The 57,671-nt window shown below is 39.9% G+C and carries 55 protein-coding genes (1 of these 55 running past the window's edge); 38 read left to right on the forward strand and 17 right to left on the reverse strand.

Going from position 1 to position 57,671, the window contains the following annotated elements; translation table 11 throughout:
* Positions 1-766: 766 nt before the first annotated feature.
* The 4 genes from WFH04_RS11015 to WFH04_RS11030 all read left to right on the forward strand — a co-directional run bounded on the left by WFH04_RS11015 (position 767) and on the right by WFH04_RS11030 (position 5,308).
* Complete coding sequence (locus WFH04_RS11015; protein ID WP_336824102.1) at positions 767-2,026, forward strand: polysaccharide deacetylase family protein; 1,260 nt, start codon at positions 767-769, stop codon at positions 2,024-2,026.
* A gap of 20 nt (positions 2,027-2,046) precedes the next feature.
* Positions 2,047-2,550, forward strand: a complete 504-nt coding sequence (locus WFH04_RS11020; protein WP_336824103.1) for a sigma-70 family RNA polymerase sigma factor — start codon at positions 2,047-2,049, stop codon at positions 2,548-2,550.
* On the forward strand, positions 2,547-3,620 hold the full coding sequence (locus WFH04_RS11025; protein ID WP_336824104.1) for a S26 family signal peptidase: 1,074 nt from the start codon (positions 2,547-2,549) through the stop codon (positions 3,618-3,620). Before WFH04_RS11020 ends, WFH04_RS11025 begins: the two co-directional genes overlap by 4 nt.
* Positions 3,621-3,907: 287 nt before the next feature.
* Entirely contained in the window at positions 3,908-5,308 is a 1,401-nt protein-coding gene (locus WFH04_RS11030; protein WP_336824105.1) for an S-layer homology domain-containing protein, read from the forward strand.
* Positions 5,309-5,396: 88 nt separating this feature from the next.
* Here the strand turns inward: WFH04_RS11030 and WFH04_RS11035 are convergent, their stop codons facing one another.
* Positions 5,397-6,131 carry an alpha/beta fold hydrolase gene (locus WFH04_RS11035; RefSeq protein ID WP_336824106.1) on the reverse strand — a complete coding sequence of 245 codons (735 nt, stop codon included), beginning with the start codon at positions 6,129-6,131 and terminating at the stop codon, positions 5,397-5,399.
* 48 nt (positions 6,132-6,179) lie between these two features.
* Positions 6,180-7,136: an acetamidase/formamidase family protein gene (locus tag WFH04_RS11040; protein ID WP_336824107.1), complete on the reverse strand. Its 957-nt coding sequence runs from the start codon at positions 7,134-7,136 to the stop codon at positions 6,180-6,182.
* Between the two features lie 853 nt (positions 7,137-7,989).
* On the opposite strand from WFH04_RS11040, the gene WFH04_RS11045 reads away from it, so the two are divergent.
* A complete protein-coding gene (locus WFH04_RS11045) occupies positions 7,990-9,462 on the forward strand; it encodes a BCCT family transporter (RefSeq protein WP_336824108.1) in 1,473 nt (490 codons plus the stop codon).
* A gap of 63 nt (positions 9,463-9,525) precedes the next feature.
* Entirely contained in the window at positions 9,526-10,185 is a 660-nt protein-coding gene (locus tag WFH04_RS11050) for a hypothetical protein (protein WP_336824109.1), read from the forward strand.
* 107 nt (positions 10,186-10,292) lie between these two features.
* Here the strand turns inward: WFH04_RS11050 and WFH04_RS11055 are convergent, their stop codons facing one another.
* Complete coding sequence (locus tag WFH04_RS11055) at positions 10,293-11,522, reverse strand: Bcr/CflA family efflux MFS transporter (protein WP_336824159.1); 1,230 nt, start codon at positions 11,520-11,522, stop codon at positions 10,293-10,295.
* 152 nt (positions 11,523-11,674) lie between these two features.
* Positions 11,675-12,442 carry a YheC/YheD family protein gene (locus WFH04_RS11060; protein WP_336824110.1) on the reverse strand — a complete coding sequence of 256 codons (768 nt, stop codon included), beginning with the start codon at positions 12,440-12,442 and terminating at the stop codon, positions 11,675-11,677.
* Positions 12,443-12,857: 415 nt separating this feature from the next.
* On the opposite strand from WFH04_RS11060, the gene WFH04_RS11065 reads away from it, so the two are divergent.
* Both WFH04_RS11065 and rlmD read left to right on the forward strand, forming a co-directional pair.
* On the forward strand, positions 12,858-13,355 hold the full coding sequence (locus tag WFH04_RS11065; RefSeq protein ID WP_336824111.1) for an LURP-one-related/scramblase family protein: 498 nt from the start codon (positions 12,858-12,860) through the stop codon (positions 13,353-13,355).
* A 570-nt stretch (positions 13,356-13,925) separates the two neighbouring features.
* Positions 13,926-15,293: a 23S rRNA (uracil(1939)-C(5))-methyltransferase RlmD gene (rlmD, locus tag WFH04_RS11070; RefSeq protein WP_408020187.1), complete on the forward strand. Its 1,368-nt coding sequence runs from the start codon at positions 13,926-13,928 to the stop codon at positions 15,291-15,293.
* Positions 15,294-15,490: 197 nt separating this feature from the next.
* On the opposite strand, the gene WFH04_RS11075 is transcribed toward rlmD, so the two are convergent.
* On the reverse strand, positions 15,491-18,586 hold the full coding sequence (locus WFH04_RS11075; protein WP_336824113.1) for an ATP-binding response regulator: 3,096 nt from the start codon (positions 18,584-18,586) through the stop codon (positions 15,491-15,493).
* 409 nt (positions 18,587-18,995) lie between these two features.
* Here WFH04_RS11075 and WFH04_RS11080 point away from each other — a divergent pair, with 409 nt between their 5' ends.
* Positions 18,996-20,075: an AI-2E family transporter gene (locus tag WFH04_RS11080; protein WP_336824114.1), complete on the forward strand. Its 1,080-nt coding sequence runs from the start codon at positions 18,996-18,998 to the stop codon at positions 20,073-20,075.
* A 71-nt stretch (positions 20,076-20,146) separates the two neighbouring features.
* Here WFH04_RS11080 and WFH04_RS11085 read toward each other — a convergent pair whose 3' ends face one another.
* The gene (locus tag WFH04_RS11085) at positions 20,147-20,509 is read right to left on the reverse strand and encodes a DUF2500 domain-containing protein (RefSeq protein WP_336824115.1); all 363 of its coding nucleotides are present in this window, start codon (positions 20,507-20,509) and stop codon (positions 20,147-20,149) included.
* Between the two features lie 241 nt (positions 20,510-20,750).
* Here WFH04_RS11085 and WFH04_RS11090 point away from each other — a divergent pair, with 241 nt between their 5' ends.
* On the forward strand, positions 20,751-21,536 hold the full coding sequence (locus WFH04_RS11090; protein WP_336824116.1) for a GNAT family N-acetyltransferase: 786 nt from the start codon (positions 20,751-20,753) through the stop codon (positions 21,534-21,536).
* Positions 21,537-21,622: 86 nt separating this feature from the next.
* Here the strand turns inward: WFH04_RS11090 and WFH04_RS11095 are convergent, their stop codons facing one another.
* The gene (locus WFH04_RS11095; RefSeq protein ID WP_336824117.1) at positions 21,623-21,964 is read right to left on the reverse strand and encodes a hypothetical protein; all 342 of its coding nucleotides are present in this window, start codon (positions 21,962-21,964) and stop codon (positions 21,623-21,625) included.
* Positions 21,965-22,118: 154 nt separating this feature from the next.
* Between WFH04_RS11095 and WFH04_RS11100 the strand changes: the two genes are divergently transcribed.
* The 3 genes from WFH04_RS11100 to WFH04_RS11110 all read left to right on the forward strand — a co-directional run bounded on the left by WFH04_RS11100 (position 22,119) and on the right by WFH04_RS11110 (position 25,496).
* A complete protein-coding gene (locus WFH04_RS11100) occupies positions 22,119-22,385 on the forward strand; it encodes a hypothetical protein (protein WP_336824118.1) in 267 nt (88 codons plus the stop codon).
* A gap of 22 nt (positions 22,386-22,407) precedes the next feature.
* Entirely contained in the window at positions 22,408-23,055 is a 648-nt protein-coding gene (locus tag WFH04_RS11105) for a phosphotransferase enzyme family protein (protein ID WP_336824119.1), read from the forward strand.
* A 539-nt stretch (positions 23,056-23,594) separates the two neighbouring features.
* Positions 23,595-25,496: an endonuclease MutS2 gene (locus WFH04_RS11110; RefSeq protein ID WP_336824120.1), complete on the forward strand. Its 1,902-nt coding sequence runs from the start codon at positions 23,595-23,597 to the stop codon at positions 25,494-25,496.
* 320 nt (positions 25,497-25,816) lie between these two features.
* Here the strand turns inward: WFH04_RS11110 and WFH04_RS11115 are convergent, their stop codons facing one another.
* Positions 25,817-27,055 (reverse strand): dicarboxylate/amino acid:cation symporter, encoded by a 1,239-nt coding sequence (locus tag WFH04_RS11115; protein WP_336824121.1) that lies wholly within the window; start codon positions 27,053-27,055, stop codon positions 25,817-25,819.
* 360 nt (positions 27,056-27,415) lie between these two features.
* Between WFH04_RS11115 and WFH04_RS11120 the strand changes: the two genes are divergently transcribed.
* Both WFH04_RS11120 and WFH04_RS11125 read left to right on the forward strand, forming a co-directional pair.
* Positions 27,416-27,865 (forward strand): GNAT family N-acetyltransferase, encoded by a 450-nt coding sequence (locus WFH04_RS11120; RefSeq protein ID WP_336824122.1) that lies wholly within the window; start codon positions 27,416-27,418, stop codon positions 27,863-27,865.
* A gap of 153 nt (positions 27,866-28,018) precedes the next feature.
* Complete coding sequence (locus tag WFH04_RS11125; RefSeq protein WP_336824123.1) at positions 28,019-28,396, forward strand: SET domain-containing protein; 378 nt, start codon at positions 28,019-28,021, stop codon at positions 28,394-28,396.
* Between the two features lie 14 nt (positions 28,397-28,410).
* On the opposite strand, the gene WFH04_RS11130 is transcribed toward WFH04_RS11125, so the two are convergent.
* Positions 28,411-28,812, reverse strand: coding sequence for an ion channel (locus tag WFH04_RS11130; protein WP_336824124.1), 402 nt, complete (start codon positions 28,810-28,812; stop codon positions 28,411-28,413).
* A 520-nt stretch (positions 28,813-29,332) separates the two neighbouring features.
* Here WFH04_RS11130 and WFH04_RS11135 point away from each other — a divergent pair.
* On the forward strand, positions 29,333-29,971 hold the full coding sequence (locus tag WFH04_RS11135; RefSeq protein ID WP_336824125.1) for a FusB/FusC family EF-G-binding protein: 639 nt from the start codon (positions 29,333-29,335) through the stop codon (positions 29,969-29,971).
* A 64-nt stretch (positions 29,972-30,035) separates the two neighbouring features.
* Here WFH04_RS11135 and WFH04_RS11140 read toward each other — a convergent pair whose 3' ends face one another.
* Positions 30,036-31,283, reverse strand: coding sequence for a hypothetical protein (locus WFH04_RS11140; protein ID WP_336824126.1), 1,248 nt, complete (start codon positions 31,281-31,283; stop codon positions 30,036-30,038).
* Positions 31,284-31,560: 277 nt separating this feature from the next.
* Between WFH04_RS11140 and WFH04_RS11145 the strand changes: the two genes are divergently transcribed.
* Positions 31,561-32,139 carry a hypothetical protein gene (locus tag WFH04_RS11145; protein ID WP_336824127.1) on the forward strand — a complete coding sequence of 193 codons (579 nt, stop codon included), beginning with the start codon at positions 31,561-31,563 and terminating at the stop codon, positions 32,137-32,139.
* Between the two features lie 641 nt (positions 32,140-32,780).
* Positions 32,781-33,230 (forward strand): DUF4362 domain-containing protein, encoded by a 450-nt coding sequence (locus WFH04_RS11150; RefSeq protein WP_336824128.1) that lies wholly within the window; start codon positions 32,781-32,783, stop codon positions 33,228-33,230.
* 60 nt (positions 33,231-33,290) lie between these two features.
* Here the strand turns inward: WFH04_RS11150 and WFH04_RS11155 are convergent, their stop codons facing one another.
* A complete protein-coding gene (locus tag WFH04_RS11155; RefSeq protein WP_336824129.1) occupies positions 33,291-34,562 on the reverse strand; it encodes a DUF5068 domain-containing protein in 1,272 nt (423 codons plus the stop codon).
* A gap of 315 nt (positions 34,563-34,877) precedes the next feature.
* Between WFH04_RS11155 and WFH04_RS11160 the strand changes: the two genes are divergently transcribed.
* The 6 genes from WFH04_RS11160 to WFH04_RS11185 all read left to right on the forward strand — a co-directional run bounded on the left by WFH04_RS11160 (position 34,878) and on the right by WFH04_RS11185 (position 40,032).
* Entirely contained in the window at positions 34,878-35,249 is a 372-nt protein-coding gene (locus WFH04_RS11160; RefSeq protein WP_336824130.1) for a GNAT family N-acetyltransferase, read from the forward strand.
* 214 nt (positions 35,250-35,463) lie between these two features.
* Positions 35,464-36,096, forward strand: a complete 633-nt coding sequence (locus tag WFH04_RS11165) for a hypothetical protein (protein ID WP_336824131.1) — start codon at positions 35,464-35,466, stop codon at positions 36,094-36,096.
* Positions 36,097-36,349: 253 nt separating this feature from the next.
* Positions 36,350-37,051: a response regulator transcription factor gene (locus tag WFH04_RS11170; protein WP_336824132.1), complete on the forward strand. Its 702-nt coding sequence runs from the start codon at positions 36,350-36,352 to the stop codon at positions 37,049-37,051.
* Positions 37,041-38,387 carry a sensor histidine kinase gene (locus WFH04_RS11175; RefSeq protein ID WP_336824133.1) on the forward strand — a complete coding sequence of 449 codons (1,347 nt, stop codon included), beginning with the start codon at positions 37,041-37,043 and terminating at the stop codon, positions 38,385-38,387. Before WFH04_RS11170 ends, WFH04_RS11175 begins: the two co-directional genes overlap by 11 nt.
* Before the next feature lie 58 nt (positions 38,388-38,445).
* Positions 38,446-39,057, forward strand: coding sequence for a PepSY domain-containing protein (locus WFH04_RS11180; protein WP_336824134.1), 612 nt, complete (start codon positions 38,446-38,448; stop codon positions 39,055-39,057).
* Positions 39,058-39,219: 162 nt separating this feature from the next.
* A complete protein-coding gene (locus WFH04_RS11185; RefSeq protein WP_336824135.1) occupies positions 39,220-40,032 on the forward strand; it encodes a PepSY domain-containing protein in 813 nt (270 codons plus the stop codon).
* A 515-nt stretch (positions 40,033-40,547) separates the two neighbouring features.
* Here WFH04_RS11185 and WFH04_RS11190 read toward each other — a convergent pair.
* Positions 40,548-41,084: a hypothetical protein gene (locus WFH04_RS11190; RefSeq protein WP_336824136.1), complete on the reverse strand. Its 537-nt coding sequence runs from the start codon at positions 41,082-41,084 to the stop codon at positions 40,548-40,550.
* A 128-nt stretch (positions 41,085-41,212) separates the two neighbouring features.
* Here WFH04_RS11190 and WFH04_RS11195 point away from each other — a divergent pair, with 128 nt between their 5' ends.
* The 6 genes from WFH04_RS11195 (at position 41,213) to WFH04_RS11220 (ending at position 45,507) form a co-directional block, all read left to right on the forward strand.
* Positions 41,213-41,455: a hypothetical protein gene (locus tag WFH04_RS11195; protein ID WP_336824137.1), complete on the forward strand. Its 243-nt coding sequence runs from the start codon at positions 41,213-41,215 to the stop codon at positions 41,453-41,455.
* The gene (locus WFH04_RS11200; protein WP_336824138.1) at positions 41,431-41,712 is read left to right on the forward strand and encodes a GNAT family N-acetyltransferase; all 282 of its coding nucleotides are present in this window, start codon (positions 41,431-41,433) and stop codon (positions 41,710-41,712) included. Before WFH04_RS11195 ends, WFH04_RS11200 begins: the two co-directional genes overlap by 25 nt.
* A 73-nt stretch (positions 41,713-41,785) precedes the next feature.
* A complete protein-coding gene (locus WFH04_RS11205; RefSeq protein ID WP_336824139.1) occupies positions 41,786-42,415 on the forward strand; it encodes a hypothetical protein in 630 nt (209 codons plus the stop codon).
* A 422-nt stretch (positions 42,416-42,837) separates the two neighbouring features.
* Positions 42,838-43,521, forward strand: coding sequence for a DNA alkylation repair protein (locus tag WFH04_RS11210; protein ID WP_336824140.1), 684 nt, complete (start codon positions 42,838-42,840; stop codon positions 43,519-43,521).
* A gap of 386 nt (positions 43,522-43,907) precedes the next feature.
* Entirely contained in the window at positions 43,908-44,471 is a 564-nt protein-coding gene (locus WFH04_RS11215; RefSeq protein WP_336824141.1) for a sigma-70 family RNA polymerase sigma factor, read from the forward strand.
* Entirely contained in the window at positions 44,455-45,507 is a 1,053-nt protein-coding gene (locus tag WFH04_RS11220; RefSeq protein ID WP_336824142.1) for a DUF4179 domain-containing protein, read from the forward strand. The genes WFH04_RS11215 and WFH04_RS11220 overlap by 17 nt, the downstream gene beginning before the upstream one ends.
* A gap of 249 nt (positions 45,508-45,756) precedes the next feature.
* Here the strand turns inward: WFH04_RS11220 and WFH04_RS11225 are convergent, their stop codons facing one another.
* Genes WFH04_RS11225 through WFH04_RS11240 form a run of 4 tightly spaced genes read right to left on the reverse strand, consistent with a single transcriptional unit; the run spans position 45,757 to position 47,958 of the window.
* Complete coding sequence (locus WFH04_RS11225; RefSeq protein ID WP_336824143.1) at positions 45,757-46,068, reverse strand: YfzA family protein; 312 nt, start codon at positions 46,066-46,068, stop codon at positions 45,757-45,759.
* Positions 46,069-46,110: 42 nt separating this feature from the next.
* The gene (locus WFH04_RS11230; RefSeq protein WP_336824144.1) at positions 46,111-46,719 is read right to left on the reverse strand and encodes an ABC-2 transporter permease; all 609 of its coding nucleotides are present in this window, start codon (positions 46,717-46,719) and stop codon (positions 46,111-46,113) included.
* On the reverse strand, positions 46,700-47,581 hold the full coding sequence (locus WFH04_RS11235; protein WP_336824145.1) for an ABC transporter ATP-binding protein: 882 nt from the start codon (positions 47,579-47,581) through the stop codon (positions 46,700-46,702). The genes WFH04_RS11230 and WFH04_RS11235 overlap by 20 nt, the downstream gene beginning before the upstream one ends.
* A complete protein-coding gene (locus tag WFH04_RS11240) occupies positions 47,581-47,958 on the reverse strand; it encodes a GntR family transcriptional regulator (protein ID WP_336824146.1) in 378 nt (125 codons plus the stop codon). The genes WFH04_RS11235 and WFH04_RS11240 overlap by 1 nt, the downstream gene beginning before the upstream one ends.
* A gap of 333 nt (positions 47,959-48,291) precedes the next feature.
* Here WFH04_RS11240 and WFH04_RS11245 point away from each other — a divergent pair, with 333 nt between their 5' ends.
* From WFH04_RS11245 to aspA, 6 genes are all read left to right on the forward strand, one after another.
* Positions 48,292-48,843, forward strand: a complete 552-nt coding sequence (locus WFH04_RS11245) for a helix-turn-helix domain-containing protein (RefSeq protein ID WP_336824147.1) — start codon at positions 48,292-48,294, stop codon at positions 48,841-48,843.
* Between the two features lie 125 nt (positions 48,844-48,968).
* Positions 48,969-50,237, forward strand: a complete 1,269-nt coding sequence (locus WFH04_RS11250) for a hydroxymethylglutaryl-CoA reductase, degradative (protein WP_336824148.1) — start codon at positions 48,969-48,971, stop codon at positions 50,235-50,237.
* A gap of 1 nt (position 50,238) precedes the next feature.
* A complete protein-coding gene (locus WFH04_RS11255; RefSeq protein ID WP_336824149.1) occupies positions 50,239-50,667 on the forward strand; it encodes a hypothetical protein in 429 nt (142 codons plus the stop codon).
* Positions 50,664-52,019, forward strand: a complete 1,356-nt coding sequence (locus tag WFH04_RS11260; RefSeq protein ID WP_336824150.1) for a tripartite tricarboxylate transporter permease — start codon at positions 50,664-50,666, stop codon at positions 52,017-52,019. The genes WFH04_RS11255 and WFH04_RS11260 overlap by 4 nt, the downstream gene beginning before the upstream one ends.
* Positions 52,020-52,233: 214 nt before the next feature.
* Positions 52,234-52,704: an S-ribosylhomocysteine lyase gene (locus WFH04_RS11265; RefSeq protein WP_336824151.1), complete on the forward strand. Its 471-nt coding sequence runs from the start codon at positions 52,234-52,236 to the stop codon at positions 52,702-52,704.
* A 185-nt stretch (positions 52,705-52,889) separates the two neighbouring features.
* The gene (gene aspA / locus WFH04_RS11270) at positions 52,890-54,305 is read left to right on the forward strand and encodes an aspartate ammonia-lyase (RefSeq protein ID WP_336824152.1); all 1,416 of its coding nucleotides are present in this window, start codon (positions 52,890-52,892) and stop codon (positions 54,303-54,305) included.
* Positions 54,306-54,367: 62 nt separating this feature from the next.
* On the opposite strand, the gene WFH04_RS11275 is transcribed toward aspA, so the two are convergent.
* Positions 54,368-55,537: a DUF418 domain-containing protein gene (locus tag WFH04_RS11275; protein ID WP_336824153.1), complete on the reverse strand. Its 1,170-nt coding sequence runs from the start codon at positions 55,535-55,537 to the stop codon at positions 54,368-54,370.
* A gap of 122 nt (positions 55,538-55,659) precedes the next feature.
* Here WFH04_RS11275 and WFH04_RS11280 point away from each other — a divergent pair, with 122 nt between their 5' ends.
* Together WFH04_RS11280 and WFH04_RS11285 are read left to right on the forward strand one after the other, a co-directional pair.
* The gene (locus tag WFH04_RS11280) at positions 55,660-56,343 is read left to right on the forward strand and encodes a response regulator transcription factor (protein WP_336824154.1); all 684 of its coding nucleotides are present in this window, start codon (positions 55,660-55,662) and stop codon (positions 56,341-56,343) included.
* Positions 56,340-57,671, forward strand: the 5' portion of a protein-coding gene (locus WFH04_RS11285; RefSeq protein ID WP_336824160.1) for a sensor histidine kinase. 90 nt of this gene lie beyond the right edge of the window; 1,332 of the gene's 1,422 nt are visible here — the first part of the coding sequence; it begins with the start codon at positions 56,340-56,342; the stop codon falls past the right edge of the window. The genes WFH04_RS11280 and WFH04_RS11285 overlap by 4 nt, the downstream gene beginning before the upstream one ends.

Below are 57,671 nucleotides of genomic sequence, written 5' to 3' on the forward strand. Positions count from 1 at the left end.
GCCTGGAACGGAAAGCGACGGTTGTCAGGGGTTCCCCATTTATTCTCCAACCAGAAAGGGACTATCACAGAAAATCAGTTTTCACTGACTTTCTGGACAGCCCCTTTTTTATTTTTTGTAGGTTGAAAATGAAATAACAATAGGAGAAAATGCGTGGCGTTTGTCAATGTCTTGGAGCGAGGGCGGTTTTCCCGAGTGAGCATAAGGAGCGGAGAGGCGTTGACAAAAGTTGAACACATCTTATCGAAAAGAGTTGCGAATGAACAGATGCAAAATAGCCATTTTCATAGTTATATAGATGACCGTATGAAATCCATGTGGTTGAAGTTTGCTCTTTTGATGTTGATGATTTTTAATATGATTTCCGAATGGTGTAATAGTAATGGATATAGGTGATGAGTTTTATGCGCTTTCTAAGTTGTTTCGTGAAAATGAAAAGGATATTTACGTTTTTGAAGCTATTTACACATGTAATAGATCATATAATGAGCTTGTCATTAACGGGTATGTCTGTTCCTATGCATATACAGCTTGGAGCACTTAATTGTCGATTAGGAAGTTTTATTAATCTCGAAGCTTGTTTTTATTTCCCGGGAAGTAAAGCTTAATCTCTATTTTATGAGATAAATCGACATAGTTTTACTTTTCACCTCATCTGTATCTGTGGACTAATATATCCATCTTTTAAAATTCTTTTAAAACCTATGAAACTTTTTCTGTAAATCTCCGTCTGTACGTTGCTTATATGATTGTGGAGGGTACATGAATGAGGAAGATTTATAGAAACGTGCCGATCATTGTATGCTTACTTGTCGTTATATGGATCAGTGCGATGTGGTTATTAGCAGAATCGCAAGAAATCGTTTTTGCGCAAGATCAAGATCGTTTTATTACGAAAAGGGAATTCGACCGGGTTCTGACGTTGCAGGAGCGGCAGCCGATTTATATGAAGGGGGCAGCTTTGACACAGATAGGCGAGTTGGAAGCGAATCAGCCGGTTGCGATTATAGGTGAGGATGAGGTGTATTATGAGCTGCGGCTTGGAAATATGTCCGTTTTTCTCCGTAAAGGGTATGGGACAGTAGAGAAAAAGAGACTCTTGGCAGTTGGACATACGGAGCGGTTGGCTGCAATTCAAGCGATTCAAAAAACAGCCGTTTACGAGGAGGCTGATTTGGAAAGCGGCATAATCATGATGTTGGAAGAAGGTTATCGTTATCCGATTGTGCGAGAGGAAGGAGATTGGTATATCCTTAAGATAGGAGAGCGACCGGGGTATATTCATAAACAGTCGGTTGGAATGGATGCGGGGCTGCCGGTGCTTGTGTATCATCAAGTTTTGCCGATTGAGTTGATGACAACGATGATTAGTACCGTCTCATTGGAATCGTTTGAGCGGCAAATGGAGTATTTGGCAGATCATCATTTTGAGACGCTGACTGCTCAACAGCTTTATGATTACTTGGAAGGGCGCCTTGTTTTATCAAACAAAGCGGTTCTCATTACGTTCGATGATGGATTATTATCATCGAAGGAATTTGCTTACCCGATATTAAAGCAATATGGGTTCACTGCGCTTCAGCATATTATTTCCTCGCGAACAGTTCGGGCAGAGGGAGAGCAGTTGTTTGATGCGGAAGGTCCATTGCAGTTTTTTACCGCTGCTGATATCAAGGAACTATCGGATGTATTCCAGTTTGAAGCACATACGAATGATTTGCATTCCCTAAATGAGACGGGTAAAGGCGTTGCATTGCAACAATCAAAAGAAGAGATATTATCGGATTTACAGCAAAATATTGCGCAAGTGCCTGCCGCTATTTCATTAGCTTATCCATTTGGACATTATAATGATGATTTCATTCGAGCGGCAAAAGAGGCGGGTCTATTGATCGGCTTTACGACGACCGAGGGTTATGCAAATATGAAGACATCCAATTATGAAGTTTGTCGATTCGGTGTAACAGAGAAAAAGTCGTTTGAGCAATTTGTCGCGTATGTGGAAGGGGATATTACAGGGCAGTGAAGGAGGGCGAGGGTTCGTAAATGAGTACTATTGATCAAATCATTGATGAGCATTCGAGTTATTTAGTGCGCATCGCTTATTTATATGTAAAAAATTGGTCAACTGCAGAGGATGTTGTACAAGAAGTATTCGTTACGTATTTTCAGAAAAGCGACCAGTTCCGCAACGAGGCCTCGTTAAAAACTTATTTAACGAAAATGACAGCAAATCGTGCAAAAGATTATTTGCGCTCATGGAAGCATAAAAAAGATGTGCTATTCGATACCATTTTTGTATCGGATAAAGGAGCAGACGAAGTTGTATTGGAGCAAGAGCGGTTAGCCTCGCTTGAAAAAAATCTTTTCCAGCTTCCATTAAAATATCGCGAACCCTTAATTTTGTTTTACTATGACGAGCAATCCATCGCAGAGATTGCAAATTACTTACAGCTGAACGAAAACACCGTTAAAACAAGGCTGCGTAGGGCCAAGCAGCAGTTAAAGGAGTTTTTTGAGGAAGACGACGGGGAGGTAGTGAGCAATTGAATGACTTCAAAAGTAAGTTAGATCAAATGATGGGCGATACATCAAAGCAGGAAAGGCGGATCAAGCAGCGTGTGCATGAACGTTTGGAGACTCCGACGAAAAGGTTTTCTTTGCAAGCGCTACTCGTCTCAGCGGCGATCCCATTAGTAGCACTATTTCTTATTTTGACAATTGACCCAATGAATTATCTTTCCTCAGATAAAGGTCCCGGCGTACCGTATGATCCATTAGATGATTTGGCACAAATTTCGGCGCTGCATAAGAAGAAACAATTGTCAGCCATTAACTATGAGGAACTATTGGCACTTCCGCACTTTGATCAAGTCGACGGTTTGTATTACATCGATGTAGAAAAGTTTTCGGTGGAAGGGAGCTCTGACACTTTTCATACGGTCGTTGAGCGCAAAGAGAATTTATTTGACGAGGTTGTGTATAAGGCTGGCGATATTGTACGTACGATGACGAATACGACAAGCCATTTGCCGACCTACATGGATACCTATTATGAAGTAATCGCGGTACCGGGAGATCGGGTCGTGCTAAAAAATGGGGAGCTTACGATCAATGGCAAACCGTTGCAATCAGAACTAATGGATCTTTATGAGAAACAGGACGTTACGATCGTAGGTGGTTACGACCAGTTGTTAAATGCACGGGAATATTTATTATTGAACCACTTTCCGGCAAATGAAACTGTTCAGGGGGCAACGATAACTCCTGTCCATAAAATTTACGGACAAGTTGTAGGGGTAGCGACGGAAGAACGTACCGAATCGATTTATTTCGATTATTTATCTGGACAGCTTACTGGCAATTATACACCAGAGCAATATTTTGATTTGTATTTATATGACGACCTTTTTGGTTTTGGAGACTTGCCGGAAACTCCTATATTTACGCAAATTAGTCGGTTAGGTGAGTTGTTTTTAGAAGCATCTTATCGAAAGGAAGTTCCTATTTCCGAAAATGAGGTACAAATTCGCTATCAATATGGGAGAGAAGGAGTAGCGGAGCAAGTGTTTACGATGATGTGGGATGCAAGCTCCAGTCGATGGATTATTCAAGAATAGCATGATTTGAATGAGGGGGATGGGACCCCCGTAGTCATTCATGAACCTTAGGTCGGCAGCTGTCCAAAAGAAGTCGTCAACCAACCGCTTATTATAAAGGACGGGCCGACCTTCATAGTTTTTGCAAAAGACTATTCAGAAGATGCACTGCAATTATAGGAACAGTTTAAGATAAAATAGTGAAATCAACCTTCTATTGATTTGACCGTGTTTAGTTATTTGTAGTAAATTGTCGCAAATAAACTATGCACAATGACTTACAAAATTTAAAAAAGAGGTGGATGAAATTGAAAAGATTCTTCATTTCATTGGTAACATTATTCCTTTTGTTTTCATTAACACCGATTGTAGAAGCAGAGACGGAGTACCCGCCGTACAACGATCCAATTCCGTTCAAAGATATGCAAAAAGGGAATGGTGCATCGTGGGATGTAATGTTCCTGTACAAAAAGGGAATTATTGGAGGCTATCCAGATGGCACATTCCGACCGAATGAACCAATTACTAGGGCACAAGCTTCCGCTATGCTCCTAAAGGCGTTGGATATTCCATTGCTACGTAACCCTTCTGTTACATTCAAGGATGTGTCGAAACAGTCCTCGCACTATTTAACGCTTGCAACTATAAATGAAAAGGGAATCCTGCGTGGGGAAAACGGCTTTATGCGACCAGCAGAGCAGACGACGCGGGCCCAAATGGCCGCGATTTTACGTCGGGCATTTGACCTTCCATTGGAACAGAAACCGATGTTCAGGGATGTCTCGACAGCTCATTGGGCATTTGGTGATATTAATAGTGCGGCACTAAATCGGATTGCGGGTGGCTACCAGGACGGAACATTCAAACCGGGAAATCCCGTGACACGGGCCCAGTTCTCTTCTTTCCTTGCGCGTGCAATCGATGACAAAATGAAGTTGCCGGAACCGATCTCCTATGTTAGTCAGAAGGGAATTGTCGTGGAAGAGGATGGCTTTATGTATACGGTCAAAGGCCAAAAGCTTGTGAAGATTAATAAAAAGACGAAAGAGGAAACAGTACTGCTAACGGAACGCGATTTTCCGACACAGGATGGGGTGTTTGAGGTTCACTTGGAAACAGGGTTTCCGATCATCCTCCAAAACAACATGATTTACGTTCCATACTGGGCCGCTGTATCTCAAGTGGCTGATTATCCATACATGTATGGTGTATTTCAAACGAATAAGCATGGTGCAATAAATAATACGAGGTATATGGACATTGCAATTGATGCAAACCATGCAATGAGTATGCGGAATTTCAACGTTTACGGCCATGACTATTATTACACGGTAGAGAAAAACTTACGGTACTTCGATTACAATCCGATCTTTGATGAATCTGTAAATGTGGACCAGACACTCGTTCTTTACCATGACAGTCCAAATACAATGAAACCAGTAAAAGTGATGGAATTCGACGCTCGCGTCATTTTTGAGCGACTTGATGGATCTACAAGATTTTCAACAAACATTACGCAAAATAACAAGTCTGTCAAATTTGATCCTACTACGATGTTTTATTTCAATAAAAAAGGTGTGTTTGCATACAACTTGCTGGACGGGAAAACGAAAAAACTATCCACTATTCAAGCGAAGGATATGAAACTGACGGATAAAACTGTCGAAATCACTGATGTGAAAGGGAAGAAACATTCTTTGAAAAAATAAACAGTCACAAAAAGAATCCATCCCTTAAGCGGTAAGCTCTCAAAGGATGGATTCTTTTCATTTCCTTTTTATGAGGAGCGATAACTCCCTATTTTCCTGCGGGGCATTTATCCATAAACGTTTCCATCGTTTGAATCAATGGATCAATATGAGGTTCAAATAGATTATGATCCGATTCGTCAAAAACAACTATGTTGGCTTGGGGCATTTTCTCTGTATATTGTTCCGCTGCTTCTACTGACAACGCTGCACCTTGTTTCCCAGCACGGATAATAAGAACTGGACATTCGATTGATGATAAATCATCCCAAAAGAGTACTTGTGAAGATTCTTTCTGGATATTATGCAATGCCGTCATACTCATTCTTTCGGACAGTGGTTTTCCTCTCCAAGGCGGTAAGGAGGAAAAAAATTCAACCCACCCTTGTGGGAGTTGTGTGTGAATCGCAGGGTAGTCACCAATGATTAACCCTTTGATTATGGTTTTGTTATTGAGTGCATATTGTAGTACGTATGAAACGCTTCTAGAGTAGCCGAACAAGAAAAAGTTTCTTAACTTAAGGTGTTGAACAACAGCGTCAATATCGCTAACATGATCATACAGTGTATATCCAGTTTCCGGAGTATCGCTTTTGCCGCGGCCCCTAAGCGTGATAATAATACAATGTCTCGGGGAGAGTTTTTCGATGATAGCTATATAATCTTCTGCTGATTCTGAAAGCCCCGGAATAATGACTAAAGGAGCCTCTTCTTTTTTATCCGCATTGGCTTCAATAAAATGTATGTGAATCCCCTTATTATCAACCCAACAATCTTTGTACATTATAGCCATTCCACCTTTCAATTGTTTGTTTACTGATTGAATCTTCCGTCACCTTAAGGCATGAAAAGGAAGAAATGCGTGGACTCCTTTAACACAATTAACGATTTGAGTGATTCGCAAATCTACAACCATCGTAGCGTATGCATAGGCTTCTGTCCTTGAGATGTCATAGAGCGATGACAGTAAATCGATCATTTCACGTAAAGCAAGCCACATAGCCTCTTCAAGATCTTCATGGAATCCCATCGTTAGCCAACCGGTATTTGTTTTAGCTCTGGGCATGTTAATTTTAAGATCATCTCTTACTGTAAAGGTTAAATTCACCCTTTCCATCGGGCATTCAAGGGCAGGACCGCTTACTTCACCATCCCCTTGCGCGGCATGACCATCTCCTGTTGAAAAAAGGCCACCTTCAACGGGGATCGGTAAAAATAATGTACTTCCTGCTTGTAATTCTTTACAATCCATATTTCCACCTAATGGCCGAGGAGGAATGGTAGAATGTTTTCCTTCTTCCTCAGGAGGCATTCCCATAAGCCCCATAAAAGGTTTCAGCTCAACACTATATTTAAAATTTCCAAATTGACTTCTTCCTACCATTTGTTCTACATCAAGTTCAAAGTCCAATAGAACTTCACTCGATTCAACCATTCCCAACTTTTCGTTCCAATAACTAGGGAAGCCTCCCGCAGATGTCCATCCCCACGTACCTGTAATGATTTCATTTATCTTTATTTCCAATGTCTGTCCAGGCTTAGCTTGATGAATCAATACGGGACCAACTAATGCGTGTCCGAACTCCTTCGTTTTGCGATCCGGATGAAATTCAGTAAATTTTTTTCTTGCTTCTCCCAAAGCAGAGCGTTTCTCTAGACCCCATGCAGCGTCCAAAGTTTGAAAAATGACAGTATCCCCTGAGTTGATGTTTAGAGCTGGTTGTAGTTCTTTGCTGAAAAAGCCATGAAGTGTGTTTGAATCTGGTTGTAAATAATGAATGTTAGACATTTCATTCCCCCTAACAATTGATTTCGTTATTTTGAAGTAAATTCAGAATAACTTTATTACTTTATAGAGTAATTTAAATTTCTTAAATCGTCAATATGATTTACGTTTTAAAGTAAAAATAATTACGTATATTGATGTTATACCGAAACGATCGGATTTTTCGACTTAGCTGATTGGATAAGAGCTTAAACAGACAGATAAATAATTACAGGGAAGCGAGCCCGGTGCCCATCATAGTAATCGGTTAGCTGTCTACTAAATAGAGGAGACTATCAACTGGATACGATCGATTTCAGACGATGAATGGCCTTACGTGCATGTTTTATTACTATCTACGGTAAACGAGCAATTATCGTGAAAAGGTTTAACACTTTGTTCAAATGGGTAAATTGATTGGCAAATGGGGTAAATTTGATTACACATAAAATCCCTATACAAAGAGCATCGTAAAAATAAGCAATTGAAAAGCACTACCTATTATGAAAATAAATATTGTTCGGATGCTTTGATGGTTCATTTAAAAATCATATTTAATCATGCATGACAAATAGCCGTCTATAACGATTTTTTATAATCGAATAGGCGGCTCGTTTTTTCATGTGTGCCTTCTAGCGAATATCCTTAGGTAAGGGAGGAATACAAACTGTACAAGCAGCTTAAAAGCATTCATTAAGTTTTATTTTCTGGAATAATTGCGTATTTATTCCAATAAAAATGAATATATCGTATGATGAACAAAGTGGATCGCTCAAATCGATTCTCATTTCACATGCTTTGGAGTCGGTATGGGCCATCTAAAAGCTATGACCACTTTTAGATTTTGGAAGTGGAAAGAGCAGAAAGGGGTATTTTTTTGCATATTACAAGGGTGTTTTGGTATGCAGTCGTTATTTGTATAGCGATTGTTCTTTGGGGTGCTTTAGCTCCAGAAAATTTGAACGAGCTGACTGTATCAGCAACAACATTTATTTATGATCATTTCGGATGGTTTTACATATTCGTAATTGTTGCGATGATTAGTTTTTGCATCTATATGATGTTTTCCCGTTTTGGAAAGGTGAAGTTAGGAAAAGAAAAGGATAAGCCTGAATTTAGTTTACTTGCATGGTTTGCCATGTTGTTCAGCGCGGGAATGGGCATCGGGCTGATGTTTTTTACAACAGCCGAAACAATTTCACATGCTTTTATCAGTTCGCCGAACGGGGAGCCGGGATCTGATCAGGCGATTATAGAATCGCTTCAATACGCAATGTTTCACTGGGGCCTTCATGGCTGGGGGCTGTATAGCATTGTAGCACTTATACTCGCTTATTTTAAGTTTCGAGTTGGCGCGCCAGGGTTGATTAGTGCGACGCTTGAGCCGTTATTTGGCAAGAAAATTATGCGAGGCACAGTTGGTCACATCGTAGATACGCTTGCGATCTTTGCGACGGTCGTTGGTGTCGCATCTACATTAGGATTCGGATCAGCGCAAATTAATAGCGGCTTGACGTATTTGTTTGACGCACCTAAAACGTTTTGGTTTCAATTAATCATTTTAGCAATCGCGACAGTGTTATTTATTGCTTCAGCATGGTCGGGTATTGGAAGGGGTATAAAATACTTAAGCACGACGAATATTGTCGTTGCATTTATTCTTCTAGCTCTGTTGTTTATCGTCGGGCCATCTATGTACATTTTAAATCTGTTTACAACATCGATCGGAAAATATGCTGGGAATATCATCGAAATGAGTTTTGAACTGAAACCGTTGAATGGAGAACAACGCCAGTGGATTAATGATTGGACAATATTTTATTGGGCATGGTGGATTTCTTGGGCACCATTTGTAGGGATGTTCATCGCACGTGTTTCAAAAGGCCGTACGATTAGAGAGTTTGTTGCGGGTGTGCTGCTTGCTCCGACACTTGTAACTTTCATTTTCTTTGCAGTTTTTGGCGGCTCAGCATTATACTTAGAGCAAAATGGGCTTGCAAAGCTGTCCACTTTAGTTACAGATACAGTGACATTTGGCATGTATGAGCATTATCCACTTGGCACCGTACTGTCGCTAATTACGGTGTTTGTCATTGCCATATTTTTTATAACCTCTGCGGATTCTGCAACATTTGTACTTGGCATGTTCAGTACAGGGGGACAATTGAATCCTTCAAATGTTGTCAAAATCGTTTGGGGGATCGCATTAGCTGCAATGGCAGCCATTGTCATGTACTCCGGCGGCATAAAAGGGTTTCAAAATATGCTCATTATATCGGCGTTGCCACTCTCCCTAATTGTTATTTTTATGGTCGTGTCCTTTTATAAAATCATACAGCAAAAAGAGTGAATGGCTAAATCGTTGGAATGAAAAGTTTCAACAAAATCGAAAAAATCATAAGGTGGGGTTGTCGTGAATCTACTAAACGTTAGAAAAGGACAATTTGTCTATTATCGCAATAAGCTGCATCAAGTGTACTCTGTAAAACCATTTTTTAAGAAGTCTGTTCACTTAATTCGCCTTGAGGATTTAGAGCAGCAACTTGTTACTGCGAAAGAAATCACATTGTATAAACCGAAGCATTTAGATAGTTTTGTCTTCAATTATAAGCGATTTACGCTTCATAAAGAGGAAAAGGCGAAAGTCGGTGATTATATATTAATTACAAATCCTAAACCTGACTCCTTGGATCATCACCATCTTCATGCGATAGAAATTGTCTCTTCGATCGAAGCATATGGCGTAATTAGCAATAAATCAAATGGCATCAAACATAGTGAATATTGGGTAATGGTGCCAGGTCTTGAAGAGGGCGCAACAATTATTGACTTAGAACAGCCTGACGCGCATGAAGCAAGTGATCTACTGAAAAAACAAGAACTTGATTCACGTCCAACTTATATCCCGAAAATTGGCGATGTTTTTCAAAACAATAATAGTGACCCTGTTCTTCAAGCGATGGTCGTTGCAATTGAAGGAGAGACGATCTATTTAGGCAGCGATATTGAAATCGATGTAGATCAATTGACGAAAAGTGGTACATGGAGATTAGTTGCACGGGTACCTTTGTAATTGTTTTCTGTTATATACGATTTAGGAAATATGTTGTTGAATAAGAAGTACCCATCCCCTCCTTGGGAGCAAAAAAACGCCAAGGGGGGATTTGTATATAGTGCTGCTCATTCTTCTCTCTCGTCTTTTCGAATGAATGTGAAAAACACTGTAAAGCCAATGAGGGAAGTCGTGAATAATATAATGCCCATCGGAACAGCGGATGCTTCCCGAATGCCGGCGAGCGGTGTAAAGATCGATCCTAACAATAGTGGAAGCATGCCTAAGACGGCACTTGCACTTCCTGCGCGATGCCCTTGCTTAGCCATCCCGAGTGTAAAGGTGCTTGTTATCACCATACCAATTGTAATCATGTAAATGAAAATGGAAATGACAAGCGTGGCTAAAGGTCCTTTCATAATTGTCATCATGAGCAGTATGGATGTTGCAGTCAAAGAGATGACGACGGCAGCTTGCAGTAAGCTTTTCTCCGAGACAATACCGCTAAAGCGTCCAATAATAAAGCTGCCCGTTATAATGGCGATTCCATTGATTCCAAATAATATACTAAATGTTTGAGGTGATACGCCGTAAATCTCTTGGTAAATAAACGGCGTTCCGGACACATAAGCAAAACTGCCGCCATGTATGAAACCAACAACTAAAGCGTACCCGATAAACGAACGGTCAGTCATCAAACTTCCCATCGTCTTTACCGACGCACCTATCGAACTCGGAATCCGCATATCTTGCGGCAATGTCTCCTTCAGTTTCCAACCAACAATAATGACGATGAATAGTCCAATAAAACATAGAGCGTAAAAGATGCTTCTCCAACTTGCGGATTCAAAAGATAGAATTGCTCCACCAGCTATTGGGGCGATCATTGGTGCAACAGCATTGATCACCATTAAAAGTGCAAAAAACTTCGTAAGTTCTTTGCCGCTAAATACATCTCGCACGACTGCACGTGATAGAACGACTCCTGCCGAAGCAGTAAACCCTTGTAAAAAACGTGCTGCAATTAATATGGAAATATTTGGCGATAAAGCACATAGAATGGAAGCCGCTGCAAAAAGGAAAGTAGCGATTAACAAAGGCTTCCTCCTGCCCCGTGCGTCACTAATCGGACCGATTACCAATTGGCCAAACGCAAGACCTAACAAGCAGGCAGTTAAACTGGATTGTACGAGTGTGGCGCTCGTCTGTAAATCACTTGCGATTCCGGGAAAACTCGGTAAATACATATCGATATTCAAAGGTCCTAAGAAGGCAAGCAGCCCTAAGAGTATAGCCAATGCGAAACGCGTTGCCCCTGTCGGATTATGTAATAAAGAATCTTTTTTCTCATTATAAATGACTCATCACTCCTAACCGCTTAATTCTAAGCGTTTATAAGTGATTTGTTAAGTTTTTTGTGAATGAAAAAGAAATTTCTCGTAATAGGAGTGAATTGTAAAAATACCAGGCACTGATTAAATAGAGCTTGTTTCTGTGCCTGGCCTTTATTTTACGTACTTTGCATTTTGCGCAACATAATAATTCGTTTCCAAAGTGCTTTATTCTCGATTTTCGCAAATCCGCTAATACCTGGCGTTGTATTTACTTCAAATAAAATAGGTGTTCCATTTTGATTGAGCCCGAAGTCCATTCCGTATTCCCGATTGGGCAAAACAGAATAAATCACTTTCGCTGCTGCAGTCGCAATCTCTTCAATCCTCTTTATTGTATTCTTTTGATTCCTTTTGTTTTTTGTTTGCGATAATACTTCGGCAATGGTCATTACATGAGCGCCTCGATGAGGATTCACAATCCCGCTTTCTGTCACAGTTTCATTTGCAATCGTTCCATACATTCCTCCAATGACCCAATCGTTTTTCAGTTGTTGAACGTGAACACGAATCGAAAATGGCTGTCCATTTTGAGTGTGGCTTTGTATGTCTTCCTGGAGAATGTAAAGGCCGCTCTCTCTCCCTAACTTAATAAATGGATGGAGGAGCTGCCGAATTTCATTCACATTTAAAACGGTTTTTTGGATAGGTTTCCCTTGAATTGTAAAACCGTTTATATAATAGGTTCCGTCGGCATTTTTGTGGATTTTGAAGATTGCTCTGCCTTGTCCAGTCGTATCATGTTTTACATAGACGGATGGACAACGGCTCAATAGATCGTCCAAATGGTGTTCATTGAATAATTTTGTTTCTGGAATATGTTTTGCGATATGTGGATGCTGCTGTAAACTCATGTTTTGCTCCCATTTCCCTAACGTTCTTTTCATTTGATCGCCCTCATTTATCGTGAAATTTTCGCCCCCCATTTCTTCCGAATGGCTACTGGTATTCGAATCTTCTTTCTTATTTTATGCGCATGGAATAATTGGAACTGGATTTTTGATAAAAGGCAGATTGATTATACTTGTAAAATATTTGATCAGGATTTTGTCTGGAGCTAGCAAAAACTTAGTTCCGACTCGGACTGATAGGTCTTTTCGACAGCTTTTGAAACTTTCGATCGTAAGAAACCGTATATGTAGTAACGAATGAGTACATACAGTAGAACGGAATGCTCCGATTTATCTTTTTTATTCCGAGTTCAATTACGTGAAATGATGAAGGGGAACTCTTTTTTTCCAAGTTGACAATTATAGTTCTGTGATAGGTTGATAGGCTTTGTGAATATATGGAGGGGATTACATGAGACAGCTATATATTAAGCAAAAGGTATTCAGTTTGAGCGGGAAGTTTTCGGTGAAGGACGAACGTGAGAACGAAGTATACTTTGTGGAAGGGAGTTTCATGCAAATTCCGAAGACGTTTTCCATAAAGGATTCTTCGGGGCATGAAGTTGGATTGATTACGAAGAAAACGTTTAGCTTTTTACCAACTTTTTTTGTAGAAGTGAATGGCCGGGAGGCTGTAATGATCAAAAAACAATTTTCCTTTTTCAAGGCCCGTTATACGATTGATGCAGTGGATATGGAAGTACGGGGGAACTGGTGGGATATGAATTTCGGAGTGTATCAAAATGGCGAAATTATCGGTTCCGTCAGCAAGAAGTGGTTTACTTGGGGAGATAGCTACGAGTTGCAAATCGAGAATGAAGAAATGGAATCTCTCTTAGTGGCGCTTGTTGTGGCGATTGATTGCGCTAAATCCAACCAGGCTGCAGCTGCTTCAACTCCCGGTGTGTGAGAAATTTGGAATGCATGTGTATTTGCATTAAATGAAATCATTGCATACTGTTTCGAGGAGTCAATATGCGGATATTTGAGGGAATTGTGAGCTATACTCTGAAGTCTTGCTTATGTGTGGTTGGTGGAAAATATGAGTTTGTTGGCTGTTTATGCGTTAATGATGAGAATTATGAGTTTCTGTAACAATTTGTGATTGTTTGTGTGGCTTTATGAGTTTTGAGAGCGACTTATGAGTGGTTGATGGGAATTATGAGTTTCGAGGGTGACTTATGAGTAGTTGAAAGGCTTAATGATTTTGCGTGCTGCTTCGTAACTGGTTGATGAGATCTATGAGTGGATGGTACGACTTATGCACGGTTGGAGGAATTTATGCGGTTATGCACCGTTTTATAAGTTGATTACCTGCACATTTTCGTGCTTCGCATCTGGTGATTCGGGATAACTTTCGCTATAATGGAGTATTGCGTCACATATAAAGATGCAGGAAGGTCGCGAAAAGTGACTGTTCGATAGATGATGAAAGTCGTGAAGGAGGAATGATCTCTTGACCGTTAAAATAGGAGAAACTATGATTGCTGACATTCGGCATTTGGATGGCAAAGGAAATGGACAGGCGGTTATATGGCGCGAGAATGAATTAGGCAATCCGAAAAAGTTGAAGCTTACCATTCCACAGACGCTGCCCGGTGAAACTGTTCAAGTTGTCGTGGATCAGCCCGAGAAAAAGAGAAGGAAAGTAATGCCTGAAAAGGTCATATCGGCGAATCCGGATCGGGTGGAGGCGCCTTGTCCGCATTTTGAACTTTGCGGCGGCTGTGTGTGGCAACATTGGAGCTACGGCGGACAGTTAAAGCATAAGACGGAGTTTGTGAAAGAAGCGTTGAGAAGCGTTGGACAAGATCCTGACCTCGTTTTAGACACGATCGGCATGGACGAGCCATGGCATTACAGAAATAAAATGGAATTTACGTTTTCTCCTGAAGGGGAGCTTGGTCTGCACGAGCAAGGGAATTTTCGAAACATCATTCCACTTGAAACGTGCTTGATTGCAGGCCGGAATATGGTCGATGCGGCGATGGAAGTGCGAAGTTGGACGAAGGATCATGGGCTCAAAGGGTATGATAAAGATGCGCATGAAGGACTTCTTCGCCATTTGATGGTCCGGGAATCGTTTGCGACAGGCGAAATCATGCTTGCGTTGTTTGCAACGGAAGCTCCTACTGATGAATTGGAAGCTGCGGCTGCAGATTTGATTGGAAGAATTACTAAGAAGTTTACGAATGTGAAAAGCTTGCTTTGGCTTGTGAATACAGATTGGGCAGACCGGACACAATCCGAAGAGACTTTTGTTCTGGCAGGACGTGATTTCATTTATGATGAATTGGGTGGTTATCGCTACCGGCTATGGTTCGATACGTTTTTCCAGACGAACCCGGTCCAGGCACAAAAGCTTGTTGATTTGGCGTTGAAAATGGGTAAGCCGCAGGAAGACGAAAAGATGATCGACCTGTTTTGCGGTGTCGGAACATTCTCCTTACCGTTTGCGGCTCGAGTGAAGGAATTGGCCGGGATTGAAATTGTCGAAACGTCAATTGAATCCGCCAAACGGAATGCCTTGGATAATGATTTGCATAACACAACATTTTTAGCTCGGGACGCGCGTCGGGGAATTGATGAAGTGCATGAGAGCTGGGGATTGGCAGATCTGTTGCTCATTGACCCGCCACGCAGCGGTGCTGGCGGTAAAGTGATGCGCCGAATTGGGCGTGCGCAACCGAAGCGGATTGTCTACGTATCCTGTAATCCGGAAACATTCGCAACGGATATCGCAGAATTGCTGCCGTTCGGCTATACACTCCAAAACGTGCAGCCGGTTGACCTTTTCCCTCATACTGTACACGTTGAATGCGTTGCACTTTTGACATTGGATGAGTAAACAAATAGCAGGCATCGGTTCGAAAATGAATGGATGCCTGCTATTTTTGCGTATGTACAGGTATAGAGGAAAATACTAACGCCTCTTGCAATCTTTATGCAATTTTGTAATTGAATTAGTGTAGTTATACGTAAATGCGGCAGGTAACAAGAAAACCACCCTTCACTCAAAGGGGGTTTCCGATAAACGTCACAACATTAAATGTTCACTACAAAGGATACTGTTGTTCCTTGATTTGGTTTGCTTTTAATTTGAAGTCCTGTACCGAAATGTCGCATCAACCGCTGATTTGCATTAATCAATCCAATACTTGATCGGCTTCCTTCTTTTCTTTCCAATAGACTTTGTACTTGATCTTCATTCATTCCGACTCCGTCATCTTTAACTGAAACTTCCACATTCCCTTCTTGGACAACCACTTTAATAACAACTGTCCCGCCGTCGATACGCTTCATCACTCCGTGTCTAACAGCATTCTCAACTAACGGTTGGATTGTTAGAAATGGAATTTTAAGGCCCTTGCATTCATCCAACTCCCAAATGACTTTCAAGCGGTCCCCAAAACGAACTTGTTCGATATTCAGATAGGATCTTGAAAGATTCAATTCCTCTTCGATCGGTATCAGTCCATCCTTATGTTGATATTGAAACTTGCTTCTTAAAAATTCGCTTAGTTCCCCTAATAAATGATTCATCTTTTCTAAGTCGATTTCACTTAAAGCGATGATGGAATTTAATGTGTTGAATAAGAAGTGGGGCTGGATTTGTGCTTGCAGCCAAGCTGCCTCCAATTGTAATTGTTCACGCATTACTCTTTTAATCGTTGTGAGTGCCTGCACTCTGGCTCTTAATTCGACCATGTCAACAGGTTTTGTCACATAATCGTTCGCCCCTGCTGAAAAACCCGTTTGTATGTCTTTTGGGTCGCTTCTTGCGGTAAGCAATAAAATCGGGAGTTCTGTCAGAGAGTAGCGCTTTCGAATGATCTGAGTCAGCTCATATCCGGACATGTTCGGCATCATGACATCCGAGATAACTAAGTTCCACTCCTTTTTCTTTAAATGCGCTAACGCTTCCTTACCGCTCGTCACCGTGGTAACCTCATATTGGTCAACCGACAAGATTGATTGAAGAACTTGTAAGTTGATTGGATCATCATCGACAATTAATATTGGCAGTTTCATAGAACGTTTTTCGATGGAAGGTGATTGGTTAGCGATTGCCATGATTTCCGAACCCTTCTGGTGGAATGAATGTTCCATCGAGTGACTCATAGCTGCTTCTGACGATATGTCATGCTGAGCATTGATTGTAGCTTCATTGATGTTTAGTTGGGCCAACTTTAGAGAAAAGGTGAACGCTGACCCTTTTCCGAATGACGAAGAGACTTGTAGCTTCCCGCCATGCAGTTCAACTAACTGCTTGCTTATATTTAACCCTAATCCAAGCCCACCTGAGTTAGTTGCTGTATTGGCCGCTTGCTCATAAGGATGGAACAAGTGCTGAAGAAAATTTTCTTCTATTCCTATTCCCGTATCGGAAATGGTAATAAATGCACGATCATCTTGTACCTTACCCTGAATGCGAATTTCTCCTTCATGCGTATACTTGATCGCATTATGAAGCAAGTTGTATATAATTTGAATGACTCGGTTTTCGTCTGCAATGACAGGCGGAAAGTCTTTCGGGATTTCATTTACAATCGTAACCGGCTTTACCTCAACGAGGAAATGCAGCATATCCATCACTCCGGTTACGATAGGCTGGATCTCAATTGTTTTTGTTTGAAGACGCGGATGACCTTCCCGAAGGCTTTCCACATCGAGTAAATCATTTAATAACAGGGACATCCTCCGGCCGACCGTCAATATCGTCTCAAGCTCATGAACACTTTTATTTTTTAATTGATCTCTTTCTCGCATTAATACAGATTGTGACATATTAATGATGCCGTGAAGCGGATTTTTAAATTCATGGGACGTATTCGCTAAGAACTGGTCCTTATGTTCATTCATTTTTTGCAATTTCAATGCTAATTTTGCTGTTTCTGCATGCATTGTAAAATAATCTTTAAACCAGATCGATGCAAAACAACCGATCGAAATAATCAAATCAAATGGGTAATGTACAGCACTTACGCCTACTTCTCTCCAATAGATTACCCAAGCAAAATGGTGGGCAGCTGCTATCAAGGAAAGCAGCAATAAAAGATTCCCAGAGATGTTTCTATAAATCTTTTTAAGGATTGTAATGAGCGCAACAACAATTGCGAGTCCTGCCAACAAGTAATAAACAGGAAACAACTTTATTATTTGACTTGGCGATAGGAGAAGTGTAACGATGGATAACCCAAGAGTGATACTTGAGTAAATCGGAGTCATTACACGCCAATATGGAAGGGTACGTTGACCCACTGAATGTAATAAAGCCAAGCAAGCAATCGGAATTAATGCGTTAGCAATGCGAAAATCCCACTCGTATCCAACGTCAAATAGTAAGTGGAATATTTTCTCATCACTACTAATTAGATTCATGAACGTTATGGAAAATAAAAGTAAAGAAAAATAGAGAAGCTTTTTCTCCCGATTCCCTAAGAAATATAGGATTAGAGCATAGATGGAATGGATAAAAAATATGACAGATGCTACTAATTGTAAGGATAAGGACAGTCCTCTTTCTTTGGATAACATAGCTTCCGAACCGAATTTAACCGAACGAATGATGCCACTACGACGAACATCTTTGAAGTTTGCCGCTTGAATGACAACTTCTATTACGCCGTTTTCATCTGCAGTGAAAGATGCTGAATATGGCAGATTTTTTGCCGTGTATTCACCTTCCGTTTTTCCTACCTTTCCAGATCCCCCCATGAATCGTCCATTGATATACAACTCGGATGAACTTCGAACGCTTGGTACATATAAACTATAATTAACGTTTTCATTAGGGTTTACATGTATTCGTAGCCGGTAGGAGCCGTAGCCATATGGAGTGGATTCACCGTCTTGAAAATCCTCATTCCACTTGCCTGGAACTTGAACAAATTTTTTTTGAGGAGGGGCTGTCAATGACTGCCGCTCATGATCCATTAACAACTGCGATGGATAAAACTCCCACTCCCCATCAAGCAGCAGAACTTCCTCTTCTTGTGTATCCCAATTACATAAATCCAATTTGCCTTCTATTATTTGTGTATTTGAGAGATTATAAAACGCATTCATCCATAGCATACGAGAACTTGATAAAATAAGTAAAAATATTCCTATGATCAACAGAATATATCGTTTTTTCATATATGTATTCGCAGATTCCTTTCCGCAAACCTTCCCCCCCTAATAAGGTGACAGAACTACTCAGATACTACACTATGCTTGTATATAGTGTAAATAGAGGAAGTCATTGTTTTCAAAAAGGAATGCTTATTGCATTTTTTTTCTTCACTTAGAAAAAACAATTGTAGACGATTCTTGACGTATTTTCATTCATGCGTAAGATTGCTTGATGATGAGCAAATATTGCGTTTTATGCGTGAGGTGTAACCGTTATACGTGACATGTAGAGTTATGCGTATGCTGGAGCCGTTATGCACTTTTTGGTAGGGAGAATGGGGACAGAGAAGGTTCTCTTGCTCTGTTTTTGGGTATATTTATAAGTATATTTGTAGCTTGGAATGATGAATTGTATGCGAAAGGTAGTGAGTTCGTGACAAAGAAACTGTGGTTCCAGACTGGCGTTGCTCTTCTGCTTGCCATTTTGATCATTAAGTATTTTATGGAAATTAATTTCATATTTGCTCCAGTTGCCATCATTGTTAAAACAGCTATATTGCCTGTTATTTTTGGTGGGGTGCTCTTTTATTTAGCGGAACCTGTACAGCGCAGACTTGAAGCGAGTAATGTGCCACGGTGGGGGAGTATTACGATCATCGTAGCCTGTATAGCTGTCATTATATGGGCATTCGCTTCGATTATCGGGCCAATTATTTCGAAGCAGGTAAATAGCTTGATTGACAACGCGCCTGAATTGACGGAAGAACTTAATGAAATCCGTATTAATTTATTGGAACAGAAGGAAGACTTGCCGGAGCCGGTTCGGGATTCACTTGACAGCGCTCTCGACTCACTGCAATCCATCGCTGTGAAATTCGGGTTATGGATCGTACAATTTTTGCAGTCATTCGTACAAGCTGTCGTTCTGCTCATCCTCGTACCGTTTTTCTTTATATTTATGTTGAAGGACCATGAAAAATTTGCTCCGCTCATTTATAATTTGTTCACTGGTGAGCGTCGGGAGTGGGTGAAAAAGACGCTGAATGACATCGATCAAGTGTTGCGTTCTTATATTCAAGGACAGCTGCTAATCAGTACGATTCTTGCATCGTTAATACTGATCGGCTACTTAGCTATCGGGCTTGAATACGCATTGTTGCTTGCAATTTTTGCTTTATTCATGAATGTCATTCCGTTCTTGGGCCCTTGGATTGCGTTCACTCCTGCGGTAATCATCGCCTATTTGCAAGATCCAAAACTCGTCATTTGGGTATCGATCGTCACCCTTGCCGCCCAGCAGATGGACAGCCATCTCATTACTCCGAACATTATGGGAAAAACGCTCGATATTCATCCTCTCACTGTCATAACCCTCATTTTAGCAGCGGGCAGCATTGCAGGGTTCTTCGGCATCCTTTTAGCCATTCCGACATATGCTGTCATTAAGGTGATCGTCATTAATATCTATGAACGAAGGAAAGAGATAAAACGGGCTGCAACGAAAAGCATATAGCATGGCAAGCTGCGAATAGTGTAGCTTGCTTTTTTATGTACAACTTTGCTTTCGGGTTGAATGAAGGGAAATCACTTCCGGTCAAACTCGATATACCTTGTTCCTTGGAACGTCAACATGCCAACATCGCCTTCCGCAAGCATTCCATATTCGGTAGCTTTCATATGAAACTCGATTCGGTCACCGCTTTCTACTTGAAAGGTAACATAATACTTAGTCGTTGCGGAGCTGTCTCCACTTCCGCCCGAAGTATGCGCCCGCTTCGTTACAACATGAGCAGGAACGGTCAGCCGGGGCGAATTGTTGTTTTTGGACCATTGTCCAATGCCGCTGACGATGGTGAATATGATAAAACCGATCACAATTATAAAAACAGTGGTTATAAAAATTGGAACGAAAGAAAACATAAAATCGTCAAATGCATTAAATCCCATAAAAGCACCTCCATATTGTCTTCAAGTATATTACGTTTATTTGAATGAGTAGTTTCAATATTTCAGTAAAGGATATCGGTTTATTCATAAAAGTGGTAACATGGTGAGGAAATATTCTTTTAGAATAGAGATTAGCGATGAACGGAACATAGAGCTAATAGGAAATGTCTGAAGATTGATTTAGAGCAACAGTCGGTCCAATAAGGACGGGGCAATGGAGTGGAATTTGGGAGGTTGTAAAATGGATAAAGAAAAAATACTGTCGTTATTTCATAAGGAGCTGCGGCAAGAGCTGCAGTCGCAGGGGTATCGACGTGAAGAAACGGAACATGTCGTTCGTCATGTATCGTTACACGGTGAAAGGGGATTTATTATAGCATCTCATGTAAATGAAGAGAATGCACGAAAAATTATCCAGGAAGAGTTAGACCATTTCAAACGACTTGGAATCGGATTTGAATGGAAAGTGTATAGCTATGACAAACCGGATTATTTGAAAGAGCTTCTTGAGGAAGAGGGTTTTATGTCCGAGCCGCGAGAAGCGCTGATGGTTATGGACATTCACGATATGCCTTCATTACTCGGCGTTGATGAGGAAATACATATAAAAGAAATTATTGATGAGAAAGGTGTTCGGGACATTATTTCGTTAATTGATTTCATTTGGCAAGAGTCGCATGAAGAGTTAGGGAATCGGCTTTGGAGAGACAAACAGGATGATCCGGATTCTTTATTTTTATACGGGGTTTACGATGGGGAGAAATTAGTCAGTGCTTGCTGGATGTATTTAGAGGAAAATTCTTCGTTCGCAAGTTTATGGGGCGGGTCGACTTTGCCTGAATATCGAGGAAAGGGCTATTACACATCGCTCTTATCGATCCGGGCTAAAAAGGCTGCCGAACAAGGATATCGTTTTCTTACCGTAGATGCGAGTCCGATGAGCCAGCCAATCCTGCAAAAGCATGGTTTTGAGTGTCTTGCTTATTCGTATGGCTGTCAATCACCGCAGGCAGAACCCTCTCAGTGAGGATGGCAATAAAAGAAAATTCCCCTTAAGTCATTGACTTTGAAGGGGAGAATAAAAGTTATTTTGCTACGGCATGAAGTAGGCAACTATTCCGCTTGTTGCAGTTTCACTACATCCGCTTTTACATTAAATAATTCACCATGCAGGATCGTGAATTTGACATCTACGTCATGAATGGCATCGTTTAACCTATTCTCCACAGCGTCAAGACGGTCCATTGTTTCTTTATGGTTTCCATCTACTTTTATCTCAAGCTGATCAATTCGGTTTGAGACTCCGTCAAGTCGATTTGAGACTCCGTCAAGACGATTTGAAACATCATCAATTCGACTGGATAATTTACTCACTTGAACGGTTAACTCTTTTATTTGTGAAGAAGATTCTAAGATCGCCTGGAGAATCACTTCTTGGTCGATCGGTTTGCTCATCAACGATTCCTCCTTTCTCGACATCATTCTACATAAAAGTATACGCGATTTTGAAGTTGTTTGCATGGCTGAAATGATGCTAAAACTATCTAAAAAATCACTTTAAAAGCATGGATATTAGTAAATCAAAACCCATGAAGGGACACCGGGCGATATGATTCAAAACGTAATGCGTAATTATTTCAAAGAACCGATTACAGGCCATAAGATCTTAAGGGACAAAGAGAGACTCGTTGCGGAAGTGGAAGTGGATGGGAAAACTTTTTACTTGAAGGGTGAAAAGCAGTCTGCTGCATTTGTAGAGAAAATGATCGGGTTCATTGATATGATGAGAAATGCTAAGTTGCCGTTCTCCATGTCGAAGTTGACGTTAGATGGTAAACCGTATGTTGAGCACGACGGTTTGATTTTTTATTCTTGAAGAAAAAGGGAAAGGGAAGCCAATGGAAGCACTGCGGCTGAAGCATATTCAAGAGATAGGGGCGATGTTAGGCAAACAGCATGCAGCCTCTATGCGAAGCGCTTTTAGCTTTGGCAGGGGAACAAGTTGGGGCATGTTTGGTGGGAATGAAACAGAGGAACTTGGCGATTATGATGAAAATGAATTGTGCTATTGGGATCTTGTTAGTGCCGTTGAAGACAAGTATGAAAAAGAAATGTCTTTGATTCAAGAACTTTATAAGAAAAGAAGAGCGGTTCTTCAAGCTGAATGGGCAGCTCTTCCTAAAGGAGCTGTCCAAGGAGATCTTTTACCGTATAATCTTTTATTTCAACAGGACAGAATTTCCGCCATTTTTGATTTCGACATCGCGGGAGATGAGGTCTTAGTGAATGAATGTGTTGGTAATGCGATTTTTTTGGCGTGGCATCACGAATTCGAAGGGTTGGAAAGCCCCAAGGAACGTTACGATGCATACATGGATGCTTATTATTCAGAAAGGCCGTTTTCTGATTGTGAGAAGGAAATGATCCCTCATTTATTTGCCATTATCCGTGCGTTTCGTTATGACCGGATAGAAGAAGGGATTGAGAAGATGAAAAGTGGCAAGGGAAAGTCGTTTTTAAATGAATCGATTATGCTTTTATCTTAATTTGGTAGGGAGCGTTTTTCTAAGAAAATTCATGTGATAAATTGCATGGTTGAGGTATTAGGATAAAACCTATTTGTATTTTCGGAATATATATTTGCTTTTAGCTAAGAGTGTGGTAAAATACATAGTAACTATATTTCAACAAAAAATAAGAGGTGCTTTTTGTGAGTGCGGTAGGTTTCTAAATAGGAAAATGATATGAAATAAATGCGTAATCAATATGACAAAAGGAACATATGTACAGATGTATTGATGTGAGTGTACATACCTAATTTCCCTTGTCTTATTTTGTTATGGATTTATTTCAACCCCTATGAGGATACCTACTATACTTTATGAAGCGTGTAATGATGCTAAAATAACTGTTTTTTGATGACGGTTTATTTTGGCTTTTATTACACATGCCAAGTAAATGTAAAGAGAGCTGCGGTATCATCACCGCGGCTTTTTTGTTTGTTTTTTATAGAAGTGATTAGTTGAAATATAGTGGGTAGGTATCTTCATTATGAGTTCAATCAATCATAGTGAGGAGCATAAAAGTGAATCATACAACTTATGAAAAGTTGCAGTACAACGAATTAAAAGAAATGGTTAAATCTTATTGTGTCAGCGGGTTAGGAAAAAGGCAAATCGATAAATTGGAACCGATCTCAAATATCAAGGTCGTTAAAAATCGATTGAATGAAACAACTGAAGCAAGAGCGATATTGGATACGGATCGTCATGTTCCGTTTTTAGGGATTACCAATATCGAAAGTAGCATTTTGCATCTCGAAAAAGGCATGATCTTGAATCCGGGCGAACTCGTTAGTATATCGGATTTTTTAAGAGGATGTAGAAAGATTAAACGATTCATGTTGGATAAGAAATTTTTTGCACCAGTGCTATCAGCGTATGCAAATTCAATGTCCGAATTTGAGGCGGTAGAAGAAGAAATCAACTTCTCGATTAAAGGAAATAGCATTGATTCTGCTGCAAGCAAAAAATTAAAGCGAATTCGACAAAACATTGCAATAGCTGAGGAAAAAATAAAAGAACGTTTAAATAAATTTCTAAATAGCAGCGCCAATAAAAATTACATTCAAGACTTTTTCATTAGCAAGAAAGATGATCGATATACAATTCCGATTAAGGCGTCTTACAAAAATCAAGTGTCAGGGACGATTGTTGAAGTATCATCGAAAGGTTCTACAGTCTTTATGGAGCCAAATACAATTACGAAACTAAACGGGGAACTTGCTAGTCTAAAAGCGGAAGAAGCTATGGAAGAATATCAAATACTGTCTACATTGACTGGAATGATTTTAGAAAATCTTCATCCAATCAAAATAAACATTGACCTTATTAGCCAATACGATATGGTATTTGCAAAAGCAAAATTTAGTAAAGAAATTGGCGGGGTAGCGCCTAAACTAAACGATTATGGATACATCAAGCTAATTCGTGCAAAACACCCACTCTTAACAGATGAGGCTGTACCGCTTGATTTTGAAATCGGGAAACGTTACAGAAGTTTGATTATTACAGGGCCAAACGCCGGAGGGAAAACGATCGTCCTTAAAACGATTGGATTGCTCACATTGGCAGTCATGTCAGGATTTCATATTCATGCAAATAAGGAAACGGAAATTGCGGTTTTTGAAAATATCTTTGTAGAGATTGGTGATAACCAAAGTATTGAAAATGCATTAAGCACATTTTCATCTCATATGAAAAACCTTTCGGAGATTATGGGGGCGTCCAATAACAATACCCTTTTACTTTTTGATGAAATCGGAAGCGGTACGGAACCAAACGAAGGTGCAGCACTTGCAATTTCGATTTTAGAGGAATTCTATCATATGGGCTGTATCACAGTGGCAACAACTCACTACGGTGAAATTAAACGTTTTTCGGAAATGCATGATGACTTTATGAATGCTGCCATGCAATTTAATAGCGAAACATTAGAACCTTTGTATAAGCTAGTCATTGGAAAGTCAGGGGAAAGCAATGCCCTTTGGATTTCTAAAAGGATGAATATGCGAGAAAATGTATTGCAAAGGGCAAAAGAGTATATTGAAAATAAAGAGTATCGTTTAGCACGCGTAAATGAGCAGAAAATAAGGAAGCCGAAGATTGTGACTGGGCAAGCGGAGGAAAAATATGACTATCAAAAAGGGGATCGTGTAACATTATTGGACTTTGATGATGTTGGAATTGTTTATAAAGAAATGGATAAATTCTATAATGTGACTGTGTTTTACAATGAGGAATTTATTGAAGTCAATGGTAAACGTCTCCGTTTGGAATTGCGAGCGAAGGATTTATACCCAGAAGGATATGATTTAGAAACGTTGTTTGTTGATTATAGCGTACGGAAAATGGAGCACGATATTGCACGAGGTTCAAAGAAAGCACTTCGTAAAATTCAAAAGGAAATAAGGAAGAATAAAGAATAAGAAAAGCTGAAAATAGTAATGAAAAGCTTATCACTCGATAGAATAAATTAAGGAGTTCGTTAATACGATAGCTTTGAAATTCTGAAGCGAACTGTGTCTTAGAGTTTGTAAAATGATTTATGCGTTTCGGGAGGAGTTTATGCGCTGATTTGTTCATTTATGAGTATTCCTTACGTTTTATAAGGGGTTCAACAGACTTATGCGCTTTCGGAATGCTTTATGCGTAAGTAGGGAAGTTATTGTCCACAAAAGTAACGGGTAGCCAATTCAATTGCTTAATGGCTACCCGTTCGCTTATTTTTTCCATGAACGAACTTATTTTACAAGGGTTCATGCAAGTTTCTGCGTCGTCTTTTTTCATGCTGGTCGATGACGCTCGTTCCGACAAGATCGCCAGCAACGTTCAGCGCTGTTGCACCCATGCCGACAAGGGCATCGATTGCAGTAAGCAAGGCGACAGCCTCCATTGGCAAGCCAAGTTGGACGAAGACCGTTGCAATCATAATAATGCCGGCACCGGGTACTCCAGCTGTTCCGATGGATGAAAGTGTGCCGATTAGGACAACCATTAGCATATCGGACAAACTGAGCGGATTGCCTGAAATATTTGCTGCGAAAACAGCGGATACTGCAATCCGGATGGCTGCGCCGTCCATATTGACCGTTGCACCTAAAGGCAGACTAAAGCTATATAGACTTTTAGAAATGTTCAACTTTTCAGCAGCCTCCAGCGTTAGCGGCAGCGTGCCGGTGCTGCTTTGTGTGACAAATGCGGTTGCTATAGGTGTTCGTGCGTACTTGAAAAAATCATGAAGCGGTACTTTAAATAGCGACATAATGACAATATAGAAGACGATATGGAATAAAAGAGCGATATAAAAAACGCCGATCATGCCACCTAAAGAAACGAGTGTATCCATTCCTTGGCTTCCTACTGTATTTGCCATAATTGCAAAAATGCCAATCGGTATATATTGAAGAATCGCTCTCAAAATAAGAAGTGAAGCCTCATTTAATGCAGTGACGATCTTCATAGCTATATCGCCTAATTCGGATAGGGTTGGATTGGCTCGCATTGCGGAAAAGGCAATGCCGAATACGAGTGCTGTAAAGATGATGCCTAATAAATTCATTTCCGTGAAGGCTGTTATAATATTCGAAGGAACAATATTGAGAAGGACGGAGCCGATGCCTGGATTTTCAGGCACATCGACTTTTTCCGAACCTGTCAAATGCATGCCAGTGCCTGGTTCAAAAATGCTCGCGACAATTAACCCGACAACGATAGCGAGAGCAGAACTCACTGTATAGTAGACGAAAACTTTTATACCCATTCTGCCTAAGTCACCGAGTGTCGTTTGATTGACGCCGACAATGAGCGTAAAGAAGATTAGAGGCAAAATGAGAAAGGTTAGCAGACGGATGAGCAAATCTCCTAATGGTGCCAATATAGCAGCTTGCTCGCCAAGCATAAGTCCGGCAATGATGCCGAGGATAAGGGCTATTGTTATTTTCAATAGTAAAGATATTCGTAAATAAGAACGGATTATTTTTTTCATGGTTATGGCCTCCAATGAATAGAGATCGGGACGTCATTCCTTTTATAATGTGGCATCTGTTGGAAACTATGTATCGATATTTGAGTGTTCGCTCGGAATGATGATGCCGTCAGTATGTGAATTTCCTTAAATGTTTTAAAATAAACGTTGAAGGATGGTTCAAAGAAATTTGGTGAAAAAACAGCATATGAAGTATCGTAGAGGGAAGAAGTTATCGAATGCAGGATGATTTTCTTTATTGAAGAAATGAGGGCATTGACATTTTGTTTAGCGGTGAAGGAGACATCATCGCTGGTTTGTATTTAAGACTGGTCGTAAGTTGGAGAACGACTATTTAGTTTGTAGAAAGGGACGATATTGGTGGAATGGGAAATATGTAAAGTAACAAGTAACAACAAAGAAGAGCTATTGTCATTGCGTGTGGCGGAAGAGCAAATGCAGTTCATCGAGACGATTGAGGAAAGCCTTTTAGAAGCAGCGCAATGGAAGGAGTTTCGGCCAGTCGGTTTATATGTTGATGGTGTACCGGTCGGTTTTGCTATGTATGGTTTTTTAGGTGATGGCAAGGGAGGCGGCAATTTGTGGATTGATCGCTTATTAATTGATGAAAACTTTCAAGGAAGAGGATATGGCCGTCATTTTATGGAGCTGTTAATTCAACGGGTGCTGGACGAATATGGTGAGCAGCCGATTTATTTAAGTGTCTATCCAGAAAATACAGATGCTATTCGACTGTACGAGAAGTTAGGATTTGTATTTATTGGCGAATATGATACGAAAGGTGAACAAATTATGCGGAAGAGCAGTTAATTGCTGAATTGGGGCCATCGCATAAAACGTTTCTCATCGATGGCTAATCAATGGTATTTAAAAAATCTACACTTGTTAAAGTAAATAAATGCGCTTATCGGCAGTTTAATGTTATAGTTAGAAAGTATATTTACAAGTGAGTAGGTGAACAGCATGATTGAAGTAAAGACGTCTGCACTTAGTGATGGAGAATTCAATAGAGGGGTATTTGCTACATGTGATATTAAAAAGGGAACGATGGTGCACGAAGCTCCCGTCATTGCATACCCAAATGACCAACACGCCTACATTGAACAAACGTTAATCGCTGACTATGCTTTTGAGTATGGAATAAATCATTCTGCAATCCTCTTAGGATATGGAATGCTGTTTAATCATTCCTATGAGCCGAATGCTACGTACGAAATTAGCTTTGAGAAGCACACGTTTGACTTTTATGCGTATACAGATATCAAAGCTGGGGAAGAAATTTTAATTAATTATAATGGTGACGTGGATGATAAAGAACTTCTGTGGTTTGATCAGAAGTAACCCTATTTCGCACATCACCGTTTTGAGCGACGCAAGGATGATTCGATTCTTGCGTCTTTTTTATGGTTATCGCCATTTTTATGCTCTTTCTTTGAATCAAAATCGATCACTGCCTTCGCAATGATGCCAATGAGGCCGATCATGATCCCTGTACCAACGATCAAATACATAATGGTGAACACTTTTCCAATCGTCGTTGTTGGACTTAGCCCTGTTTCTACACCGGTCGGAATGAGACTGACCGTTCCAAAATAGATCGCATCTATGGTCGTCCATCCTTCCACTTTCGTATAAAATAGTGTGCCGGACAAAACGATGAGCAACAATGTAAAGAGCAATGATTTAAATACTGGATGGGCGAAAGACTTCACAATCGCACCGATCAATCGAATTGCTGTTAAGAAAAATGAGACCATTACGTATCCTCTTCCAATTAAAGTTTTTCTGTTTTAATTCTTGGCGAAACTTAGCTAAGTTAATCGGATAGGAGGATCGGCTGCTTTTTACAAAATGTTTAGAGGCTCCAAAAGCGCATTTTATCTTATTTAATATGTATTCTAAGCCATTCCATGAATTTTTTAAGTAGCGGATATTCCTTAAAGAAGTAGTGAAAATAGCATAAGCTCTCTTTAGCATGAAACAAATATATTGTATTGATGCACATATAAAATTATTGTTTTGAAAAAGAGAAAGTTGTATGATAATTGACGTAGCGCCTTTGCAAAAGAAGGCGATATTTCGGGAGGTGATGTGAAGATGGCAAATCAAATGGCATTGCTATCTTCTAAAAAAACTCATGCAAAGATAGATGAAGAAAAGGCGATGCTTTGCATGGGGCGAATGGTTGATTAATCGCTTAAAATGAAGTTTCTCCATTTCTGATTGTAAATCTTTGCACTTTGTTTGAGCATAATGAAAACAGAGGAGCTGACAGAAATGAAGAGTGAACAATTTATTAGAAACGATCAATATAATGTAATAAAACGACAAGTATGGCAATTGGTGAATGGACATTCGACTGTCAATGATCAGCAAGTCATTGGTGCACTTGAATCACTGTCTATCGAAAAAGTAGGCGATTTATTTACAGAGTTGACGGACGAACAAAAAGAGATTCTCAATCAACTTGCTAAAATTGACGATAAAGAAGCAGCCGAACGATATTTGTCGGAGCTACAGTCCTATATTATTCCGTTCCAACAACCATCGGAGCAAAGATTGAAAAAGCTGTTTCCAAAGGCGAAAAAGCTGAAGCTGCCGAAAGATGGCATAAATTTTAATAGAATGACTTATTTCAGTTACGATGATATTGGAACGAAAAAAAGATATATGATCATGCCGACAGAGAAGGGTATGATTGGGCTGACGGGTACGTACGAGGAAACAAATACTAAGCAAATATGCGCAATTTGTAACAGATTAACCCTATCTTATATGTTTATGACAAAAACAAAGGGTGAAATCGTCGGTACGTATACGAAAAAAGGGAACTACATTTGCCAGGATACCGAAGATTGTAATCATCATTTGCTCTCTTTGGATAAAATATATGACTTTGTTGAGAATATAAAATAAAGCAAAAGAGCTGCCCCAAGCTGGTCATTGACCTACTTGCGGGGCAGCTCTTTTTGCAATGAACTTATAAATCCCGTAGCTCTAAAATTTCTCCAGTGACAGCATCGACAGCTTGCTCGGAGTCGATCAGTCCGCATAAAATATACTTCTTAGACTCTGTGTCATACACATAAACAGGATCAAGCGTAATAGAAGGAACCATCTTTTCGAAAGCCGTATCGTGGTCAATCAGCGGTTTAGGTGCAGGTGCGAATGAATCGAATATGTCAAACATCTTCTCGTTGTTGAATAGATTGACGACCGTCATGGACTCCCTTTCGATAAAAAGTCCTATCTTTGGCCGGAAAAGTGCATTGTCCGTATTGGCCGCATAACAGTACGCCTCGATATGTGAATAGGCGGGGCGCAGTTCTTTCAATCGCCACTTCCCGCTATCATCCGGATATTCCATCCGCAATGCGTCACGGATAATATTCACGCAGATGCCAACTTGTTCATCCGTTAAGCCAATTTCTTCTTGCGTGTCCTCATTGAAGGCCTCATCAGCGGTTGCTTCCGAGGAAAGATCGATATATTTTCTCTCGATTTTTCCACGTAACGGTTCATCCCATTCCATCAAATGATCGACTTCCATTCCCCGTTCATCGAATAGAAAAGGCAGGCAACGTTTGCCATCAGCGGTTACGTAAACTTCGTCGATTGCATAAACCGGTACAAATTTCTTTTCAGCCTCGGAAGGAATGTTGACAAGTGTAAGATGTGCTTTGACGGTCGGTTCGATTTCTTCGAGTGTTAAGTTGAAATTCTGTTTTTCAATTTGGGATAAATCCAGTGCGACTCCAAAAGTAGAGAAGGAAAGAAGTTTCCCGTCATCCGTAATTTTTACATTCAGATGGAAGCTTGGTGAAATTCGGATCCCATCCACACGAGAGATAAATTGAAACTCGTCTTCACTCGCTTGTTCCGCGAAAAAATCTTGACCATACGTCAAGCCTGTTTGCCTTTCCAACCAACTCGCAATTTCCTCAATTGTTTTTTCTTGAAAAGGATGGGCCGTTGAGTAAGATTTCCCCATTACAAAAACAACATTTGTAAAACGATCTTGTTGGATGTCGTAATCAATACTAGCAGTGCCATCAGGATTTTCATCCTCTTCGATCGGTCCGTCGTACTCGACAGGAAACCATTCCATATTCATTTCATAACCTTTTCCATTCCTCTTTTTATAAAATGAATACCTTTTTAGGTCATATTTTTCAAGCCCAAATTCAATGCGCGCCTTATCGGCGATTGCTTGTACCCGTTTGTCCATAAAAATACCCTCCGATCATCGTTGCTTTCATTATAGCAATACAATTATGAAACGATAATAAAAAATAACTTTATGCTGAAGCTTAAAAGTGGAATCGAATAGAGAGAAAATTCAACGATTGTATTATTGTTAGTCCTACTTCATTATAAATAAAAAGATTATAGAATATATGGAGGGTTGCTGATGGACAAATGTATAGAATAGGTGTAAGTAACGATCGAATAAATACTTTCTATCCTTTTTATGAAAATATCTAAAATAATGAAGGGAGTAGTATATGCTTACGATCACCACATACATTGAACAAAAAAATTTGGATTCGTTCTACTTTACCAAAGAAAATTTTCAAGACTATTTTATTTCCTTAAATGACACATTATCAACTCAAGTTGTTAATAGAAGATTAAAAAAGCATAAGGGCCATAGGTTAGAGGGAGTAGTCATTATTCAAACAAACGATACTGTTATGACTGATTTTATGGATTGGGATGATATTGATTTAATGTGGATTGGTATCCTGCAAATGATGTTGGAGTATAAAAAAACAGGTGTTGGAAAGCACTTTATGGCCATTAACAATCATGAATGGACTATTAAAAAAGTCATTACAAATCCAGAGAACTTGATTCTATTTAGAGTAAAAAGAAATCCTCTGATTTTTGAAGGCACAAACCTTTACAAAATTCATAAAGAAACAAAAAACGTTATTAATGAAAAAGAGTTTTTTTCTGAAATTCTTCAGGCTGCTAATGAATTTATTTGTTTTAGAGAAAAACTATTTAAAATCGGGAGTATAGGCAAGTTGAAAGAATTAATGTCTGAAATTCAATTCGATGATCATGAGGAGAGGAAGTAGTACAATCACTAGTTTTTCATTTAAGTCGCCCTTTCAATCTATTGATGTTAGAAAGTGTGGCTTGTCTAATGTTCCCTATGCATGATCAGTATCCTTTTCATTCTGGCAAATAATCAATCATAAACACCTATGTTATTCCTACTTTTAAAGTAAATAGAAAGCCATAGGTGTTTTTACGTTATGTGTTTCGGAATTGTAGTGGAATTATTGAATAACAATTACGCCATCTTTTGTTTCGGTAGAAAGTATATTAGAACCAGCGCCAATAAGATGTGTTTTGTTATCGTATTTTGGTAATGAAATCTTTATATTTTCACCGTTGTTAGTAATTGAAGTGAGGTTAATTGAAGCCCATGAAGGAGATATTACTGTAGAGAGCGCATTGCAATTAGGCACTAAATTCACAATAACATTGCCGATGTTACGGTGTTAGGAAGTTCAAACTCCAACGCAATTCCGTCAAAGCGAAATTGATCGATACAATGAATAAACCCCTTTAGATCAACCTATTGATGTAAAGGGATTTTTGAATTCTATTTGGTTGCCAAATACAAGTTATTACCTATCTCTGCTGATAAGACGCCAAAATTATGCATAGAGTGGAAATAAAGCTCCAAGTACGAATTAGGAGGGAGGAGCCTATGCAAAAGAAACTCTTTTGCCAATTGTTTCTTAGTACATGCCTATTAGCCGCTTGTTCGTATGATAGTGAAAAAGCGTTGCAAAATGGAGATGTTATTAATATGCACGGTCCGGTTTACAATGCCACAGTCTTTGAAGAGTTCCTAAAGAGTGTCCAAGCGAAAAGCGCAGCCACTGTCCGAATTGCCAATTATACGCCAAATGGAAATCCGACATTGTACGATGTATCTTTTGATGGAACTGTATTCGAACTAAAAATCGATCGGTCGAAAAATAAAGAACGGAGGGACAGCCCTGCCATAGAGAGTGTAATTTGTACCGATATAGTGACCGAGGAGGGGCAACAATTATTTAGCTATACATTGGAAGGGTGTGAGTCAGGAGAAGATAGCGATCGCTTTACACTACTAAATGTTTTGAAAGATCAAGACCATGACCATAATCATTAGTACTATATAGTAGAAAAAGCGACATCCAAGCTATTCAAGCTAATGGACGCCGCTTTTTCTTTATTTCATTGGCAAGTCGAATGTAACCGATTTTTCTTTGAACAAATTTTTCGCATCGCTATCCTTCAGCGGACCGAATTGGAGTTGCAGTTCTTTCAATAGACCGAACTCATCTTTTCGGAAAAGGTAGACTGATAGAATTTCCTCTGATTCACCTGGCTGTAAGTCGCCATATTGAGTCGGTTCCAACATTCCTTGAGATGACATTGTGCCTCGGTTCTGATCCAAGATGAGTCGTTTTTCAATCAATGATTTTGCAATCGCTTCATTGCTGTCGTTCTTAACTTGGAATTTTGCTGTCAGTGCAACGAGCGGACCGTCGCCGAAGTTGACAAATCGACCTTCATTCGCAGTTGTCGGTGTTATATCAGCGTATTGGACTCCTTCAAGTGTAATACTCACTTCATCGATTTTCTGTGTTTCATTCATATCTTCTTTAGAAAAAAACAGTTCTTTATCCGCAATTGTGTCTGTTACCATCTTATCTGCGTAAAGTGCAGCGCTTTTTGAAGCTTTTTCTGCTCCATCTTCGTTAAATGGAATTTTAAAAACAGCGTCATTGCCGATGCGTTTTTTGAAGTCATCCTCTAACATTGGAATGTCAATCGTGTACGTCGGAGCCAATAGGCGTTCGTACTGAGCTTTCGTCATTGTATAGGCTTGCATTCCAGTATATGTGCCAGGGCCGTATTGACGGGTAACATCTTCATTATCGCCTTTCAGCCAGTCATCCCGATCGACAAGACCAATTTTCATATACAAGTTTTCTGTACCATCATCTGAAAGCATCATTGTACTCGCATTGAAAAATACATCTTCATCCAAATTGTTTTCGAATCGCAGTTTGTATGTAATGACGTATCCTTCATCTTCGTCGTCAAAATAATGTTTGACCGATTCGTTCATGTTGGTCACATGGGCGATTTGGTATTCTTCAATCGCAATTTTCACTTTATCCGAATACTTGTGGACTAAGTTCGGGTCTGAATTTGCAAACACAATTTCAATATCCCCGCCTGTTTCTTCTTCTAAATACGGATTCATATTTTCAAAGGAATCTCCACTTGTATCTTTTTCTACTGTTTCTGTATTGTCTTTCGTTTCGTCTTCATCAGGTTTATTATCTTGATTGTCATTTTCCTGTTCAGCTACTACTTTTTTTGGCTGTGCAGCAGCGGAAACATCTCCATCCTTCTCTTGCGACTTTCCGCATGCGCCGAGGATGAGAATAGCAGCCATGATGCTGCCGATCATCATTCGTTTCAGATTCATGTATTGCACTCCTTTGTACAAATAATTTCCTAATAATTGTAACAGTTAATTGGTTGACAAAAAGAACTGTTTTTAAAATGAGCCTTAAGTGGTTGATTTTACCAATGGGTATTTAATAAGTCCTGAAATAAAGGCGACGTTAGTAAAGTAATGCACTTGTGATTTTGGTCCAAAACTACCTATCGAAGAGGAAATCGGTAAAGTGTTCAATTTCTTTTTATGAAAAAAATGTACAATGGAATAGATCGAATGGAAATGAAAGATTTTGCTTTAAAGAGGGATGCTTGTTATATCATTTGAAGGGATGAGATTATGTTGTATTTAGCAACAATTTCAAAAGATAATTGGATAGATGCCATTTCATTGAGGGTTCGGGAAGATCAAGTGAACTTCGTCGCATCAAATGCTGTTTCGCTTGCACAATTAAATTTTCTTGAAGGCTTCCATGCGAAGGGGATATACGCTGAAAAGGAAATGGTTGGATTTGCAATGTACGGAGTCGAAGAAGATGACGGTGAGTATTGGATCTATCGAATGATGATTGATCAAAAACATCAAGGCAAAGGATACGGAAAACGAGCGATTCAACTAATTATCGAAGATATTCTGAACATGAAATCGGATCGTCATCAGAACATTTCTTTATCATACGAACCGGAAAATAAAGTCGCGAAACAACTTTATTAGCAAATAGGGTTTCAGGAAGTGGAAGGCTTCTTGATTGAAGGGGAACAAGTAGCCCGCTATACGTTTTAGAAAAAACGGTTCGACAATGTGTTTTGATTGAAAAAGGATTGTTTATAAGGTCGGTGAAATAGGACACTTTTATTTGTTGTAAGCCGAATCGTCAAAAAGAAAATAAGTATTTGTAGGGATCGAAATAAGTTAGGGGGTATGGAGAATGAAAATTGAAGAAGAGAGACGAATAGCGAAACGAATGCCTGAGCTTCGTAGAAAAGAATTGACTTCAAGACTGACATCCGAAGAACAACAGGAGCTTGATTTGATGGTGGCAATAAAAGCGGAAAGTTATCCAGATAGGACGAAACTGCAATACGCAGAAACGGTCAGATTGACGGCTATCCGAAACTTTACGTTTAAAGAGGTTACACGGAAAAAATCACTGTTTCAAAAGATGCTGAAGCAGGAGAACTTGAAAGAATATGAGCTATTGATCCAAGACGAGGATACAGACGTGGCACAATATGAGCTTCATTTTACATTTGCGTTGGAAATCCGGCAGTTGATGGAAGAGGTTGGGCTCTCGTATGACTGGCCAAAAATGTTACCTGCAATTGACGATTTGGCCTATTCGGACGTCATGGAAGAAGACGATAAAGCGTGGTTTGAATCACTTCCAGACTATAGTTGGTGTAGCGCCAAACTACAAGAGGCAAGTGGACTTCAAGAGAAGGCGGCTGCTCACGGTGAGGAGATGGTCCAGACGATTGATTGGCTGCAGACATACTGGGAAAATGGGTATCAGATTTATGCAGATATTGATCCTTATGATAATAATGACGGTTGGGAATGAAATATATAAATTGATTACTCAAAGGTAGTTTCAAGAGTAGTGGCTTTCTGATCCGCATACAACACACTGTGATGGGATGTGTTTGTGAGATGATTTATGCGTGTGGGTGGCCGTTTATGCGTTTGCGATGTCGTTTATGGTGCCGAGGAGTTCATTTTAGTAGTGAACGACGAAGGAAAGCTGTATAAACATAAGAGCATAACGAAAATGCTATTCCTCTGATAAGATGAAAGAAAAAACGGCGGTGATTCGAGTGAAAGAGAAAATATTGATTATTGAGGATGAAGAAAATATCGCGCGCGTATTGCAGTTGGAGCTTGAATTCGAAGGATATGAAACAGGTGTTGCATATACGGGGCCTGATGGGCTCATTAAATATCGTGAACAGGCGTGGGACTTAGTGTTGCTCGATCTTATGCTGCCTGGGCTGAATGGACTTGACGTTCTACGACGGATACGGGCGACCGAGTCGAATACCCCTGTCATATTATTGACTGCGAAGGGCGAGTTGGAGGATAAAGTTGCAGGACTTGACTTAGGTGCAAATGACTATGTAACAAAGCCATTTGAAATCGAGGAACTGCTTGCAAGAATCCGTTCGGCAATCCGGTTTTCAACACCAGCGGTCAAGGAAAAGGACGAATATCTCCACGAGTTTGCAGGTTTGTCAATCCACGAGCAAACACGTGAAGTGAAGCGGGACGGGGTGTTGCTTGATTTGACGCCGAGGGAATACGACTTGCTGCTTCATTTGCTAAAACATCCAAATCAAGTCCTTACACGGGAACAGTTGTTGGACGCTGTTTGGGGCTACGACTATTTCGGCGATACAAATGTCGTCGATGTGTACATTCGTTACGTACGGAAAAAAATCGATAACGGGGAAAAGCAATCGTTCATCCAAACCGTCCGTGGCGTCGGCTATGCATTAAAGGAACCGGTCCATGAAGCTTAAAACGAAGATTCACCTATACTCTACGCTTCTTATGCTTGTCATACTTACCGTAACGAACATTGGCATCTATTTTGTATTCGAAAAGATGGGGCATCGTACGGAATATTACCAGATGATCGTCCGTTCAAAGGAGCTCACGACGTCTCTTAGCCAAATGAACGATGAAAAGGATGCGCGGACGATTATTATTGCACATGTACCAGCGAACGGTGCAATCCGGATTGTCGATGATCAAGGCAAGACGATTGTCACAACACAATCTGAACTTGGATTGACTGAGGGGAATTTTGTTATTAACCCGAAAGAGCGTTACACGATCGGAAGCTTTAATGAAATAAAGACAATGGCAATCACTGTTCCAGCAATTTGGACAAATGGTGAAGTCGTCCACATTGAAGTTTTGCAAGTAATGGAAGAATTAGAAGCGAGCTTGCGGTTGCTGAAGCTAATTTTGTTTGGCGTCACGATTGTTGCCATGGTACTGATTGTTGTGGGTCTAAGCATAACGTTAGGACGCATTGTCATACAGCCGATTGAAAAGCTAATGAAGACAATGTCTGACAGCAGGCGGTTAGGAACGTATGAAAAAATTTCTATATCTGCTAAAGGCAAGGATGAACTGTCACAAATGGGCAGGACATTCAATGACATGATGGAGCAGTTGGAACAAAATTATAAAAAGCAAGAGCAGTTCGTTTCAAATGCTTCTCATGAACTAAAAACACCGCTCACAGTTATCGAAAGCTATTCACGGCTCTTATCTCGTCAAGGGTTTGACAATCGTGCGGTGGCGGAGGAAGCCGTCAATGCAATTATAAGCGAATCGGTGAGGATGAAAGAGATGATTGCCCAAATGCTGTCACTTGCAAAAAATAATGAAAAATTGACTTTTGAATTTGCAGAGACGGAAGTCCGATCAGTTGTCGAGAAAGTGGTGCAGCCGATGCGTCAGGCGTACGCGAGGGATTTTACGATTGAAGGGGAAGGGCCCATTGAGCTGCGTACAGATGAAAACCAGTTAAAGCAGCTACTTTTTATTTTATTGGATAATGCTCGTAAATATAGTAAAAGAGAAATTAAAACAATAATTCGCAGCAATGAGGATAGCGTTGAAATTTCGGTAATGGATTACGGACAAGGAATACCGGAACAGCATTTGCCTCATATTTTTGACCGTTTTTACCGTGTCGATGAAGACCGAAACCGAAAAACAGGCGGCAGCGGGTTAGGGCTTGCGATCGCTAAGGAAATCGCTACGGGACTTGGAGCGCAGTTGAAAATTGAAAGTATCGTCGGAATGGGAACAACCATTCGTATTATCATTCCGAAAAAGTGAGGCTCTCATCGATTTTTAATATTGAAGGAGTATGCTTGTCGTAAGGAGTGGTGTTCAATTGAATCTCATAAAAAAACCTTGGTTCCTACCGATCGTGCTAACCATTCTCATTGTTTTTATAGGGAATTATTATACGAAGCAATTCATTATACAAGCGGAAACTTTGCCGGAAGATAAAGTCCGCACCCAGCTCGAAGGCATGTATGATGGAAAAGTCGATCGGCTATCCTTGAAAGGTTCGATGTATGAAGCGGAGCTTGTGAGGAACAATGGCGCTTATTTAGCAGAAGTCGATGCAGAAACGGGGAAAGTGCTGTCTTTAATTCAAACGAAGGAAAATAAGGTGGATGAATCAATCGCTTCCAATGAGGAGACGGTTGGTCAACCGGAAGCAACACAGCAAAAGCCGGTTGCAAATAAAAAAGAAAAGCATGCAGAATCGCAAACACCCTCGAAAAAAGAAACTGTTCTAATTACAGAAAAGGAAGCAGTAAGCATTGCGCTGTCTCAATTAAATGGGGAAGTAGATGACGTCGATTTTGTTAAAACGACTGATGGGGGCTATTATTTAGTTGAGATCGAAGTAGAAGATGACAGTCGTGGTGATGAAGCGATTTACCAAATACATGCGATCTCTGGAAAGATTCTTTCAGTTACATGGGATGATTGATTTTGCCCTGACATAATAGAGACCGTCGAAGAACTAATTTCGGCGGTTTTTTTGTCAGTTTGGATGGAAACATGACTTCTCATCAATTTCTAATAAACCTCTAAAACTCCTATCATAATGTCGAGGTATGATAAAAGTAATTAGAAAAGGAGGGAATCGATTATGAATAAATGGATGATCATTCCTGCATTGGCGGGAGCAGTAACAGTAGGCGGCGTGGCATTGGCGAATGATTCGTCAACGGACGTAGCAAGCGACGCGAACGAAATGTTGACATTGAAAGAAGCTAAGGAGTTGGCGATCGACCAATATGGCGGTAAAGTTACTGAAATTGAACTTGAAAAGAAAAAATCGGGCTATGTATACGATGTGGAAGTGAAGTCGAACGGAATCGAATACGACTTGGATATCGATGCCATCACAGGGGAAATCGAGCTTGAAAAACAATCAAAAGACAAACAATCCGTAACCAAAACGGATGCTGAGGCGCAAGATTTGAAAGTTGTTGATTCACCAAAATCAACTGCAACGAACGGAAAGATGCTTACAGCGGACCAAGCAGTTGCAATTGCGCAGAAAAAAGCACGGGGCACAGTAACGAAGGTCAAGGTCGACACTGATGATGGCCGTAAACATTATGATATCGAAATAAAAGATGGCGCATACGAATACGATTTTGAAATCGATGCGTATACAGGAGACATTATTGAATATGAAAAAGAGTTTGATGATGATAAAAAACAGTCTAACAGCAAAGTGAATGAAACGAATAAAACGATGCTCACAGAAGATCAAGCAATTGCAATTGCGATGAAAAATGCAAAAGGGCACGTAACAGAAATTGAATTGGATTACGAAGACGGTCGAAAAGTGTATGAAATTGAAATAGAAGATGGCAAATATGAATATGATTTCGAAATTGATGCAATGACAGGTGAAATTGTGAAATTCGAAAAAGACCGTGATGATGACTAATGCGAGGAGGGCTGCTATGGCAGCCCTCAGCTTGTTGACAAACGCTCGCATACTGCGTTGAGGCCAGCAGGACGCTGGTCATGCAACCGTTGCTGCAGGAAGCAGCGGCCTTTGGTTGCCTTTCCTTCGCTCGTCCCCTCATGAACCTAAGTTCTATTCGGGTCTTCGCTCGACTTCGCTCGACTTCGCGCGGGCTCGCACGAAGCGAGTCATGCAACCGTTGCCAATCGAACGGCGAAGGGTTCGATTTGCCTTAATTTCTGCGTTCTTTGCAGAAATTAAGGCACCTCTAGGACGTGGCGTTCTTAGGTTGCCTTCCTTGACAAGCGTTTTCAAGCCAAGCTGGGCAAACACTTATCTCATGACTACAAACCTTAAAAGGACTGTAGACAAAGTAAAACGATACTTTGTCTACAGTCTGAGGGCTGCTATGGCAGCCCTTTTTATTTTGTGAAAATCTCAATGGATTCAAAGCGGCCGGGGTTTCGTTTATAAAATGAAATTGATCGATTCTTTTATTCCAATTCTCCGCTAAATAGGTTCCTCAATAGCTTTTTATCGCCAAGGTATGAAATTTTCGCGATTTTGTCATCTCGCATAATTGCAACACCTGTTACTTCAATCGGCGTTATTTCGCCATCTTTTTTATAATCGAGTTCGACTGTAAAGTTATAATTCGTAGGCGTCACTTCGTTTTGCTCCACATCGATATTTCTTACCTTTAATTCATAATTAAATCTGTCAGCAGCATGATGGAACGAGACAAATTCGTTTGTCATAATGTATTGCTCAGTAGTGCTTTCCGTAAAGTAAGGACCGAACGTCTCTTTTAAATAAGCGGTGTAATCTTCTAACCAAGAATCCTCTTCGGGAGTAACATAGTTTTGACTAAGTGCTTTCTCGTCAGGTGCATTCATTTGAAGCCCCACAACTGTTTTAATGGATTCTGTTATTTTATCTTGTTCATCGGTCTTTGAACAACCGCCGATTAAAAGAAAGACTGCAGTCGCAAATAGAGCAATTCGTAACTTCCAAGAAAAAGGCTTTTTCATCACTCCACCTCCAGTTTACGAATTTTTCTTTCAATTATTAATACGGGTAGCAAGTGGAAAAAGTTTCATTTTCTATAAATGGTGACAGAATATTGTATTGTTATGAAATAGGAAGTGGAGGAGATTGCATGCGATTTGAAAGACCATCCATGAAGTGGGAAGCGGAGCATATTACGTATAGGAAGGAGTGGGATGAAGACCGAATGACGCCTAATAGCTTACATTTGAATGGGGACAAGCCTTACGAAATCTATTTGGATGAATTGGCAGCAAAGGAAGCCGGTCATGGCAATCGGATGCGGAACACGAATTATCTTCTCATTGATGAAACGATCGTATTCTTGGAATGGTTAACATCCGGCATCGCTTGAATGTTTATTTACGCAAGGTCGATGGTCATATCGGCTATGGAATCCGGCCTTCCGAACGGCGGAAAAGGTACGCGACGCATTTGCTTTCCGAAGCATTGAATATAACGGATCAGTCAGGCATTCGCTCTGTGTTAGTCACTTGCAATGACGACAATATCGGCCCGACTACTGTCATTGTACACAATGGCGGTGTGGAGGATGAAAGCTATATGGAACCTCATGGAAACATCGTTCGGAGGTTCTGGATTGAACGATAGCTTATATTCCTACGTGTCTTTCCACTCTATAGATTGAATGGTAGAATGAAACAAAGTGATTGGAGGAAATGTGATGACTACCACTCAAACGATGTCGATCCACCGTGCGTTATCCGAGCTGAAAATGTTAAACGACCGAATTCCGAAAGTGATTCATGAGGCGGATTTTATTGCAACGGACCGAAAATCTGCACAGAAGATGAAAGGCCTTTCCATCGAAGACTATGAAAAGACGATCCAAGCCGGTTTCGACAAGGCGGTATCGTTAATTGAAAGGCGCAATCAACTGAAAGATGCAATTGTCCAGTCGAATGCTGTCACTGAAGTGATTGTCGCAGGGGAGAGGATGACGGTCGCGAAAGCGATTGAGCGCAAATCCTCCATTGCAAATGAAGAGAAGCTGCTTTCCAAAATGATTGAAAGACGCCGAATGGCCATCAATAAACTAACGATGGAAAATGAGTCGCTGCCATCACGGTTAGAAGACTATTTAACAGCTATTTTAGGGAATAAAGAGCATGCGAAAAAGGAAGAAGTCGAGCTTCATACAAAATCATTTATGGAGCGGAATGAGTATGTCCTCATCGATCCATTGAATCTCGATAAGCGGATTGAGGAATGGGAAGAGCGAATTTCCAGCTTTAAAGCGGAAGTGGATGCCGTCCTATCCGAATCTAATGCCATAACGAAAATCACCATATAAATTGTATTGCATGAGTAATCGAAAACGACATCCACAAGACCCTTCTTTTACCGGATTTTCTTTGGGTTAAATAGAAAACCGGATCAAACCTTACTAGTGATTACTGAATCGAGCAGAGAAAAAGCTCAAACTTTAGCGTTCAAAGTTGTAAACCTTATAACTTAAAGTTCTTTTCAATCTAAAGGTTAACGCTAAAAGATCAAGACTCTTTCAAATCTTGGGGTACCAGTTATGGGATTCTTGTGTTGGCCCGTCGTTCGCTGCCAAGCTGATTATATCGTGCAAACACTGTGCCGTCGCAGGTTTTTCCTGGGGCGGTTTTTGTTATTTGTTAAGCTATTTTTATGTACATAGGTTTGAACGTATGTTCGATTAATGATATAGTATGTCTAAATAGTATGTGAAATGTGGAGGTGAGGACAATGAAAAAGCAATGGAGTCACAAGGGGATTATTGAGAAGTTCGAAATGTGCCGTAATGTTGAGAATGCCGGTCCCATGAAAGCATATATGAAACACCATTTTTCGTTTCTCGGCATTAAAAGTCCACTGCGGAAAGAACTGTTGCGAGCGCAATTTCAGGAATATGCGTTACCCAATGTTGGCGAGATTTTTAACGAGGCATGGAAATTATATGAATTACCTAAGCGGGAATATCAGTATGCCGCTATAGCTTTACTTGAAAAAGTGAAGAAACAGTTCACGACTGACGATTATCCGGAAATACTGAAATTCATTGAAACAAAATCGTGGTGGGATACTGTCGATTCAATCGCGCCACATCTTGTCGGGCATGTCGTCAAATTGGACCGCAGTTACGGAAAAACAGTGATGTTAGACTGGTCGCGATCGGATAATATGTGGACAAACCGCTCCGCTATTTTGCACCAATTAAAGTTCAAGAAAGAGACAGATACGGATCTGTTATTCGAAATCATTTTACAGCATACGCAGTCCAATGAGTTTTTCATTCAAAAAGCTATCGGTTGGGCATTGCGAGAGTATGCGAAAACTGACCCGGTCATTGTGAAGCAATTTGTCCAAGAAAATACACTTAAACCGTTAAGCAGGCGAGAAGCTCTGAAGCATATAGGCGACATTGCTTGATTTAGTGGCGGTCGGGGAGAAAAAAGGAACGAATGCACAAATGCACTCGTTCCTTTAATTTTATTGAAGTGCTTTCATAAGACATTTCTCCCGTTTGTTTTCTCAACTATTTAAACACTACATGAAAAACATCAAACTGACCCTGCTACAACTCTTCTAAATTCTTTAATTTTGAGGTGCTCGATTATATTAGGATTTAAACCAACGATTACAACAGCATTTGTGCCTCACAATATGTAGGGAATTTTCATCATAACGAGAATGAATGAAGTAAATCGATTTCTATTTTTAAAACAATATTTTTTTATTTGCGAAAACAGTCTACTTCTTAACGATGTATATAGTGTAAAGGCTTTTACAAAATCGTTCCAGGAAAGGAGATTCGGATGAAAATTAATGAGCAAAATTTTATAGCCCTTCTTCAAGCCGGCGAAGAAGAAGCTCTTGATTATGTAATTGATCATTATTTACCGCTTATTAAAGGTGTGGTCGTAAAAACATTAGGACCACTTAATAAAAATGACCTTTCTAAGGAATGCTGCAACGAAGTTTTATTGTCGATTTGGAAAAATGCCAAAAACTTCACGGGCGAGCCTATGGATTTTAAAAAATGGGTTTGTGTCATTGCAAAATATAAGGCAGTCGATTACTTCCGTACCGAAATACGAAAAAAAGAGAGCCATTCTCTTGATTTAGACTTTACAGCACACGAATTAACGTACCAAAAAAATATGCTACTCGAAGAGCACGAAAATTTTCACGCCATTGTCTCAAAGTTAAAACCAGTCGATCAAAAAATATTTATTATGAAATACTTACTGGACTTTGACACAGAGGAAATCGCACGTCAGCTTCAAATGACAAAGTCTGCTATCTATAATCGACTTTATTACGGAAAAAAGAGGCTTAAAAAATCATTAGGGGGTATTCAAATTGAAGAAACTATTTAATCATTTCAATGATATTGATATAAATCTCCATGAATTTGAAGAGGTGGAGATATCGGAGTTTGAAAAGGCGCAATTTAAAAAGGATTTTCGAAAACAAATCAAAAAAAATAACTATCAAAAATGGACGAAAGGAATTGCAGCTGCGTGCCTAACTATTGGTATTGCTACAACTTCATTGGTTGGACTTTCATACACTACATTTGCACAGGAAATTCCGTTCGTAAATAGTATTTTTAAGCTGTTCTCAGAAAAAGAATATGGCAAAACATTAGTTGGCTATGAAAAATTTGCAGAAGCTGAGAATATGACGGTTGAAAGTAATGGCACAACAATTACAATTACCGAAACATTATTAGACAGTAAAAAGCTTTTCGTTAGCTACTCAATTGAAACAGACAAAGATTTAGGGACAATCGCTTTAATCGATGGTAGCTTCACATTAAATGGCCAGCAAAACTCCTTATTCCATGCAGAGCATGATATTAATAAAATCGGTAAAAATAAATATGCAGGTATGACAACCGCTATTTTACCTTTATCACATTCCATTGATGAAGGTACGTTCCAATTCAATATCCGTGAATTATCTAATCCAGAAAACAGTGAAGTCGTTCAAGGTGAATGGGATTTCCAAATTTATGCAAAATCTTCTGATACAATTATACAAACAGTTGAAGTTCCTAAATCAGAAATGAACGACCTAAACGTAGAAATCAGCAAAATTACGTATACACCATACTCATTCATCGTTAATTACAAAGAAGGCATACACAATGATGTTTTAAATGAAAAATATAACGTAATTTATTCTGAATTACTGTTAAAGGATGACTTAGGAAATACGTATAAATCGAAATTTAACGGTGGATATGGGAACTCTGGTGTAACAGATTATATGATTACATTTGGACAGCTACACCCAAATGCTAAAACGTTAATATTCACACCTATATTCCACTTTAAAAACTTAGATAACATTTACGAGTCGGTTGAAACAATGCAACTAGACGATATCATTGTAGAAATTGAACGATAAAATACAAATACTCCATGATGAAATGAGCAAAGTCAACAAAATTGACCATGAAATAATATTCGTTCAAAAGAGGATAAAATAATACCGCTCAAAGCATTATTGATGCTTTGAGTGGTTTGTTAATTATCCCTCATAATGAGTAAATTCACTTCCTGCCATCCTGGGTGATACGATTTCCGAAAAGACTAAGCCTTCGTCACTGGTTCATCCCTAGATAAAAAGACACCCACTCAACGGGTGCCCGGTTTACTACTTATTATTATGCAACGATTTCACTAGCGAAATGACTCCGTGTACAACTACGGCCGTTCCCCAGACGACCGTCACATAATTTAGATGTGTACTTGAATAGATTTGGATTTGATCGAAAAATGGCTTGAAGTTATCTTGTAGCATTTCTCCTACCTTGTTTGGATTTAGGAAACTCCAAAAGGGTGAGCCGTCCGTTAGCATAAAGATGATTTGAAAGATGGAAAACACCGTAAGATGGAGCAGCCATTTACCAACGTTGCTGCGGAAAAATGGTCGAGCGGCCTTCTTTGAGTTTTCTGCCTTATACACGATACAAACTCCTTCGCAATAAATTTTAATGGGCAAACCTCTTTAAAATACTTTTTTACTATAAATACGTACCGAGAGCATCCAGGAAAAGATGTAGAGAAGTAATGCTGCCAGTATCCCACCTGCATATAACAGAGAACTATCAAATGAAAGGATCTTTTGGACAACCTCACGTAATCGATCGTTCAAATCAAGTACGAACTTATTGACAAGTACGATATAAAGGACAAACAAAACTCCACAAGCGATCATCAAATACTGACTTTTTAATAGATAGGAGAATGGAAAAGCAAATGAAACAAACAGTACAATAACACCTGCGATAAACAGTAAATGATCCAATTGAGTTACTTCTCTATGAATGATTAAATTGCTTATCACAATCGTCGACAAAATAATGAAAGTAAAAACAAATGCACCTATATATTTGGCACTGACAATTTCTTTACGGGTATACGGTAAAGAATTCATTAAAAGATTGGTTGTGGGTTTTTCATCCAACGCAAAACTTTGCATAATGATCGCGAAGCAAAATAAAACGCCTACCCAAATAATAGATCTATCTATTAATAAAGCGAGAAATAATGCAGGCAATAGTATGAGTAATGTGTTTTTCTGTAACGCAATATCTTTACGAATAAGATTTAACATATTGATCATTTCCTTTCTTTGTATAGAGCATAATATCCTCAAGTGTCGGTTTCTCCAAAATGACCGTATCACCAAAGAGATTTGCTGTACGTTGTTTGTTTGTCGTCAATGCTTCAAATCCGTGATTGGATTTTCGAATCCCGATAAATTCTTGCTCTGTATCACGATCTAATAAATTCGTTTCGCCTTTCACAATCGCATAGTCTTCTTCGATTTTATAATGCTCTTTTGTGAAAATATGCTGTCCATTATGGATAAAGGTTATATAATCTGCTATCCGATCTAAGTCTGTCGTAATATGTGTAGAAAAGAAAATTGTTCTTTCATCATCCTGCATAAGGTCATGGAGGATGTCTAACAGTTCCCTGCGAAATATAGGGTCTAATCCCGATGTCGGTTCGTCCATAATAATTAACTCGGCGCGATGGGATAATGCAAAGGCGAGTGAAGCCTTCATCATCATGCCTTTTGAAAAGGTCTTTATTTGTTTCTTCAATGGCAGTTCAAACAAATTTACATACTGATGAAATATGGCATCATCCCAGTTCTTGTAGGCGGGTTTTATTATTTTCTTCATGTCAGCCAATGTAATATGCTCATAAAAAACGTTATGGTCAAATACAAAGCCGATTCGCTGTTTAATTTCTTTTTCATGCTTTTTATAATTCAGACCAAAAAGAGAAATTTCTCCACTATCCGGTTGCAATAAATTCATAATTAACTTGATCGTTGTTGATTTTCCTACTCCATTACCACCAATAAAACCTGTAACAAAGCCTTTCTTTACTGAGATAGACATGTCTTTAAGCTCAAATCCTTTGAAGGCCTTATTCACATTTTGCAGTTCAATTACGTTTTCCATCATGTTTCCTCCTTATATAACAATGTTAGTAATTCGATTAACTCCGATAGGTCGACTCCTATTTCTTTACTATTTTGAATCGCGGACTGTAATTGTTCTTCAATTACTTTCCTTTTCCTTTCAAGAATCATTTCATTGTTTTGTTCAGACACAAAAGAGCCTTTTCCGACAACCGAGAAGATAAAACCGTTTTTTTCAAGCTCTTCATACGCACGTTTTGTTGTGATTACACTAATATCCAAGTCTTTGGCTAATTGCCGCATTGATGGCAACGCTTCTCCTGCTTGTAATTCATTCGTCAAAATGTGTTTTTTGATTTGCACATAAATTTGCTCATAAATGGGCTCCTTTGAAGTGTTAGAAATTATTATTTGCATACAAATACCTCTTCCTCGAAACAATGTATATATACTTTATATACACTATACACAGTGAAAAGGAGATTTGCAACTGCTTTTTTTCTTTTTACAAATCGGTTTATTTTCAGAATTGATTTATATAATGAAAAATGTACAGATTTAAAGAGTACCAATGAATGGTTGCCATAGTTAAAGAAAGACCAGTTCAATAAAGTGAAAGGCGGCAACTATTCGAAAATGCTACGCACCTTCATGCTTCTAATTGATACCGGATATTAGCAACTCGTATTATAATAGCGAGAGATTGTATCCGAATGTGTTTTGAAAAGAAATTATGGGGTGAACAATGGGATGGATAAGATTGAAATCGGAAAGAGAGTTAAAAGCATACGGTTAAGAAAGAAAATGACTCAGCAGCAAGTGGCAGACTTAGCGAATATTACGAAAAGCCATGTTTCCAAAATTGAAAATGGACAAGCATCGCCCGCATTAACGACTTTATCCAAAATTGCGAAAGCGCTTGACAGCCCGACATCGTGGTTTATTGATCAAGAGGAACACGGCGACTTGACGATTGTCCGCCAAGGCCAACGGGAAGCGGGGAAGGAAAACAACGGATTAGGGTACGATTATGAATTGTTGGCGAATAAAATGAACTTAAGCTTCATTAGTCCGACAGTTGTTACAGTTTTACCGGAAGCAGTAACGATCGAGCCATATGTTCATCCGAATGATGAATTCATCTTTATACTATCAGGTTCTATAAAACTGATGTACGGCAGCAAAGAATTTGTTCTATTGAAAGGGGATTCTGCTTATTTCTCAGGACGAACCCCACATATCTTCCTGCCGGAAAGCGATGAAACCGCAAAAGTACTTACAATATATATTGAGGAATCCTAAAGATTTGTCGAAAAAGTTCATAAAATTGAATTATTGTATTTACAATCAATTACGCGTCCATTATAGTCGAGGTATACTGCTATTCAACAAAGTTGAATGATAATTTCCGAAAGGGAGGAAGAAATGTGGTTACATCGAGAGTAAAGGGGTTCTATCAATTAAGTGTGGAAGAGAGACTAAACATCGTAACAGCTGGCCGGGGATTGAGCGATGAAGAGATGCAGATTTTATCGAACAAGCAGCAAATGCCTATGAAGACTGCAGATGCGATGGTTGAAAATGTCATCGGCCAATTCAGTTTACCGCTTGGGGTGGCGGCAAATTTCAAAATTAACGGCAAAGATCTGTTTATTCCGATGGTAACAGAAGAGCCATCTGTCATAGCGGCAGCGAGCAATGCTGCGAAGGCTGCGTATGATTTAGGTGGTTTCTTTACATCAACGAGTGGCACAATCATGAGGGGACAAATTCAAGTGTTGGATGTTGTTGATCCGTTTGCCGCAAAAATGAGAGTACTTGAACATAAAGAAGAAATCATGGCTCGTTGCAATGAAAAGGATCCGACTTTAGTTGCCTTGGGTGGCGGCGTGAAAGATATAGAAGTACATATGGTGAATACAGCACGTGAAACGATGGTCGTCATCCATTTGCTCGTTGACACGAAAGATGCAATGGGTGCGAATGCTGTAAATACAATGGCTGAATTTGTAACTCCTTTAATAGAGAAAATTACTGGAGGGCGTGTCGTTCTGCGCATTATTTCCAACTTAGCCGATAAGAGGCTGGCAAGGGCCCGTGGTGTGTTTTCTGCGGAAGCATTAGGAGGCGTAGAAGTCGTTAAAAATATTGTAAACGCTTTCGAATTTGCGGATGCGGATCCATACAGGGCAGCCACTCATAATAAAGGTGTGATGAACGGAATTTCGGCGGTCGTATTGGCAACGGGCAATGACACGAGAGCGGTTGAAGCGGGAGCGCATGCTTATGCGGCGCGTACTGGTAAATACCGATCCTTGACGAAATGGGAAATGGATAAGGACGGTAACTTAGTCGGGACGATCGAATTGCCGATGGCAGTCGGCATTATTGGAGGAGCAACGAAAACGCATCCAGTCGCGAAAGCGAGTTTAAAAATATTAGGGGTTACTTCTGCTGATGAATTAGCTGGCATTATCGCAGCATTAGGGCTTGCTGAAAATGCTGCAAGCTTGCGTGCATTGTCTGCGGAAGGCATTCAAACAGGCCATATGCGTCTTCACGCGAAAAATTTAGCGATCATGGCAGGTGCAACTGCGGAAAATATTGATATAATTGTTCGGCAGGCAGTTGAAGAAAAAGATTTACGGTATGACCGCATCCTGCAAATTACAAAGGCAGTACAAGGGGAGGACTAAAATGAGTAGCAATCAAGAGAAGGACTCGGAGAAATCTCGTTCCTTCATCGAAATATTAGGAGATACAGTTTCCGAGAAGCAATTGATCGTCTCGGTCGTATTAAGTGTTGCTGTCAGCATAGGCGGATACAAATTAGGGCAATGGGTCTTTCCGAAATTCGCAGATGCACAAATGGTAAATTCCTATTCATTATTGTTGGGAATTGCCGGCACAGTCGGCATTCTTTTCCTGAACTCATACCTTTTCAGGCCAAAGCGGGTTTTAGTTGAGGATGAAGTATCAGCTGAAAACATGGAAGACGTTTTTGCTGATCTTCAATTGGATGCTGAGGAAGAAATTCGCTTAATTCATGAAGATCCAGTTACGAAAAAAGAGCTTGAAGAATTAGGTGTACTTGAAAACTTTAAACGCAAGGAGGGGACAAGATGAGCGTATTTGTCGTTGCTCTTTTGTTTGCGCTTGCCGGTGCCCTCATTTTTACGCTAATCGGTTTAATTTCTGGGACCGATGAAACGGCGATCATGGTGCCGATCACGCTCTTAGTCATTCTTCTTGGTGCACCTCCTGAAGGTGTGTTTGCGTTCTTCATGGCAGCGGTTCTGTCGAAGCATTTAACGCATGCTGTACCGACCGCACTCATGGGGATTCCCGGAGATACAACAGCAGTTCCGTTAATCGATCACGCAAATACATTAAGGCGTATGGGAATGCCGCACATCGCGCTGAGAAAAATGATTTCGGGCGGTATTATCGGGGCATTTATCGCATTGCCGACTGCTGTATTATTAGGGCAGTTTTTGGGCCAGTTTGCGGATTTCTTTAAATCTTCATCGGGACTAATTTTTACGTTAGCTGCCTTCTTAATTGCTTTTTTCTCCAAAGGGAAATGGGCAAGTATTTTGGCAATCGTGCCGTTTGCATTCTTTATTAAAGGTCTAGATACATTGAGCTTTTCGATATTGGACAAGCATTTGTCCATTACATTTTTCCTTGGAATTGCGATAGGCCCAATGTTATCGGATATTTTGATCGCAGCATCACCTGCTGCGAAAAAAGCGATCGTTCGCGATAAGCCGAACGAATACCATTTAGCTCCCGAAACGAAGGGATGGAAAGGATATTTTCCGAATCCGTTTAAAATATTAACGAAAAGACAAACAGGATTTACCTCGATCACGACGTTCATCTCTTCATTGACTTTCGTTTTTAGTCCGGTAGGGATGACGTCTTTAATGGGGGAAATCGTAGGCTCCCGAACAAAAGGAGCATATAAAAAATCGACTACGAGCTTAACTGTCATGAATGGAGTAACTGAGTCAACGTACATCGCGGAAGCTATTATTCCATTGATTGCTTTCGGGATTCCGTTAAGCCCGGTCGCTCTTGGACCTGCGTCACCTTTATTCAATGCTCCGCCAGTGTTTACAGTCGATCCAATCAATAACTTGCATACACATTTGACAACCTTTGACTTTTTCATTTACGGATTGATTGGTATTACAGTAGCAGCACTGATCGCTTATCCGTTTTCAATGAATTATGCAAGGAAGGCATCTGTCCTTGTATTGAAGTTTGTCAGCCAAGAGGCAATTGTGGCGATGTTTATCGGACTTGCATGTTTACTTGCCTACCATGAGGCACAGCTTGTTGGGATTGTCTTGACAATGACGGTTGCAATGGTTGGCGGTTTGTTAAACCGTATCTTAGGTATCGGTGCTGGCGTACAATTCATGGTGTTCTACGCTTCCAGCTATATCGTGTTGAAATTGTTTGGATTTTAATATGAGTTGAACAGAACCAGTGAATGGAAAAATTCTATTCACTGGTTTTTTATATAAAAAGAGATTTAAGAACTTGCTAACTCTTCGGAATCTTGATATTCTAAATCCAAGTAAATCTATAAGATATTGATAGTTAAAAAATCTGCATACTTGATCAGGCATAGAAGTATAGTTTAATGAATTTTAATAAACGCATGGAAAGGGAGCGATCGGGATGTCGACAACGGAAAAAAAGATGAATGTGGAAAGCTTTAATTTGGATCATACGAAAGTGAAAGCGCCGTTTGTACGTTTAGCAGGTGTGAAAGAAGGTGTAAATGGCGATGTCGTTCGAAAATATGATATTCGCTTTTGCCAGCCGAATAAGGAGCATCTCGAAATGCCTGCCATTCATTCATTGGAGCATATGATGGCGGAATTTAGCAGAAATCATTCTGATCGAATCGTAGACATCAGTCCGATGGGATGCCAGACAGGTTACTATATGGCGTTTATTAATCATGATGATTACGAAGACGTCCTTGCTATTTTAGAAAAGACATTAAATGACGTCCTCGCTGCCAATGAAGTGCCCGCATGCAATGAAATTCAGTGTGGTTGGGCGGCAAGTCACAGTCTTGAAGGTGCAAAGAAGGCCGCAAAAGAGATGTTGGAAAAGCGAGCTGAGTGGGCAACCGTATTTTAAGAAATTCCATATTTTTGATGCTGTAAACAAAGATTTGTTTTTTCTTTAAAAAAGGGGTAAAAAACGGTGGCGTTCCTATAATAAAAGGCGTACGATGGACATGGAGCCAAGCGGTACTATTGCTTGATTCAGTATAAGTTCATTGTACGCCTTATGGCGATGTTATAGGGAGATGAAAAGGTAAAATGGATTTGTTAGCGAAAAGAATTGAAAAAGATTTTTTAGGGGAGAAAGAGGTTCCAGACTCAGCATATTATGGAATCCAAACGATACGGGCAACCGAGAACTTTCCGATTACGAAAGAGCGGATGCATCCAGAACTCATTCGGGCAATCGGGATTGTAAAAAAAGCTGCAGCGATTTCGAATGTGCTTACGAATGACTTGCCTGAGGATATCGGCCTAGCCATTACAAGGGCGGCGGATGAAGTAATAGCTGGAACATTGACGGACCAATTCATAGTCGATCCAATTCAAGGGGGGGCTGGCACTTCATTCAACATGAATGCAAATGAAGTGATCGCAAACCGCGCGCTCGAAATAATGGGACGAGATAAAGGCGACTATCAATTCATCAGTCCGAACAATCATGTCAATATGTCGCAGTCGACAAACGATGCGTTTCCGACGGCAATTAAAATAGCAGCACAACAGCTCGTCAATCAGCTTCTTGAAACGATGGAAAGCTTCGTCGATGAATTAAAAGCGAAAGAAACGGAATTCGATCATGTCATTAAAATGGGTCGGACACATTTACAAGATGCTGTGCCGATACGTCTTGGACAAGAATTCAGTGCCTACCGAAGTGTCATCGAACGTGATATGGAACGGATCGGAAGAACAAAAGAGCATCTTTCTGAAATCAATATGGGTGCAACTGCAATCGGCACAGGGTTGAATGCGAATGAGCGCTATATTGAAACAGCAGTCGAGCATCTTCGAGACATTAGCGGCTTGCCGTTAAGGTCAGCTGAAAACTTGATTGACTCGACACAAAACACAGATGTCTATACCGAACTCTCTTCTTCCTTGAAGATTTGCATGATCAATTTGTCAAAAATGGCGAATGATTTGCGGTTAATGGCTTCGGGACCAAGAGCGGGACTAAGCGAAATCAATTTACCAGCAAGGCAGCCTGGTTCGTCCATCATGCCAGGCAAAGTGAACCCTGTCATGGCTGAAGTGATGAACCAAATCGCTTTCCAAGTAATCGGCAACGATCATACGATCAGCCTTGCTTCAGAAGCGGGCCAATTCGAACTGAACGTTATGGAGCCTGTACTCGTCTATAATTTATTGCAATCGTTGACAGTCATGAACAATGGCATTGAAGTGTTCCGCAAATACTGCATTAGCGGCATCACTGCAAACGTTGAGCAAATGCAAGACTATGTGGAAAGAAGCATCGGAACAATTACTGCGTTGACACCATACATCGGCTATGAAATGTCTTCGAAAATTGCTCGTGAATCTTTCGATACAGGCGTGCCGCTTAAAGAGCTATGCTTGCGTTACAATGTGCTTTCTGCTGATGAGTTAAATACAATTTTAAACCCGTATCAAATGACAGAAATGAAAAGGGAAAGTGTCACGCACTACTAATTTCATATTGAATAGAGAGAAGCCAATCGACTATTATGTTCGATTGGCTTTTTTCGTTAAGCTCACTGTGCTTTGCTTTTTAAAGCGAGTTTTCCTTTATATAAAGTTCTCCATACATATTCCAAAGGACCGTTCTTGAAGCGTTGCAGCCACATTTTGCCGATGATAGCTTGCAGTCCGAAAATGACAATCGCGATTGCTGTCGTTTGCCATAATGTTAACTTGCCATAAAGGCCGAATCCATAGCTGTAAAAAATAAGGCTGCACAATACGGATTGCAGAATGTACATTGTAAACGCCATTTTCCCTGGATAGGTGAAAAAGTGTAAAAACTTTGGATGCTTCATAAAGACGATCGAGAAAAAGGAAACATATGAAAGCATAAGCATAGGTGAGCCGATAAAGACACTTCCTATCTCCAATAATGTATTGGAAGAGTCCGTTAGAATCCGTGGAAACGTGAATACAATTCCTGCAATGCCACCGATCCACCCTAATTTTATGAAAGAGCTCTTTTTACGATTAATGTCATGAAAAAAATTCCGCTTCGCAAAATATGCTCCTAATAAAAAGGTGCCTAAAATTTGAGGGGAAAACAATATCATGTTCAGCAAGCTAGCAATGTAATCATTTATCCGCTTCACTGTTATTTCCGTATACGTGCCTTCCCCGTAAATTAGTTGATCTTCCTGTTGAAAAGCTATAATTTGTGACGGATCAATTGTGTACATATTTTCGGTATTGTCGAGCCCTGATAGGCTGCCAACAACCATGAAAATTGTCATCATAATTGGAATCAGCAATGTAAGAACGATGGACCAAACGAGGAGCGTTTTTGAGCTTCGACGAATAAATGGCAATAAAAGAAGACCCAACAATGCATAGCTAGTTAAAATATCGCCATGCCAAATGAAAATGCCGTGTAAAATGCCGAAAAGAAGTAAAGCCATCATTCTCCTTATGAACATTGGAGTGAATTTTCTACCGGCAGCTTCAGCATTCGAGTATAAAATCACTGCACCGTATCCGAATAAAAATGAAAATAATAAAAGGAATTTTCCTTCTACAAATAGAACGGAAACGGCTTTAATCGTTTCATTCCACCATCCTTCCACAGGTGTCCCCCCGAGGCTGATTGCCATTAGAGATTCATTGAAAAAGTTAATATTTACAATTAAAATCCCGAGCAAAGCAAAACCGCGTAAACCGTCCAAAACTTCAATCCGTTTCATCTGATATCCTCCTATGACTCTTTAGTGATAGAGTACAAATAAAGGATAAAGGAAATATAACGGCGAATATTATACTTTCGTTAGAATTGAAAGATATGATCGAAGAAAAGGAAAGATGCATAATGGCGAAAGAAACAATTTTAATCGTAGATGATGAGGAAGAGATTGTTTCCTTTATTCAAGATGCGTTGGAAGACGAAGGGTATGAGATTCTCACAGCATTTAATGGTGAACAGGCGATTATAGAAGCGGCAAAAAAGCCGGATATTGTATTGTTGGACGTCATGATGGACGGATTGGATGGTTTTGAGGTGTGCGAGCAAATCCGATCTGTCGTCCGTGGACCAATCATTTTTCTAAGTGCTTGCCAAGACGAAACGGATCGGGTGAAAGGACTCGTTGTCGGTGGCGATGACTATATCGTGAAACCGTTCAGCTTGTCTGAATTAAAAGCGAGGGTCCATGCCCATTTAAGACGTGAAAGACGAAAAATAAATGAGAAAGAAACAACGGAACTTCGATTTGAAAAGTTGACGATTGACTATAAAGGACGTTCAGTGAGGTTAAACGGGGTTGAAGTAGAATTGACGAGCAAGCAATTCGCTATCGTCTGGTTTCTTTCATTGCATAAAGGGCAAGTGTTTTCAAGGTCTCATATATATGAACGGGTTTGGGGGCTTGAAGCGGATGGAGATGATTCAACGGTAACAGAGCATATAAAGAAAATTAGAGCAAAGTTCCAGGAAATCGATCCGACCGCCACATTTATTCAAACGGTTTGGGGAGTAGGTTATAAGTGGGTATGAAAACAGTGTCGATCAAAAGCAGGCTTCACCGGCTAATTGTGAAAATTTTACTAGTTAGCTTTGGATGTACGCTCATTACATGGGTTGCTCTGCTCTTCATTGGTGAAGATAAGACGTATTATGCAAACCATTATGAAAAAATGATTCCTTCGATTGAGGAACAAGTAAAGCGGGAAAAAGACAGTTTGATGGAAGAGTCAGGAAAGGAATTTTTAGAGCAAATTATTCCAAAAGAAGGATTCAAATATAAAGTCGTCAATAAAAATGGCGGTTATCAATACGGTACTCTTCCTGACAAATCTGATATGACGAAAGAGCGGCTGCTGGAAAATTTGAACTTAGTTAATTCTGGACCAGGCGATTATTATGAAAAATACATACCGATTCTATCAGAGGAGGGCTCCTTGCAAGGAGTGCTGCTCTTATATTATACATTGAAGGTAACAGCTATTAATGAATCGGAAGTAATGTTAGTGAAAATAATTTCATTCCTCTTTCTATTCGCCCCTTTTCTATACATTACTCTCTTTACGATTTTGTTCGTCAGGAGGTTGAGCCTTCAATTGAAAAAGCCGCTTGGTCAATTGATGGAAGCTACTGCTTCTATTCGCGATCGAAATTTGCAGTTTTCGTTTAATGACTCCGGAAACATTACAGAAGTGAAGGAGTTGACCATCGCCTTTGAACAAATGAGGGATGAATTGTCGGATTCTTTGCAACGCGAATGGAATATGCAAAAGAAGAGGAAGGAAGCAATTGCTGCTTTGGCGCATGATATTCGCACACCTTTGACCATTATCCAAGGCCATGTTGAAGGGCTAGAGGAAGCACATAAAAAAGGAATCGATCGATTTGAGCGATATATACCTGTCATAAAAAAGAATATGGCAAGTGCAGTAAAACTTGTTCATGATCTTAGTGACACAGCTATTTTGGAAAGCGATTCGTTTGAGTTGTGTAAAGTGGAATTTGATCCAATGGAATTCCTTATTGATAAGCTGGAGGACTATGAACTTCTTTGTAAGGAGGAAGGGGTCCAATTCATCGGGAAAATAGAAGATGAACGTGAACAGAAGGTAAATATAAAGGCAGATCCTCATCGGCTGACACAAGTATTTAATAATTTACTTTCCAATAGTATACGTTTCGTCGATCAAGGTGAAATTCTTTTTGAAGTACATCTAAAAGAGGAGCGAATCACTATAAAAATAGCTGATGATGGACCGGGGTTTTCGGCAGAACAAATAACGAAGCTGTTCGATGCATTTTACCAAGGGAGTCGAAGGAAGGGACATGCAGGATTAGGTCTTCATATTGCGAAATCCATT

Origin of the sequence: Sporosarcina sp. USHLN248 (assembly GCF_037144575.1) — a bacterium.
Lineage (GTDB): Bacteria > Bacillota > Bacilli > Bacillales_A > Planococcaceae > Sporosarcina > Sporosarcina contaminans.

Bases quoted from the DNA above. Each gene is read 5' to 3' on its own strand.
- WFH04_RS11015 (WP_336824102.1), top strand. From the start codon at position 767: ATGAGGAAGATTTATAGAAACGTGCCGATCATTGTATGCTTACTTGTC.
- WFH04_RS11020 (WP_336824103.1), top strand. From the start codon at position 2,047: ATGAGTACTATTGATCAAATCATTGATGAGCATTCGAGTTATTTAGTG.
- WFH04_RS11035 (WP_336824106.1), bottom strand. From the start codon at position 6,131: ATGTACAAAGATTGTTGGGTTGATAATAAGGGGATTCACATACATTTT.
- WFH04_RS11040 (WP_336824107.1), bottom strand. From the start codon at position 7,136: ATGTCTAACATTCATTATTTACAACCAGATTCAAACACACTTCATGGC.
- WFH04_RS11060 (WP_336824110.1), bottom strand. From the start codon at position 12,442: ATGAAAAGAACGTTAGGGAAATGGGAGCAAAACATGAGTTTACAGCAG.
- WFH04_RS11065 (WP_336824111.1), top strand. From the start codon at position 12,858: ATGAGACAGCTATATATTAAGCAAAAGGTATTCAGTTTGAGCGGGAAG.
- rlmD (WP_408020187.1), top strand. From the start codon at position 13,926: ATGATTGCTGACATTCGGCATTTGGATGGCAAAGGAAATGGACAGGCG.
- WFH04_RS11075 (WP_336824113.1), bottom strand. From the start codon at position 18,586: ATGAAAAAACGATATATTCTGTTGATCATAGGAATATTTTTACTTATT.
- WFH04_RS11085 (WP_336824115.1), bottom strand. From the start codon at position 20,509: ATGGGATTTAATGCATTTGACGATTTTATGTTTTCTTTCGTTCCAATT.
- WFH04_RS11090 (WP_336824116.1), top strand. From the start codon at position 20,751: ATGGATAAAGAAAAAATACTGTCGTTATTTCATAAGGAGCTGCGGCAA.
- WFH04_RS11095 (WP_336824117.1), bottom strand. From the start codon at position 21,964: ATGAGCAAACCGATCGACCAAGAAGTGATTCTCCAGGCGATCTTAGAA.
- WFH04_RS11100 (WP_336824118.1), top strand. From the start codon at position 22,119: ATGATTCAAAACGTAATGCGTAATTATTTCAAAGAACCGATTACAGGC.
- WFH04_RS11105 (WP_336824119.1), top strand. From the start codon at position 22,408: ATGGAAGCACTGCGGCTGAAGCATATTCAAGAGATAGGGGCGATGTTA.
- WFH04_RS11115 (WP_336824121.1), bottom strand. From the start codon at position 27,055: ATGAAAAAAATAATCCGTTCTTATTTACGAATATCTTTACTATTGAAA.
- WFH04_RS11125 (WP_336824123.1), top strand. From the start codon at position 28,019: ATGATTGAAGTAAAGACGTCTGCACTTAGTGATGGAGAATTCAATAGA.
- WFH04_RS11130 (WP_336824124.1), bottom strand. From the start codon at position 28,812: ATGGTCTCATTTTTCTTAACAGCAATTCGATTGATCGGTGCGATTGTG.
- WFH04_RS11135 (WP_336824125.1), top strand. From the start codon at position 29,333: ATGAAGAGTGAACAATTTATTAGAAACGATCAATATAATGTAATAAAA.
- WFH04_RS11140 (WP_336824126.1), bottom strand. From the start codon at position 31,283: ATGGACAAACGGGTACAAGCAATCGCCGATAAGGCGCGCATTGAATTT.
- WFH04_RS11145 (WP_336824127.1), top strand. From the start codon at position 31,561: ATGCTTACGATCACCACATACATTGAACAAAAAAATTTGGATTCGTTC.
- WFH04_RS11150 (WP_336824128.1), top strand. From the start codon at position 32,781: ATGCAAAAGAAACTCTTTTGCCAATTGTTTCTTAGTACATGCCTATTA.
- WFH04_RS11155 (WP_336824129.1), bottom strand. From the start codon at position 34,562: ATGAATCTGAAACGAATGATGATCGGCAGCATCATGGCTGCTATTCTC.
- WFH04_RS11165 (WP_336824131.1), top strand. From the start codon at position 35,464: ATGAAAATTGAAGAAGAGAGACGAATAGCGAAACGAATGCCTGAGCTT.
- WFH04_RS11175 (WP_336824133.1), top strand. From the start codon at position 37,041: ATGAAGCTTAAAACGAAGATTCACCTATACTCTACGCTTCTTATGCTT.
- WFH04_RS11185 (WP_336824135.1), top strand. From the start codon at position 39,220: ATGAATAAATGGATGATCATTCCTGCATTGGCGGGAGCAGTAACAGTA.
- WFH04_RS11190 (WP_336824136.1), bottom strand. From the start codon at position 41,084: ATGAAAAAGCCTTTTTCTTGGAAGTTACGAATTGCTCTATTTGCGACT.
- WFH04_RS11195 (WP_336824137.1), top strand. From the start codon at position 41,213: ATGCGATTTGAAAGACCATCCATGAAGTGGGAAGCGGAGCATATTACG.
- WFH04_RS11200 (WP_336824138.1), top strand. From the start codon at position 41,431: ATGGTTAACATCCGGCATCGCTTGAATGTTTATTTACGCAAGGTCGAT.
- WFH04_RS11205 (WP_336824139.1), top strand. From the start codon at position 41,786: ATGACTACCACTCAAACGATGTCGATCCACCGTGCGTTATCCGAGCTG.
- WFH04_RS11210 (WP_336824140.1), top strand. From the start codon at position 42,838: ATGAAAAAGCAATGGAGTCACAAGGGGATTATTGAGAAGTTCGAAATG.
- WFH04_RS11215 (WP_336824141.1), top strand. From the start codon at position 43,908: ATGAAAATTAATGAGCAAAATTTTATAGCCCTTCTTCAAGCCGGCGAA.
- WFH04_RS11230 (WP_336824144.1), bottom strand. From the start codon at position 46,719: ATGTTAAATCTTATTCGTAAAGATATTGCGTTACAGAAAAACACATTA.
- WFH04_RS11235 (WP_336824145.1), bottom strand. From the start codon at position 47,581: ATGGAAAACGTAATTGAACTGCAAAATGTGAATAAGGCCTTCAAAGGA.
- WFH04_RS11240 (WP_336824146.1), bottom strand. From the start codon at position 47,958: ATGCAAATAATAATTTCTAACACTTCAAAGGAGCCCATTTATGAGCAA.
- WFH04_RS11245 (WP_336824147.1), top strand. From the start codon at position 48,292: ATGGATAAGATTGAAATCGGAAAGAGAGTTAAAAGCATACGGTTAAGA.
- WFH04_RS11255 (WP_336824149.1), top strand. From the start codon at position 50,239: ATGAGTAGCAATCAAGAGAAGGACTCGGAGAAATCTCGTTCCTTCATC.
- WFH04_RS11260 (WP_336824150.1), top strand. From the start codon at position 50,664: ATGAGCGTATTTGTCGTTGCTCTTTTGTTTGCGCTTGCCGGTGCCCTC.
- WFH04_RS11265 (WP_336824151.1), top strand. From the start codon at position 52,234: ATGTCGACAACGGAAAAAAAGATGAATGTGGAAAGCTTTAATTTGGAT.
- aspA (WP_336824152.1), top strand. From the start codon at position 52,890: ATGGATTTGTTAGCGAAAAGAATTGAAAAAGATTTTTTAGGGGAGAAA.
- WFH04_RS11275 (WP_336824153.1), bottom strand. From the start codon at position 55,537: ATGAAACGGATTGAAGTTTTGGACGGTTTACGCGGTTTTGCTTTGCTC.
- WFH04_RS11280 (WP_336824154.1), top strand. From the start codon at position 55,660: ATGGCGAAAGAAACAATTTTAATCGTAGATGATGAGGAAGAGATTGTT.